We start from the raw sequence: 55,719 nt of genomic DNA, 5'->3' as shown, positions 1-55,719 counted from the left end.
AACTGAAATCAAGATCAACGAACCATTCAAACGCATCCACATGGTTGATGCAATCAAGGAAATCACTGGCGTTGACTTCTGGCAAGACATGACTTTGGACGAAGCCAAAGCTATCGCCGCTGAAAAGAATGTTCCAGTTGAAAAACACTACACTGAAGTTGGTCATATCATCAACGCCTTCTTCGAAGAATTCGTTGAAGAAACCTTAATTCAACCAACATTCGTTTACGGTCACCCAGTTGCTGTGTCTCCATTGGCTAAGAAAAACCCAGAAGACCCACGCTTCACTGACCGTTTCGAGCTCTTCATCATGACAAAAGAGTACGGAAATGCCTTCACCGAATTGAACGACCCAATCGATCAATTGTCACGATTCGAAGCACAAGCTGCTGCTAAAGAACTCGGTGACGACGAAGCAACAGGCATCGACTACGACTACGTTGAAGCCCTCGAATACGGTATGCCACCAACAGGTGGACTCGGAATCGGTATCGACCGTCTCTGCATGCTTCTCACTGACACAACAACCATCCGTGATGTCTTGTTGTTCCCAACGATGAAATAAAAAGTGATATCCCATTAGTCAAATAATGGGATATTTTTATATGAGGTATAAACGTGTTCAAAAAATTACAATCCCTATTTAAGAAAAAATCAAGTGTGGGTGAACAGGCTGATACAAAAATAGAAGAAAGCCAAGTAGACTTTCTCATAGACCGCACAGATTATTTCTTCGATCACGCACTTGTATTTTATTGTGAAGAAAACGATATCCCTTCAGAAAAACTAAGCCAATCAGATATGCAAGAGATTAGTAAAAGAGCTGCTTTTCATCTCAGTATCTTCGTAGCTTGGTTAGCAAAACATGATTTTCTGAATCCCCAAAGCGATGGATTTAACCTTGAGGATGCACAAAAACTCAAGAATGAAACGATTACGGGTACAGACTATCTCTTTAAACATCTTGATGAAAAACTCTATTCATCTGATATTAGTGACACACTCCTCCCCTTCATCTCTGATTTTTATGAAGATTATATGGATTTTTGTTATACAGTCTTGGTTGATGATGTTGCTAGAACTGAATTTGACTGGAAAATCTATCACTTGGTTGAAGATGATATCGACGAGATGTTCAGTCAATATAAGAACATCAAATAATATGAAAAACGCTTCTCTCATCTCGAGAGAAGCATTTTCTTATTTCCAAAATTTTGCTTTTGAAGCTGTGACCCAAGCTGATAGACAAGCTAGGGCTACTACTGCATAGATAGCGTATTGTTTCGCAGGATAAAGCCAGGCTTTGTTTTCTTCATGCCAGCGAGACTTCCAGAGGCCGATGTAATCGCCCGTCATTCCAGGATTTTTAAGGCGCTCCATGTAGTTGGCAGGTAGGTTATCTGGCTGATTCATCTGCACGTTAACGATAAAGATAACCAAAGCAACTGCGATGACAACTAGGAGTGTCAGGGTAATCTTTTTCTTAGCTGTTAGTTGTAATGTTTTCAATTATTTTTCTCCCTCATCTATGAAATCATCTACTCTTATAGTTTAATATAAAAAGTCAATTCTGAAAAGTCGTCTATGACATCAATGTAAGATAGGTCAATACCTTTCAAAACCTTGCACATCATCCTCATAGTGTTATAATAAAATTGTCGGTCTGTCTAGAAATAATGCAACTTTTAGGCAGAATGACTTAGAAAGAGGTGTTTATGACATCTTCAAAAAAGGTTTCCCTTTCTGAGGTAAACCAATCAATAGATACACCAAATAATAATCGTTTTTGGCAAAATCTTAAGGCTTTCTTGGGACCTGGGGCTCTCGTGGCCGTGGGTTACATGGATCCAGGAAACTGGATTACCAGTGTCGTCGGTGGGGCGACCTACAAGTATAGTCTTCTTTTTGTCATCTTAATTTCATCTTTAATCGCTATGCAGTTGCAACAAATGGCTGGAAAGTTAGGGATTGTGACTCAAATGGACCTGGCCCAAGCGACGGCCTACCACTCGCCCAAATGGTTGCGATACACGCTTTGGGTGATTCTGGAGCTTGCCTTAATGGCGACGGACTTAGCCGAGGTGCTTGGTTCTGCCATCGCACTGAACCTGCTCTTTGGTATTCCAATTATGGTTGCCATTCTGGTGACAGTCCTAGATGTTTTCCTACTCCTACTCATCATGAAGCTTGGATTCAAGAAAATCGAGGCTATTGTTTCAACCTTGATTTTGACCATCTTGGTTATCTTTGTCTACCTGGTAGCCTTGTCTGAGCCTAGTATTACGGGAATCCTCGAGGGTTATCTCCCTACGCCAGCGCTCTTTGAGCCACATGCTGCTGGGCACACCAACCAGTTGACTTTGGCACTTGGGATTGTAGGTGCAACCGTTATGCCACATAACCTCTACTTGCACTCATCCTTGTCACAGACTCGTAAGGTTGACTATTCAGATGGTAAAGACGTGACAAAGGCTGTCCGTTTCATGACCTGGGACTCAAACATTCAGTTGACTTTGGCCTTTGTGGTTAACTCCCTCCTCTTGATTTTGGGAGCAGCTCTCTTCTTTGGTCACGCTTCTGATATTTCAGCCTTCTCACAAATGTACAATGCTCTTCAGGACTCTAAGATTGCTGGTGCGGTTGCTAGTTCAACACTCTCAACCCTCTTTGCCTTGGCACTCTTGGCTAGTGGTCAAAACTCTACCATTACTGGTACCCTAACTGGTCAGATTGTCATGGAAGGTTTCCTCCACATGAGGTTACCACAGTGGGTAATTCGTTTGTTCACACGTCTCTTCGCCTTGCTACCTGTTATCATTGTAGCCATTCTCTACGGCGATCAAGAAAAGACACTGGATCAACTCTTGGTTTATTCACAAGTATTCCTTTCAATTGCCTTGCCATTCTCAATTTTCCCTTTGATTTACTATACTTCAAAAAAATCACTCATGGGGAAACACGTCAATGCCAAGTGGAATACCTTCCTTGGTTATGCCATCGCCATTGTCCTAACCATTCTCAATCTCAAACTTATCTTTGATACGTTTTAAACAAAAAAATAAGGCCAGCGCCATGCTGACCTTGTTTTAGTTTTTGAAGGCGTCAACGAGAACTTGGAATTCTTCGTTGCTGAGGGTAATCCCCTTGCCCATCTTGGTATGGTCTGGACTCCATGTACGGATGTCATATTTAGCTGGTGCGCCATTAAAGCTCACACGATTGAGTTCCTTAGTCCAACCCTTGTCATTCTCAGACAAGACCAAAAGTTTTTCTTCAATTTCAAATGAAAATTCTGCCATTTGCTTACCTCCACTAGCTTTATTCGTTTTTTCTATGAAAAATTGTGTGATTTGAAAGAAAGTTATCCACAAAAAATCACCTTTCATGCTATAATTATTTTAACAAGAAACGAGGGAAATGACCATGATAAACTTTTTAGAAGCGGTAAAGCATCAGCTTCATCACTTTGTGGAAACAGGTCACAGCAAACCTGTCCACCTAATGCAAAATCAGCTTATCAATGATATCTATCATGCTATTGATCATAACCAAATGGTCATGCTGACATCCAATCAGAAGACCTATAAGGGCTACATCAACCGTTATGACAGGGAGCGACAAGCCATCTTTATCGAGCAAGATAAAATCATCAGCATGATTGAACTTAAAGAAATCAAACGTCTAAAAATCATATCACAACGAGGTTAAGTTTATCAGTTAACCTCGTTTTATTATTAGGTTGACTATTTCAAAATCACTTGCTATAATAAGTTAACTATTTGTTTAGGAAAGGTTAACTAAAAATGACACAAAATCGTACACTGTCGCTTATTCTTCCAGCTTTTGGTGCTGCCATCATTGCCGCACTGGCTCAAATTGTTATTCCTATCGGTGCAGTTCCTATTACTCTGCAAACTTTTGCTGTCGGACTTGTTGCTGCCATCCTTAAGCCAAGAGAGGCAACTCTTGCCGCTACCCTCTACCTTATCCTAGGTGCCATTGGTCTACCGGTTTTTGCAGGTGGAGGCGGGGGGCTCCAAGCCTTCTTTGGTCCTTCAGCTGGCTATCTGCTTGCCTACCCATTTTTTGCACTTGTCACATCTGCACTGGCTCATGCTAAGACTCCTATTTGGAAGATCTTTTTGGCTTTTGTTTTAGGAGATGCACTTGTCTTTGTCGGTGGTATCCTTAGCCTGCATTTTCTTGGAAAGATGGGATGGTCTGCAGCTGTAGCAGTCGGTTTGACACCCTTTATCATCCCAGACCTTTTAAAAGGTCTGATTGTCGCTTTGGTGACTAAGCCAGTTTTAAAAGCACTAAAAAATCATAGCTACTTTAACTAAAAAAAGATTGAAGACTTTGTTCGTGGGAACAGAATCTTCAATCTTTTTATTTTTCAAAATAAATATCATAGTGCTTTGAACAAGCTGGGTTGAAGGCACTATGACAATTGGGACAGGCTACTGCCTCTTGATATTCCTCAATAGTCATCTCATGCCGACAAACGCCACAAATAAGGACCTTGTCCTGTTTCAACTGACAGGGATAAGCTCGAAAGCTATGTTCCTCCAAGCTATCATGACACTGATAACAGGCATAATACTTCAGACACTCAAAGCATTTTAAGGCAACAATATCTAGTGTGGAATGGTAGTGCTGGCACCTACTCTGGTCATCTACCAGGAGGCCATTGATTTGTCTTGTCATTAGGCACGAACAGTTTTACTTGAACCATCTTTTTGGTAGAGGTTAATCAAACCTTCTTTAGTTGAACGAATCATATCACCAGGTTTAACTTCTTGTGGCACGGTAATTGTAAGAAGTTCCATTGGGTTTGGTGCACGGTCAATTTTGTTACCATTGGCATCGTGAAGGTCTTTGATATCACACTCGAAATGACGGAAGCCTGGTCCGTAGAATTCAACGTGGTCACCTTCGAGGATAACGTTACGTTGACGGATTGTAGCTGTCATAGTTGCCGGGTCAAAGTCTACGACTTCACCAACGAATTTGTATTGTGGAATCTTACGACGGGCACCAAAGAGTTGTTCATTTTCTGTTGGTGTCTTGTAGTAGAAACCTGTTGCCAATTCACGTTGGGCAACTTTCCAGAGTTCGTTAATCAAATCATCTTTGATGGCATAAAAGGCTTCTGCACTTTCCATGTAAGCGTCACAGGCAGCCTTGTAACAGTTGGCAACTGTTGATACGTAGTGGACAGATTTCATACGACCTTCGATTTTAAGGCTGTCAACACCATTATCGATAAGGTCTGGGATATTTTCAATCATACACATGTCAACGGCTGACATTGAGTATTCTTCAGGAACTTCACCGTGGATACTCTTTCGCTCTTGGCCGAATGGCATGTCGTAAAGATCATATTTCCAACGACATGACTGTGAGCAACCACCACGGTTGGCATCACGGTCTGACATGTGGTTAGAAAGGGTACAGCGACCTGAGTATGAGATACACATAGCACCATGGACAAAGGCCTCAATTTCAAGGTCCGTACGTTTACGGATTTCAGCCAATTCCTCCATAGTTACCTCACGTGCCAAAACAACACGGGTCAAGCCATACTGTTTCCAAAAATGGAAGGTTTCAACGTTTGTCGCAGATGCTTGCGTTGACAAGTGGATATTAAGTCCTGGAGCGTAGGTTGAACAGATTTCAATCAAGGCTGGATCTGATACGATAACGGCATCGAGTCCCATATCACGCAATTCACGGAACCACTCACCAGCTCCCTTTTCATTTCCTTCATGGGTAACCATGTTTGAAGCGACGTGCACATCAACACCACGTGCGTGAGCGTATTCGATACCTTCACGAAGCTCATCCATGGTAAAGTTTCCGGCACGGCTACGCAAACCATAGGCTTGTCCACCAACGAAAACAGCATCTGCGCCGTAATTTACAGCGACTTTCAATTTTTCCAAAGTCCCAGCAGGTACCAAAACCTCTGGGCGTTTTTTAGTTGTAGTCATAATTTCTCCAATTTGCAAGATTGTCGATTTTTGTTTTTAGAAGTCTCCTTCGTTCCCTGAAAATGGAAAACTCTCAAACGAAAGAGGAAGGATTATTATTTTACACGGTCAGGTTCATAATCATAGAAACCTGTGTCCAAACCACGGTTGGCTGGGTGTAATTTATGAATAGCCTCATCAAAGAGGAAGGCTTGATCTTGTGAAAATTCGCCAGCCTCGATGAGGTCACGAGCCTTCACAAAATACTCAGTGATTTTTACGAAGTTTTCACCTGGGCAATAAACACCGTCCAACTTCCAGTGGTCAAAACCATGTTCAACGAGCTCTGAAAGTTTAGTCATCATATCCAAGTCATTATTGGCAAAGATATGTGTTCCATGCAAGTCTTCGTAAACTGAGTAGTGAGAATCTGGGTCACCAGGCTCAGAAAGGAAGAGGTCACGTTCTTTGGTAACAGCTTCATCCGTTTTGATAAAGTTGTAGTAGTTTTGAAGAAGCGGACGTTTAGAGTGGTGAATGATACTTGCACCGTAAACCAAAACCTCGGCTGGAATTTGAAGATTTTCAGCCATGATGAAGAGTTCCGCAGACGGAATTTCACGAGCCAAAACAGCTTCAGAAGCTCCAGCTTGTTTGCCCCAGAAATTAATCTGACGGCTAGAGGTTACCATGGTTGAAGCATCATAAATCATTTTGAAGGGACGTTTGTCACGGTTACAGATGTAGAAAACCCCTGCATCACCAACCGTGATGTAATCTGCCTTGATTTCTTCAAGAAAATCAAGGTAGTCTGGAAGAGCATCCATCATACCTTGGTGCATGAGGGCGTTAACGGCAACAGTCAATTCCTTGCCAGACTCATGTACCAGCTCTGCAATCTTTCGCATCTCTGCGAATGAAAATGGCTTAGGCAAACGAAGGCCAAAAGCTTTTTCGCCGATGTAAATACGATCTACGCCAAGTTCTAGGAGCTCACGTGCCTGCTCGTAGCTCTCAGCAGTCGCTGTAATCACTATTTTTTCCATAACTCACATTATAGCACAAATGATTTGATTTTTTTAGAATTTTTAGGTTCAAACACCCGTATCTAAATATTTTAAATTAGTTTTTAAATACTATAATTTTCACAAAAATCAAAAAAAACTTTGCAATATAAAATTTTTATGGTATTATTAATGAGATTCTAAATAGTGAAATACTGGCTAAGTATTTTAACCTACACGAAAAAGTGGTTTAGATATTTTATATAGAAAGGAGGCAGACATGGCTGACAACTTACACCGTCAATTTGATCACATTGAAGATTTCGAGACTGAGCATCCTCAAACGACGAATTATCAAGATTATCAAGGTCTAAATAGTAATAGTATTAAGCTACAAGATATGATTTTCTTTGGACGTGTCTCAAGCTTCTGTGTTTCAACAGTCCTAGTTGCCTTCCTTTTCTTAGTAGCACAGGTGGCTACCTTCTGGGCCTTCTTCTGGGCAATTACCATTAGCGTCATTGGTCAGATAGGCATTTATGTCCTAATCGAATATTATAAAGCACAAAAACGTTGACTGCTGGTCAACGTTTTTTCGTACTAAAAAAAGAAAGCCTCATGTGCTTTCTTTATTATTTTGCTTCTGCTGCTTCTTCAGAGATATCTTTAATATCAATGACGATATCATCAACGATAGCTTTTGTTTCTGCTTCAACATCCGCTTGTTCAGGAGTTACTTGAGCTGTTTTCTCCTTGATAAGTTCAAAGCTTTCTTTTGCAAAGTCAGCAACTTGAGCTGTTTTTTCTTGAACGGTTTTTGTCAAATCATCTGCAGTGATGTCGCCGTTTTCAAATTTTGTTTTGTAGTCTTGGAAAGTATCGACTGCCAAATCTTTGTAGTCGCTAGCTTTTTCCACTACTTGATTTTGATAAGCTTTAGGATCTTCTTTGAATGAAGCGATTTCTTCATCGATACGTGATTTAACAGCTTTACCTTTTTCAGTTGTAAAGAAGTAAGCTGCTGCAGCTCCAGAAGCTGCACCAATGATTAGGGTGTTTAAAAATTTACTCATGAAAAGACCTCCTTATTTTTTCTTGTCTTTTTTACCAAATAGTTTTGAAGCAACTTTACCGATAGCAAAGGCTGAACCCGCCTTACCGACACTTGCTCCTGCTGCACTTGCTTTAGCACCGAGGTAACGAGCTTCAGTATTCAAGTCAGAAACACTCTCTGAAAGCTCAGCTACTGCTACAAAGAGAGGATCGATTGTTTGAACTTTTTCATTAACATCTTCAACCAAGACGTTTGCCTTAGCCAAGATTTCATTTGTTTGATGAAGGGTTACATTAATGTCTGTACGAAGCACAGCAACTGTTTCTTCAACTTCTTTGACCACATGACGTGTACGAAGTAGGGTAGGGATCAATGCAATGAGGAACGCAGCAAGTGCGATTGCGATAATAAGAAATGCAATTTCTGCCATAGTTTAGGACTCCTTTGACCTTTTTAAAAGGTCGCTACAAGAAAACTGAAGTAAAATCTCCAGTTTCCAGTGACCTTTGTTATGATAATTTTCATTATATTATAACAAAGTCTGAGCTATATGACTAGTTTTTCATTTTATAATCTGCCTCTGGACGTTGCTTTCGCAAATATAGTAAGATAGCACCCAAGATGATAATGGCGATGCTGACCCATTGAGAAACACGCAAGCCAGCAAACATGAGGCTATCGGTACGCATGCCTTCAATGACAAAACGTCCAAGACCATACCAGATAAGGTAAAATGAGGTCACATCTCCTTGACGCAGTTTCTTATTAAAGCGTCTTAGTCCTAGGATAATGATAAATCCGACCAAGTTCCAGAGACTTTCGTAAAGAAAGGTCGGTACACGATAACTACCATCAATGTACATCTGCTGGCGAATAAATTCTGGGACATAATTCAGATGACTAACTGCTTTTCCGTAGGCCTCCTGGTTAATAAAGTTTCCCCAGCGACCGATACTCTGAGCAATCATAACGCCCGGTGCTGCGATATCTAGAAAATCCAAGACAGCAATGGCATGACGTTTAGCAAACCAATAGAGGACAGCTGCTCCAGCAATCAAGCCACCATAGATGGCAATCCCACCATTCCAAATCGCAAAAATTTCCGAAGGATTTTGACTGTAGTAAGACCACTGGAAAATCACATAGTAGAGCCTAGCACCTACAATGGCTATAGGAAAAGCAAGAAGAATAAAATCTAGGATGTTTTCAGGGTCGATACCCTTTTCGGGAGCCCACCGCTGAGCCAGATAAACGGCAAGTAATAGACCAGATACGATACAGATGGCATACCAATGAATACTAATGGGACCAAGTCTTAGAGCAATAGGATCAATAGTAGCTAACATTAGTCTTCACCATTCTTACTAATGAGGTTGGTCAAACGTTCCTCAAAGGTTTTGGTTGCATCAAATCCCATTTGCTTAGCACGATAGTTCATGGCTGCAGCTTCGATAACGACTGATACGTTACGGCCTGTCTTAACAGGAATGCGGACACGTGGAATCTTAACGCCTTGCAATTCAATTTCTTCATTCCCATTTCCAAGACGATCAAAGGCCTTACCGTCTTCAAAATTTTCAAGATAGATGGCCAACTGAACTTGAGATGAATTACGGACAGCACTGGCTCCATAAAGACTCATAACGTCAATGATACCAACCCCACGGATTTCAAGAAGATGGCGAAGAATTTCTGCAGGTTCTCCCCAGAGAGTTTCCTCATCCTTAGCATAGACATCCACACGGTCGTCAGCGACAAGGCGGTGACCACGTTTGACTAGCTCGAGCCCTGTTTCACTCTTACCAATACCAGAGTCACCCTGGATGAGAACACCCATGCCGTAGATATCAACCAAAACACCATGAACACTGGTACGTTCTGCCAACTGTGCATTGAGGTACCAAGACATATCACCTGAAAGAGATGATGTGCCGTTACGGCCTTGAAGAACCACAACGCCATTTTCTTTAGCTGCTCGATACAGCTCCTCAGGGATATCAAGCCCACGCGCTACGATAACAGCTGGGGTTTCTTCTTTGAACATGTTTTTGAAAACAGAGTAACGGTTGTGATCAGTCAAGGTTTTAAGGTAGGACCACTCCTTCATCCCAACCAATTGAATACGCTCCGGTGAATAATAGTCAAAATAACCTGTCATTTCTAAACCAGGACGAGAGATATCAGCAGTTGTTATCGGTTTTGCCAAAAGCTCCTTATTCCCATAGACAACCTTGAGTTTAAGCCTGTCAACCAACATTTTAACGGTTACTGTCATGTTATTTCCTCCGATTATTTACTAGTTTCATTGTATCATAAAAAGGTTTTCAATGCGGCTCTCAAAGCAAAAAAGACCTATGACTAGCACTAAGGCCAATCATAGGTTAATGTCTATTAACAATTACTTACCAATTCCACTCATCTTCAACAGGTTCAGCGTTTTTACGTTTGCGTCCATCCTTGAGTTTGATTTCGGGATAAATATCTTCTTTGTAAGGAAGGAGAAAGGCTAAAACCAAGTATAGGAAGATTCCAAACTGCGTCGAAACCATGAGAATAATAGCCAAAATACGAGCTAGAGCTAGGTCCCAGCCAAACTTATCTGCCAAACCTGCAACAACACCGGCGACGAGTCTATTTTTTCGTGTCTTATAAAAACGATTTGACATGGTCTTCCTCTCCCATCATTTCTTTGATTTAATTATATGATTTTTTTAGACTAAAAAAATCAGCCCTAGGACTGATTTAGAAAAATGAGTTTGCCTCGGCACAAACCGCAGCCAAATTTCCGTGTATTGACACGGCGTTTGCGACGGTAGGTATGACCACAAGATTGACACTGATAGAGATAATCATTTTCTTCTTGGCCTTGCATCTTTGGAGCGTATCTAAGGCCGTCAACCTTGGCTAGTAAATCCTTAAAATCTCTATCCGCATGCTTATAGCCCTTCCCTTGAAAATAAAGGTGGTAATGACAGAGTTCGTGGCGGACGATTTTTCGAAAGGTTTCAAGTCCGTGTTCCTCATAGAGTTTTGGATTAAAATCTAAGTGTCCATCCTTGGGAAAGAACCGACCTCCAGTGGTTCGGAGACGCTTCTTCCACAAGGCTTGATGCTTAAATTCCCAGCCAAAATCTTCTATAGAAACAGTCTTAACATAATCAGTTAGATTCACGTGGATTCACCAAGGAGAGGTTGAGTTTTTCATGCTCCAAATCAACTTTTGATACCCACACGGTAACCAAATCCCCAACAGAAACGACCTGACTTGGGTGGTTAACAAAGCTCTTGCTCATCTCAGATATATGGATAAGGCCATCCTCATGGACACCGATATCCACAAAGGCACCAAAGTCCACAACATTTCGGACTGTCCCTTCAAGTTTTTGTCCTACTGACAAGTCTTTGAGTTCAAGAACATCCTGACGAAGCACTGGTGCTTCAAAATCATCACGGAGGTCACGACCTGGTTTCAAAAGGTCAGCAATGATATCTTTAAGGGTTTCCTGTCCAAGCCCTAGCTCTTCTGCTGTTTCTTTAAGATTAAGAGCCTTCAATTTCTTTTTGGCAGAGTCGTCCAAATCTGTGATATCCAACTGCTTGAAGAGGTCTTTTACCGCTGGGTAAGACTCTGGGTGGACCCCTGTATTATCCAAGATATTCTTGGCATTTGGGATACGGAGGAAACCAGCTGCTTGTTCGAAGGCTTTGGCACCGAGACGTGGGACCTTTTTGATTTCAGCACGTGATACAATCTCACCATTTTCCTCACGGTAGGCAACGATATTTTCAGAAATGGTCTTATTGAGTCCTGACACGTGTGACAAGAGGGTACTACTTGCCGTATTGACATTGACACCGACTTGGTTAACCACGGTATCAACAACGAAATCAAGATTTTCAGACAGTTTCTTCTGGCTAACATCGTGCTGGTATTGGCCTACTCCGATTGATTTAGGGTCAATCTTAACCAACTCGGCCAATGGGTCTTGGAGACGACGGGCAATAGAAATGGCAGAGCGTTTTTCGACCGTCAAATCTGGAAACTCATGGCGAGCCAACTCTGATGCAGAGTAGACAGAGGCACCACTTTCATTGACAATGACATAAGAAGTTTCTGGGAAATCCTTGAGGACTTCTGCCACAAAAGCTTCACTTTCACGGCTTGCTGTTCCATTACCGATCGCAATAATCTCAATGGCATACTTTTTGATGAGGTCAGCCAAGTCTTTTTTAGCCTGTGCGATTTTAGCCTGACTTGCTGGAGCTACTGGATAGATAACTTGCGTTGTAATGAGCTTACCAGTTTGGTCAACCACGGCCAACTTAGCCCCTGTACGAAAGGCTGGGTCAAAACCAAGTACCATCTTGCCTTTAAGTGGCGATACTAGAAGGAGGCTTCGAAGATTTTGAGAGAAAAGTTGAATAGCACCATCTTCTGCTGCTTCAGTCAATTCGCTTCGGATACGACGCTCCATAGCTGGAATGATTTTCTTCTTGAGAGATTGATTGATAACTTCCTCGATATAGTCATTTTTTTGTTTGAAACGAGCACTGTAGAAACGGTGCATTTTCTCAAGATTGTGCTTAAAACTTACCTTAATAACGCCTAGTTTCTCACCACGGTTAAGAGCTAACGTACGGTAACCTTGAAGTTTAGACACCTTATCCTCAAAATCATAGTAAATCTTGAAAATTTCTTTTTCATCCAGCGATTGATCCTTGAGGGTTGAAGTGATGTCACTGTTGTTCCAGATTTCGTTGTAGGTCCAAGAGCGCAAGCTATTGTCCTCAGAAAAGGCCTCAACCAAAATATCCACAGCACCCGCAAGAGCCTTATCAGCTGTTGGAAAGGCTTCAGATGTCAGCTTTTCAGCTTCAGACTTGAGGTTGGGACTATTTTGCAAGATAAGACGTGCCAAGGGGAAAAGACCTGCTTCACGGGCAATAGTCGCTTTGGTGCGGCGTTTTTCCTTATAGGGAAGGTAGAGTTCTTCCACGTCTGCCAACTTTTCAGCCGCTTCAATGGCTGCCTTGAGTTGGTCAGTCAATTTACCCTGAGCCTCAATCTTGGCCAGAACTGTTTCCTTACGGTCTTGAAGAGCCGTCAAGGACTTGTCCATATCAATGATGGCCTTGATTTGCGTTTCATCCAGATTGCCTGTTTTTTCCTTACGGTAACGGGCAATGAAAGGAATGGTATTGCCTTCTGCGGTCAATTCCAAAACTGTTTCAACTTGTTGTTTTTTTAGGCCCAATTCCTGAGCCAATGTCTTTAGATTACGATTTTCCATAAGTTCTATTATACCACGATAGGAGATTTGCTTGGGTAGAAAACCTTGTAGCTGAAGCGAGAATTTTTAAGCAAGAGGTAGTATAATAGAAAGGTAAACCTATTGTTAGGGGCTATTTCTTTCGGAAAATAGATGCATCTTCCTAGAAGCAGAGCTTCTTCGGCCGATGCCCTAATTTTCTCTTAGAAATGACGCCCTTAGTATCTTATTTTAACTCGGAGGCTTTTTATGGCGGTTATTCAGAAAAAAACAAATGAACTTGAAAGCATGATGGCATCTTTTGCGGCTATCCCTGATTTTGAGAAGGCGGGAACTGATCCTAAGAAGGACAAACGTCTTCAAGAAGATAAGAAGAAATAATAGTTATGGCTATTTTTCATCAACTACCAGATAGCGTTTTGCAGCTTCTGGCAGTTTTTCTATCTATTATTATCGAAGCCCTGCCCTTTGTTTTGTTGGGAAGTATTCTGTCTGGCTTTATCGAAGTCTTCGTGACTCCTGAAAAGGTCCAAAACTTCCTGCCGAAAAACAAGGTCCTGGCTATTCTCTTTGGAACTCTAATTGGTTTTATTTTCCCTTCTTGTGAGTGTGGGATTGTTCCCATTATCACGCGCTTTTTAGAGAAAAAAGTGCCTAGCTACACGGCTATTCCTTTCATGGCAACTGCTCCTATCATTAATCCAGTCGTTCTCTTTGCGACCTATACGGCCTTTGGGAACTCTTGGTACTACGTGATTTTACGTTTCCTTGGGGCTTTCTTGATTGCCATGATTTTGGGAATCTTGCTTGGCTTTGTGGTGGATGACCAGATTCTTAAGGATAATCGTAAGGTCAGTCATGTGCACGACTATAGTGGTTTGTCAGCTGGTAAGAAAGTTTTTCAAGCCTTGATTCATGCGGTAGATGAATTTTTCGACACTGGGCGTTACCTGATTTTCGGGAGCCTGGTGGCCGCAGGGATGCAGACCTACCTACCTACCCGTATTCTTACGACAATCGGGCACAATTCGGTGACAGCCATCCTCATCATGATGCTTTTAGCCTTTATCCTCTCGCTTTGTTCTGAGGCAGATGCCTTTATCGGAGCTTCGCTACTCTCTAGCTTTGGAGTAGCACCAACAGTGGCCTTTCTTATCATTGGTCCTATGGTTGATATCAAGAACCTAATCATGATGAAACACCAGTTTAAGACACGCTTTGTTGGTCTCTTCGTAGGAACCGCAAGTCTGGTGACAATCATTTACTGTCTGGTATTGGGGGTGATTTAATGTTACGTTTTCTCATCTTATCTGGGTATTTTGAGCTGGTTATGTACTTGCAAGTTTCTGGCAAGCTCAACCAGTACATTAATATCCACTACTCCTACTTGGCCTACATTTCCATGGTGCTTTCCTTTATCCTCGCCGTGGTTCAACTCATTGTTTGGATGAAGCAGATGAAGGTTCACTCGCATTTGTCAGGTCGAGTAGCCAAGGTAGCCAGCATCGTTCTCTTGGCCTTTCCAGTCCTTACGGGGCTCTTGGTGCCAACAGTAACCTTGGATGCCAATACCGTATCAGCAAAGGGGTATCATTTTCCACTGGCGGCAGGGAGTGATCCTAATCAGGCCGACCAAGAGGGAACGACCATCCAGTACTTGAAGCCGGACACTAGCTCCTACTTCACCTCCTCTGCTTATGAGAAGGAGATGACCAAGGAACTAGCCAAGTACAAGGGACGTGAGACCATCCAGATTACCACGGAAAATTACATGGAAGTCATGGAGCTCATCTACCTCTATCCTAACGATTTCGTGGGCAAGAAGGTCACCTATACCGGCTTTGTTTACAATGACCCACAGACCAAGGGTTATCAGTTCATCTTCCGTTTCGGTATTATCCACTGTATCGCCGATTCAGGTGTTTACGGACTGGCGACGAGAGGAAGTGACCAAACCTTCAAGGATAATACCTGGGTAAAAGTCACTGGTACCATCACTGTGGATTATTATCAAAATCTTAAACAGAGCCTCCCTATCCTCAATTTGACTGAGGTTAAAGAGGTCGGTCAGCCTGACAATCCCTATGTTTATCGCGTATTTTAAAAAGCCAAGTTCAGTTGAACTGGCTTTTTCTTCTTGTGCTAAATGAAATTTTCTAGGCTTCTTTTGCCAAGGCTACTGCTTTTTCAAGGGCTTGGTCCGTCGACTCGCAGATATTATCTGGACCGATAGTCTGGATGAAGCCTGATTTTTCGAGAACTCGGTAGGGTTGGGCGTTAACGTGAGAAAGAAGCAAGGTCATGCCACGTTTTTGGCAGATAGCAAGCGTTTCCTCAAGAGCATCCAGACCAGAGATATCCATGGCTGGAACGTTTCGCATGCGTAGGATAAGGACATTCTTACCATCGTCATTGATAACATTCAAGAAATTATTGGCTGCACCAAAGAAGAGGGCACCGAAGATTTCATATACGACTGCATTTTTAGGGACTTGTTTCAAGTCGCTGTCCTCAGACAAAACTGGATCGTCCAGATTTTCCTTGTCTACCCACTGACGAATTTGAGCTACGTCCGACATCCGTTTGAGGAAGAGGAAGGCTGCCAGAACCATACCGAATTCAATGGCAATCACTAAGTCAAAGAAAACGGTTAAGATAAAGGTTACGATAAGGACTGCTAGGTCACTCTTAGGGGCACGTTGGATTATACGAACGACAGTACGCCAACCGCTCATGTTATAACCGACAATCATTAGGATTGAGGCCAAACAGGTCATAGGAATCAATGAGGCATAAGGCATGAGAAAGAGTAAAATTAGAAGCAAGGTAAGGGCATGAACCATCCCCGCTACTGGTGTCCGTCCTCCATTTTTGACATTGGCTGCGGTACGGGCGATGGCACCCGTTGCAGGAATCCCGCCAAAGAGGGCTGACATGATATTCCCAACACCTTGGCCAATCAATTCAGCATTAGAGCGATGATTACCACCAATCATCCCGTCTGAAACAACGCAAGAAAGTAGGGATTCAATGGCTGCTAGTATGGCAATGGTGAAGGCTGGCGACATCATTTGACGAATCAAAGAAAATGATAGGTCAGGAACTGTGAAACTTGGAAGTCCTGCTTTGATGGTGTAAAGATCACCGATGGTTTTGACTGGGAGATGACCAAAAGCTACGATGGCTGTGGTCACAATAATTGCAACCAAAGACCCCGGAATTTTCTGAGAAAGGCGTGGCCAAAAGATTTGAATGACTAGGGCCAAGATACCAATTGCAAGTGTCGGCCAGCTAATACTTGAAAGATGCTTCCCATAAGCTAGAAGTTTTTCTAAGAACTCAGCTGGCACGGACTTCATCTCAAGGCCCAGGAAATCTTTAACCTGTCCAGCCATAATCCCAACAGCTATCCCCAAGGTAAAACCAAGTGTGATGGTTTTGGGAATGAACTTAATCAGGTCTCCAAAACGCAGGAGCCCCATGATAATAAGCATGAGTCCCGCCATGAGCGTGGCAAGGGTCAAACCAGCCATACCATACTGGGCGATGATGCCATAGATGATGACAACGAAGGCTGCGGTAGGTCCACCAATCTGAACCCGACTACCTCCTAAAAAGGAAATAAAAAAGCCTGCAACAACTGCTGTATAAAGACCTTGTTCGGGATTAACACCAGAGGCAATCGCTAGAGCAATCGACAAGGGGAGAGCAATGATAGCCACGATGACTCCTGCGATTAAGTCCTTAAGAAACTGGCCCTTAGAATAATTCCTGATGGTAGTGAAAAATTTGGGTGTGATATATTTTAAAGCGTCCATTTTTTCCTCCTAACTACTGTCCTAAAACTCTTTAACTCAGTGAAATAACTCTTTCTCAATGAGTGTCAGACGCTTATCAATTTTACAATCTTATGATAGCATAGGAAAAGCTCATTTTCTAGGGGATTGAGGGATTTAAAGCTATTATTTCAAGAATTTTTTAACTTTCTTAGTTTAGAAGTGAAGGTATCAAAAAACAAGTCCAGACTATGGACTTGTTTTGAAAGATTCATTATGGACTACCAACTTGTTGGCAAGGAAATCGGAATGTTAAGTTTAACCTTCATCTTGCTATTGGTCACAGAGGCTTGCTCAATTTCATAGCCGATTTCTGGAAGCTTGAGCTGAATTTGGTCGTTAACCATGCGAATACCACTGCTGGACTGGGCAATGCTCTTCTTGAGGTAAGGCAGAACCAGTGATTTTGGAACTGGAAGGCGACCCAGGTGGGCACCTGCCAAGTCTAGTAGGATGACTTCCTTGTTAGTGCTGACCGTAAAATCAAGGCTAAATGTTGATCCGATAGGCCCAAGAGATACGGGAACCTTAGCTGTTAGATAGGAATCATTCAACTCTACGCTACTGTTTTGCAAGGTCTCGTCATTAGAATCAGCCATGCTTGCTTTTAGGATTTGACGAAACTGATTACTGTCAAGATTAATCTCAGTTGAAACCCCGCCTGATGAAAGGGACGCCCCACCAATACCAGCCTGTGCTAAATCAGCAAGGGATGTTTGTGTTGATACATTTTTTAATTGGTCCTGACTGTCGATCTTGTCCGGAATAAGTAGAGCCGCCACTGCAAAAAAGAGCACAATGACGAGGACAATGAGTCGTTTAAACCATTTCCACATAGGGATACCTCATTTCAATTTTTCACTTTTGACGTCTATTGTACTGTAATCAAGGGAAAAAAGCGAGTAAGAACTGGAAATTCTCTCATATTTTCTTAATGCAGGAGATATGGCTCCAGAACTTCAAAGACTTTTAAGTAAGCATTGGCATAAAGGTGGACGCCGTCATAGGTGTGCTCAGCCTTCTGCTCTTTTCTATCATCAACCAAATCAGCATTACAATTAATGAAGTGGCAGCCATAGGTTTTGGCAATTTCCTCAAGAGCCTGGTTACAGCGGTCAAGATTTTCAGGAGTCCGCAGTTTCATCCACTGAATTGAAGCCTTGGTCTGCCAAGGCAGATGAAGATTGGCTGGGTAAAAAGCCATCAGGTAAATCTTGGTATGGGGCAATATAGCTAGTGTTTGCTCCAGAATTTGGCTGATATTTGCCGTCATATGTTGGAACCACTGATCTCCATAAGGCTCCTCGGTCATGTCATTGGTACCGATATTGATGAAAACCTTACTCGGTTGCAGATCCAAAAGTAGAGGATGGATATGCTGGAGAAATTCATCCGTATTCAAACCACTGATGCCCCGATTGTAGATGATATCGTCGATACCTCTACTCCTAGCGATTTCACAAATGGGAAAAAGCTCCATGAGAGAGGAGCCCGTGAAAAGCGTCTCCCCCTTGATAGCGACCTCATTTAGGTACTGATAGTTTTTAAGTTTGATATCTTTTAATTCATCCATGATAACTTTCTTCTATATAATTTTATCTAAATGAGAGAGAAGGCAAAGAGCAACCCTACAACCGTATTGGCCAAGGCGTGGATAAAGACACTAGGAAGAATGGACCCATTTGCTTTCTTCTCATTGATAGTACCCAAAACGTAAGCTATGAGACTGATAAAGACCAAAATGGCAAAAGCCCTAAGGTAACCAGTTAGTTGGATAAACATATACCCATGGATGAGCCCAAATAAGAGAGACTGAACCAGATTTGCTCCTAGAAATCCTAATTTACCTTGCAACCTTTTCAACAGAAAACCTCTAAAGAAGATTTCTTCTGGCAAGGCAGTCCCTAAGATAGCGTATGCCAAGATAGCAGGAAGAGCTCCAATTCCCTTTCCAGAAAAATCTGTTGTGGCCGTTTGGCTAGAGTCAAACCAACTAAAGACCACAATCGAAAAAAGAAGAAAAAGTAGACTAATACCCAAAATGGTCAGTAATAATTGCCTCTTCTTCTGACTCTCAACTTTCTTCAACCCAATCCAGTCAAAGAAACCGACCTTTTTCCTGCTCCAAATTAACCAAGTGATAAAAGGAATGACAGAGACTATGAGCAGTTCCATAATACCGCTCATCAGTTTAGACATAAATAGGGTCATGAGTTTGTCCTCCATTTCTAATCAAAAGACAGCTTCGTTCTTTTGAAAACGATTACCTTTACACCTTGATTATACTACTTTTAGGGGAAGAAAAAGCCCATTTTCACCAGTCTTGCCACGTTTCTTTGGCACGAATCACACGGCCTTGCTTATAGTCAATATGGTAAACACGCCAACCACCAATCCAATCGTCCTTCAGCTTGTACTCAACACTTCCTTGAAGATCACTCCCCTTGCCCAAGAGTTTCTCAACTTCTTTTCTCGTCATGCCCTCAAGCTGATACTGCCGGTGAAAACTCCACATGAGTTTGTGTCGCATAGGAGCTGGTGTTTGAGCCCATTTTTCAGGAGTAAAAATCCGGTCACGAGGGACAATGATTGCAAAATGAACCAGACAAATGATTTCAATAATTAAGCAAAAGCCTTTTAGTCTCTTACGTCTGGTTTCTGGGGTAAGATATGCCATAGGACTACCTTACTTTCTCTTGCTTCCAATGGTCGTCCAAAATCACTGTGTGCTCTTTCGAAAAGCGAATAAGGATGTCTCTGGCAACTTGTTGGGATACACGCGCGACATTGGTCAATTCTAATCCTAGCTCAGGTGTGTCGTGTTCCAAGCGATACTTGTCATCCTCGGATTCAACAAAGATAAAACTCATTGACCCTTTTTCGCTATAAGTGAGATAGAGACTATCGTAGGATACTGGAAGTTGCGCCAAGGCATCCCAGATATCACTGTCACTTGGGTTTGTAATCGTCGCATAGTCTACCTGATCAGCTGTCGAAATACGCATGACAAGGCCTTCTGCTGCTTTCTTTTTAGGTGCAAGCCACTTAAACAAATGCATCGTTTTCCTCCTTTAGATGATGATTCCTTTTTGCTTGAGATTGTCCAGACATTCCTGTAAATAGGCAGTATCATGCTCTGGGTAAATGATGACTGGTAGCTTCTCCACTTCAATCTTATCGTAGGCTGGCATCTGCCTGCCTCGATACTCCTTGTCCAACCACTCTGGGCTGACACGATAGCCACGTTCCGCCATTTCTTGCATAATAAGCTCATGGTATTTAAACAAGCGATACGGTGAATAATCAAAAACATAGTTAACCGTCGCATGTTTGCGTTGCCATCCCTTACCACGAAGGGCGCAACATTCTCGGTGCTGCCCTAATAATTGCTGACGGGGTAGTTTTGCAATCAACTCTTGATGCCACAGTCTCATTTTGAACCCCCATTAATTAAGGTTGACTCCTCCAGATAGCGATTAGGATACTTGCTGAGGAGCTCTTTGACAGATTCCACTAAACCATGCTGAGGAATTTGGCCTGCTGCATAGCTATCTAACTGAGCCATAAACTTTTCCTTCTCACTAGTGGTTGCTTTTTTCTTAAAATACCCCCAGATATGTTGGAAAGCATTGACGACCTGACCAGGATTTTCAGGAAGGTCCAGGGCTTGATCAATGTAGGCCTGAACCTGATCCAAACTAACCTCATCATTCTTGAGATAGTTACGGATTTCTAAGTAAATCTTGTTTGAATGGCTGAGCACCAGGTACTTATTGGCTGCCCAAAGTCGCTCGCACTGGCGACGTGGATTGGTAGTTGTCATTAGGAACCTTCCTTGATTGCTTTTTATCAGTATAGCATAGTTTAAATGGGGATAATAGATTATGCCTTTGAGAATTTGAAGAGTGATTTCCAACTATTTTCAGAAAAGGGCTTTTGCTTGGTTTGCTTGTAAGCGTTTGCTATACTTAAGGTATCAAAGAAAGGAGACAAAGCCTATGACATTGTCCAAAAAACTCACACTTTCTCTTGCCTCTATGGCAGTTCTTGGTCTTTTAGCAGCCTGCTCAAACCAGAAAGCTCAAACACCTGAAAGCTCTGCTAGCACCCAACAAAGTTCAAGTAAGGTTTCATCTTCACAAAGTTCTGAAGTTTCTAAACAGACTGAAGGGCTAGATGGCACCTATAAAGGAACTGATGAAAATAATCGTATTACTCTTACCATCTCTGGAAATACTGGAACTTGGGAAGAGGACGAAGCAGATGGCGAGAAGGAAAGCAAGTCTGTAACAGTTAACCCTGACAATCAAAGTCTAACGATTGGTGATGATACCAAATTCTACAAACTCGACGGTAATCAGCTGACTATTGAAGATGATGACCATGATCCAAATGATACGGTTGTCTTGACGAAATAATATGAAAACCTTAGCCAAACCACTCTCTGGAATTTAGCTAAGGTTTTTTATGTTATACTATAGGCAGAAAGAAAACGAATACAAACAGGAGGTTGACGATGACTCAAAGAAGATTATGGGTGACGCTATTTGTTATATCGATTATTGTAACTCTTATTGGACTGGGATTTTCTGTCTATAACTATTATGTCTTTGATAAACCCTTTATGACCACGACTACAAAAGGTTTACTATCAGCCTTTTTCCTGTGTTCGACAATGGTTGCCATCACCCTATCCAAATCAAGTAAGAAGTAAAGATATGAAAGAGGTATAAGTTTGTAAACTTATACCTCTTTTGATACAACATTACTTAATCTTGTGTTTATTCATTTTTTCTTCAAAGATGCCTGTCATGATTTTACTCAACTCTTGGCATTCTTTTTCAACCTTTTGATGATGAAATGTATCCTTGGCCAAACGAGTCATCTCCTAAAAATGAAACTGTGTCATTATATCAACTGATAGGAATGAAAAGCTTCCACTGAAATTCAGTGGGAGGTTCAACTCTAATTCTATGATTTTCGTACCGCCACCAGCCAAGAGGCTAGTAGGATTTCGCAAATAACCAGAAGGATAATCTGGGTAAGAGAGCTCTGAACCAGCATAAGGACAGCCAGACTATCGATCAGCATATGGGCAAGGATACAAGGAGCAGCTCCTTTCGAATACTCTTTGAGAGCTCCAAATAGAAAAGTATTTCCTAAGATCATCAGGTAAAAAATGAGATAGTTGGAGGAACCTGCTGTAATCCAAGGGAGTTGATAGATAGGGATATGCCAGAGGAACCAGATAATGGAAAGAACCATCATTTTAGTTATAAAGTGCTTGCTAAAGGAAAGATGCTCTTGTAAAAACCAACGCCAACCTACTTCTTCCAGACCTCCATATAAAAAGGTCCAGGGAAAATATAGTAAGAAGGCCAAGAGGGTGTTCCCAGTATAGCTAACATTCCTGAGAAAGAATGAGGTTCCATAGTAGATGACTGGAATGAAGAGAGCTAGAATCCAGGACAGGGGAATTTCTTTTTGAAGAAAGACCTTTTTGAAGAATTCACCCAAGGATTTGACTTCACTCAACACAAGAGAAAAGACAGCCGCCATAATCAGGGGAACACAGTTCATTAGGATAAACAGTATTGAGGCACCCAGACTACGCCTGTCTGGGAAACACCATAGGATAACTTGCCCTACTATATATGTAGCAAAGAGGGCAGACAGTACATACCAGATAGCGACTGATTGTTTTGAAATAATTTTGCTCATTTTTTCTCCGTAACGGGATGGTAAAATTGACAGTATCTCTTTTTTATGGAAGGTTGATTCGTAATTGTAGAAATAAACACATTGTCTTTAAAAATCTTATTTAATCTTGTGTTTATTCATTTTTTCTTCAAAGATGCCTGACATGATTTTACGGAGCTCTTCTCTCTCTTTTTCAGGAAGGTCCCCTTGGCGCTTAGCCGCTGCATAAAGTTCAGGATATTGCTTGGCTACACGCTCGACTGTCTTAGTCGTCGCATGCCCTCTGACAAAGAAAGGAATGCGTTTAATCCATTCTTGTGGTACGAGAGCGAGTAACTTCTTAGCCGCTTCCTTATCAGAAATCTCAGCTGTGCTCAAACCTTTTTCGATTTGCTTTTGTTCTTGTTCTGTAAAATCTTTTAATTCCATAACTTGCTCCTCTTTATCTTTATATAGTAAATTTTACACCCATGCATGAGAATATACAACTGATTGAGATGGGATGTTGCTAGCTGTGAACAATAATAGAATTAGGAAAATCATGATTTCTTTTTTTCTAAAATACCGTACAAAAAGATCTGATGAATTTGCTCAACCTCTGTCTCTAAATTGTCACTATGGGCTAATTGATTTCCCATACCATTAAGAGCATCTATGACATTTAAGATAAGCTCTGTCGATAGGTCTTCAGCAATAAGGCCCTCTGCTTTTCCGAGATGAATATAAGCACGATAGATGTCACGTTTTTTGCAGTGATTGCTTTCGTTAGGAGAGTTGAGAAAACAGAATCTTCCACCATTTTATCTTGAAAATAGTCCGAGATTTGCTGACTCATTTTCTCCTGACATATGGCAAAAGCATGGTCTAATTTTGTTTTAAAATCTAGATTGCTATTTAAAATGTCCTCAGCTTGTTGGGTTATTTCTTCAAACAAGTCATTAACACAGAGAGTTACCAAGTTATCTTTGCTCCCGAAATAATTGTAGATAGAAACAGGAGATACTTCTGCTACCTCTGCAATAGATTTTATACTCGTTTGTTTAAAGCCCTTGTCTTTAAACAAACGCAAAGCTGCTTGAATAATCGCTTGCTTCTTTTTCTCAGTCGTCTTTTGATATTGATTCATGTGAATACCTCTGTTATTACCAATTGTAGCATAAGTTTGAAATATATGAGTATATATTTCATTTTTCCTTGCTATTCTTACTAGCTTTCTCTATAATAAAGTTTGAATTTAAACCATCTATATTTCAAACTTTATTTTCAAAAATGGGAGGGAACATGCTCATTCAATATCTTATAAAGCAATCTAGAAATCCGAGTGGTCTTGTTGGCCGAGTGATTACCAACATCTGGTCGTCCTATTTTAAGGAACTCAGCCTTTGGGCAATAAAACAAACCACTATCCCTAACAATAGTCGTATTTTAGAAGTCGGTTATGGCGGTGGTAGCACTATCAAAAACCTACTTGCTTTAGATAAAAATCTTGACATTCATGGCATTGATATTTCCAAGGAGTCTTATCAAACTGCTAAACGGATGCTTTTAAAGTCAATAGAAAATGATAGTGTCCAGCTGATGGTTGGCAATGTCGAAAACCTCCCCTACCAAAATCATTATTTTGATCTTGTCTTTGCCATTCAGACTCATATTTTCTGGAAAGATTTAAAACAAAGCTTTCAGGAAATCTATCGAGTCATGTCCAATCATTCTACTCTGATTATTGCTTCCGAAAAAGAAAAAATTAAGTATCATATGACAGATTATGGAACAAGTTCTGAATTGAGTCAGTTATTAACAAGTATTAGCTTTTCAAAGATTGAAGAAAGGCAAAATCACAAATGGGTTTTGTATATTGTTATTAAAAGACATTAGGAAATTGATAGACAAATTCCCACTTGACTTAAGAAAGGCTCTCCCCTTAGCAACACGAAAAGAGAAGACTAAGTTAGTCTTCTCTTTGTGTAAGCTTTACGCTAGCTATTGAGCTAGGCAAGGTTAGCAAAAAACTTTATATTTTAACTTATAATATGTCTATTAGTTGATAATCTTAACCTTGCAAAATTTAAATCCACTAGAAGATAAGGAGATAAGGATCTTCAAGATAAGATATAACTTGTGCTAAAAATTCAGCTGCTGGAAGGCCATCGATGACTTGATGGTCGAAGCTCAGACTCAATGGAAGATAGTCTTTTTGAACAACCTCTCCCTCCTCATTAAATGCCAAAGCTTGTTGAGTTGCTCCTACTCCAAGAATTGCCACCTCTGGGGAGTTAAGGATTGGTGTGAAGTATTCTACACCTGGCCCCCCTAGGTTCGTAATTGAGAAAGTAGAACCACTATATAGGTCAGATGGAAGTGTACCTTTTCGAGCTTGATTAGCCAGAGTCTTAATGCTTTGACCAAGATCTGCTAAAGTCATACGGTCTGCGTCTCGAATCACAGGGACAACCAAACCATCATCCAAAGCTGTTGCCATACCAATATGAATGCTTTCTTGAATCTGATGAATTCCGCCGCCATACCAAGCATTCAAAGCTGGAAAATCTCTCAAAGCTTTGGTTACTGCTTTAGTTAATAGAGTTGTGATACCTAGTTCACCATTTTCAAGTGGAGTATGGACCTTGGCCTTAAGTTCTTTACGGAATTTCAAAAGCTCAGTTAAATCAGCCTTACGATGAAGTGTCACTTGAGCAGAAGAATGAAGACTGTTCATCATACGTTCGGCAATAATCTTACGCATGCCTTGGAGTCCCTCACCATATTGACCTGAGGTCATATCTTGTGGTAGAGGTTCAACGACCTTATCAACAACAAGACTTGGTTGGTAAGCTTCTACATCACGTCTTGTAATACGACCATTTCCACCTGTCCCTTTAATAAGTGAGATATCATAGCCTTTCTCAGCAGCCATCTTACGAGCCACCGGTGTAATGAAAATTCGTTCCCCACCAGTACGAGCTATAAGTGCTGTAGTAGATTTAGGACTAGACGGTGTTGAATCTTTAGCGACTTCAGTTGGAGTTTCCTCTTGTGCAGTATCCTCTTGGGTTCCTACATCCTCTCCTTCCTGACCAACCCATCCAACGACTTCCTTACATTTAACTGTAACACCTTCACCATGCACAATGTCTAGAACAACCCCAGAAGCAGGGGATTCGACTTCACTAGTCAATTTTTCAGAACTAATTTCCAATAAAGGCTGACCACTTGTTACTGTATCACCAACTTGGACCAACCACTTTTGAATGAGTCCTTCAGTCATGGTTAGGCCGAGCTTGGGCATTAAAATTTCTGTTGCCATAAGCGCCCTCCTATCCTTTCAAGTCCTGAATCAATTCATCAGCTACTTTCAAAACCTTATCCGCATCAGGGATATAGGCTTGTTCTAAGTTTGTCGCAAATGGAACAGGAGTATTTGGAGCACAAACACATTTCACTGGTCCATCAAGATAATCAAAAGCTTTATCTGAAACTACAGATGCAATGTCAGTTGCAGTATTGTTATGTGGATTGGCCTCATCCACAATAATTAAACGACCAGTTTTCTTCACGGAATTTAACACTGTTTCTTCATCCCATGGAGCAACTGTACGAAGATCAATCACTTCTACAGAAATGTTGTCTTTTACCAAGCGGTCTGCGACCTCATAAGCTACATACAACATCTTACCAATTGTCACAATTGTTAAATCCTTACCTTCTCTACGAACGGCAGCCTTACCAATTGGTACAGTATAGTATTCTTCTGGCACTTCCCCTTTTAATCCATATAAAGTCTTGTCTTCAGAAAAGATAACTACATTATCATCCTCTATTGATGCTAGGAGTAATCCTTTGGCATCATAAGGGGTAGCAGGAACGACCACCTTAATACCAGGAATCGATCCAAATAAACCGTAATAGGATCCAGAGTGTTGCGCAGCAGCTGAAGCACCTGCCCCGTGCATAGTACGAACAACCATCGGAACTTTAGCTTTACCGCCAAACATGTAACGCATCTTAGAAGCCTGTCCTAATAGGGCATCAAAACAGAATCCAATAAAATCATTAAACATCAACTCTGGTACAGGTCTTAGTCCCGTAAGCGCCATCCCCACCGAAGCTGATAAATAGCCGTGCTCAGAAATCGGAGTATCAATAACACGTTCCCTGCCATATTTCGGCATCAATCCTCGTGTGATACCCATGACACCGCCCCAGGCATCCTCGTTATTATTTTCTAAGTGTTCAACATTAACACCACCTGAGATATCCTCTCCTAGGAGAACAACTCGCTCGTCTCTTTCCATGGCTTGATCGAGCCCTTCATTGATGGCTTTCATAAATAATGTTTCTCTAGTCATTATGAATCCTCCTCAATCAGTCTGCAAATACGTCTTCGTAGAGAGCTTCTTCTTTTGGAATTGGGCTCTCTTGAGCAAAGTGGATTGCATCTTCAACATCTTTTTGTGATTGGGCAACAATCTCATCCAATTCATCTTGGCTAAGGATACCCTTTTCAGTTACCAGGTCACGAAATACTTCCAAGGCATCCACATCTGCCCATTCTTTTTCGATTCCATCTGGTGCTTTGTATTTTTGCTCATCTCCTTCGAAATGGCCATGGTTACGATAAGTAATAGCTTCAATTAACGTTGGACCATCTCCACGACGTGCACGTTCAATGGCCTCTTTAGCCACTTGATAAACAGCAAATAAGTCCTTACCATTAACGCGAACTCCAGGCATATTGTAAGCTTGTGCACGTTCAGCAATTGTTGGAGAACCTGATGAATACCATTGTGGTGTTGATTCTGCAAAAAGGTTGTTTTCATTTACAAATACCACAGGTAGATTCCAAATAGAGGCCATGTTTAAGCACTCATGAAAATTACCTTCATTGGCAGCACCATCACCAAAGAAACATACAGCAACATCATCAGTCTTTAGATATTTGTTGCGCATAGCAGCCCCTGTCGCAAGACCAAAGCCTCCGCCTACCATACCATTAGCACCAAGGATTCCTTTATCCAAGTCAGCGATATGCATAGAGCCACCCTTACCTTTACCAAGCCCAGTAGACTTACCAAAGATTTCAGCCATCATTTTTTTAAGGTCTCCACCTTTAGCCACACAGTGTCCATGTCCTCGATGTGTGCTAGTAATGTAGTCTTTATCAGTCAGGTTAGCACATACCCCAGTCGCAATAGCTTCCTCACCTGAGTAAAGGTGAACAAATCCTGGAATTTGACCGATTGAAAAGAAATGTCGTGCATTTTCTTCAAAATTTCGAATATCCCACATAGTCTTATACATGGATTTAGCCTCTTCTTTTGAAACATTTTCCACACCAAGATCATGGGCAGTTTGAACCTTAACTTCTTCCTTGGTTAAGGTTTGTCCCTGATGTTTTTCTTTCATTAGGGCTTGTGGCAATTCTTGATAATGTGTCATATTGTTTCCTCCTTCTATAGAGAGCTTTATAAAAAACAAATATTATTGACAGATATATAGATTTGAAAAATGAGAATGGCTGTGCTAAACCTATCCATCGACCTTAGGACCTTAAAATCAGTCTTGCAACTTCCTGAACCAACTCAGAAATTGTTGGATGTGCAAAAATTGTCTTATCAAGCTGATCAAGTGTTCCTTCAGCATCTTTCAAGACAATCAAGGATTGTAGAATATCAGTTGCATGTGGACCAACGATAACGGCACCTAATAGTAGGTGATAGCGTTTTTCGGAGACAATTTTAACAAAACCTTTTGCTGAATTAGACGCAATGGCTCGACCATTATAAACATAAGGAAGTTGACCAACTGATATATCATATCCTTGTTGTACCGCCTCCTCTTCTGACAAGCCAAAGGAAGCAATCTCCGGCGTTGTAAAGAGCGACCGTGGAACACTTGAATTATCAACCGGTTCCTCAGCCTGACGACAAATGGCTCGAACAGCTTTGATTCCCTCGCTACTAGCAACATGAGCTAACATATATCCAGGAATCAAATCCCCAATCGCATAAACACCTGATTGAGATGACTCGTAATAACTATCTACCTTAATAAAGCCTTTTTCGGTCAGCTCCAAACCCATCATTTGGGCTAACTCAATATTTGGCTTACGCCCAGTTGCTACAAGTAAGTTATCATAAGAGTAGGACTTGCCATCTGCTAAAATTACAGCATTTTCTTTAACCCTATCTATGCTAACTCCCTCCAGAATGGTAATTCCAAGTTGTTCCATCTTTTCTCTAATAATGGAACGTGCTTCATCATCTTCAGTTGCTAAAATTGTTGGTGCAACCTCTATCACTGTCACATCCACACCAAGTGGAGCCATGGCAAAAGCTAACTCAACGGAAATAATACCTCCACCAATGATAATCAAACGTTGAGGAAGTTCCTTTAAGTTGAAAAAGTTATCTGTTGTCAAGTAGTCAACATCGTTAATACCAGGAATAGGAGGAATAAATGGATGACTCCCCGTCGCCAAAATAACAGACTTACCTGAGACTCTTTCACCATTAACTTGGAAGGTTTTATCAGAAATATAAGCTGCCTCACCTTCAATATAGGTGATCCCTAATTGTTTAAAACTTGATTGAATACCAGACTGTAGTGTTGCTACGACTTGATCTTTGCGAGCAACAAGTTTTTGAAAATCAAGATTATCATTTAAAACTGTTACTCCATACTGAGAGGCTTCTTTAGCAGCTAAAAACCAATGAGCATGTTCAAGATAGGCTTTGGATGGGATACAGCCAACGTTCAAACAGGTGCCACCTATGGAGTTTTTCTCAATGACAGTTACCTTTTTACCTAAACGGGCAGCTTCTTCAGCAGCAACATAACCACCAGGACCTGCCCCTATAATGAGAATATCACATTGACTCAAAACAATACTCCTTTCTAGAATGGAAGTCGGCTGTTAGCCGAACCACTTCAAGTAGGACAAAAACTCGGAGATGTTTTTGAAAGCGTTTTCTATACTTTGATTATAAAACTAATACTTATGAAAATCAAGTAATTCACTGAAAATGTGATGTTTTGGTGGTGAAAACATTCACAAGTAATGCAAACGTTTGCCATTCTCTAATCGGGATGATGTTAGCACTTATATTTTGCTGATTTGTATAAAAACTAGAAAAATATAAATCTCCCCCAATCATTAAATAATTCTTCAAAATGTTATAAAAAACACTCTAACGTCTATAGCTTGGATAAAACTATAGAAATTAGAGTGCTTTTACTATTAGAAAGAATATGTGGATTTAAAAAGGAATTTAAATTAATCTAAAGAAAGTTGATTTTTCAACTGAATAATATTATAAGAATATCGATTTGTAGTTATTTTGAAAGTAATCTTATAAGTGAGTAATTAGGAGTAGAATATGACAACTCTATTTTTTTGTAGAGTAGCTTTTGTAGCTTTTATGTGAAAAATCAATTGACTATTTAATTATTTATCGTCCTTTTTAATCATATTTTTCACACCTTCGATAGCTCCTTCAACAGCATCTTTGGCATCTTCGGCAACTTCTTTCACTTTTGAGACTGCTTTTTCAGCAGCACCCTCTTTTTCTGTTTTTTTATCACCAGTTAATTTTCCGACACCTTCTTTAAATGCGCCTTTAGCTTGGTTGAGTTTTTCTTCTACTGACATAATATTATCCTCCTTTGGACATAAAGATTTTTAAATATGAACGCTCTTAAACAATACATTCAAATTTTTGAGTATAAAAAGATAAGTTAAATTATAGCTTTTGTGTTGAAGTCGAGTCATAAACAGCTTGAACACCCTCACTAACGTTATCTTTATTTGCTGATAAACCATTAGCTAGTCCATGTTTACCACTTTTTTAATTTATCGGCACTAAGTTTGCTAGTTGATTGGAGTCTTCCTGTCGAAATATTGAAAATTATTCTTTTTTCCCTAAGAAAAATGATACTACTGCAACAACAATAACTGCCCCTAAAATTGATGGAACTAAGGCCATTCCAGCTAGTCTAGGTCCCCAAGAACCGAAGAGTGACTGTCCAACAGATGAACCAATTAAACCTGCAAAGATATTGGCAATTATTCCCATGGAACCTCCCTTTTTAGTGATTCCACCAGCAATAAAACCTATAAAGCCTCCGACAATAATAGCCCAAAGCATAATGTCTCCCCCTTTCTAAATAGAGGAAAGTTAGATTGTTTGGAAAATCAAACCATCTAAAGAGTTACATTTTAGCTAAAACATTTTTTATATTAATCTTAACAATCATAAGATTAATGTTAGTATATACCTGTTAATAACAGTATAAGTTAATCAAATTGATAAGTCAATGAAAATGTTTGCGCTTACACAAAAATAGACATAAAAACCATCATTGGCTTTTGCAATCGCTTGCATAGTTTTACAATTTCGCTTATCTCATTTTTTTGTTAAAAATCTACACATACTTCTCCTATTATTAGGGCTTCCTCTAAATGGATTGATTTATGAATAAAAAGTTTGATTAAACTGCTACATTCATATGATTGATTAGCATTTTAGCCACAAAAGAAAATAGCCCTAAGATGTTCGAGTGACGAAAGTAAAAATAAAATGTATAATTGAGACATGTAAACCCTTACACATTTTTCTTTAAATAGTAAGTATCTAACAAAATAGTATAAATAATACACCAAACACTACATCACTTTCAGTAGGAGTTTAAAATTAATATGGAGTAGTGAATTGATTACAAATTGAAAGTAGAATATAAAACACACCCAGGTAAAGAAGTTACAATAATAATGGCCAATGATTTAGATACGTCGTCAAAGAGTGAGCTTAAAAAGTTGTTCCCTCAAGATATTCCTTCCTTTCAGAAGAGGTCAAACAGTATTGAGTAACTTCTTAAAAAGTGACTATACTAACAAAGAGGGAGTACTGTAATGGAAAAAATTTTGAAGGATGGTAAACTTTATTCTCTAATAGAATTTAGGGACAAAATCTATGAGGATTTAGATTTATCAAAAAGTGACTTAACCACTTTATTGTGTGCGATATTGATTGCATCTATTGGTTTGAATATGAATTCTATTCCAACAATCATAGGGGCAATGTTGATTTCTCCATTGATGACACCTATCCTTGGAGTAGGTTTTGCGTTAGCAATATTAGATACAAAACTTCTCAAAAAATCGTTTAAAGTTCTTTTTATTCAAGTTGCAGTAAGCCTTTTAGCCTCTACACTTTATTTTTTACTTTCGCCCATTTCTTACGCAAGTACGGAAATTATTGCTAGAACTTCGCCCACAATTTGGGACGTTGTAATAGCATTCGTCGGTGGATTAGCCGGCATTATTGGAGCACGAAAGAAAGAAGCTAATAACATTGTTCCTGGTGTCGCCATTGCAACTGCTCTTATGCCACCCGTTTGTACCGTTGGGTATTCTATTGCCACAGGAAATCTTGAGTATATGATAGGGGCGTCATATTTGTTCTCCATTAACTGCAGTTTTATTATGATTGCTACATATATTGGCACTAATGTGATGATGGTTAATAATCCTTATGTTAAACATAATCGTAAAGCCTCTAAAATGCGAAAAATATTAATTCTAGTCTCGCTTGTTCTTATTATTCCAAGTTTAGCTTCTGCAACTACCTTAGTTAGAGATACGCTAATCAATGAGTCTATCAATAATTATCTATCTGATCAATTTGAAAACCATACTATTTTGAAAAAGAAATATAGTAAAGAAAACAATACACTAAAGCTAACCATTTCAGGTAAATATCTTTCAGAAGCTGAGTTACAAGGTATCATTAACAAACAAAGTGAATATGGTTTGAAAAATATCTCGATTCAGGTTTCACAATTAACAAATGATAGATTAACTGAAAAAGAATTAGTCGACTACATCATTCAATATAAAAACGATGATGATCTTCAACAAATAGAAAAGGATAAGTAAAAAGAATCCCCAAATAACAACAAGTAATGTGAGATATTAATTTGATAAGCATAAGAAACCGTTGAAAAGTATTGTCACTAGTAGTCCATAGGAGAAAATATCAATGAAAAAAGTAATGATAATTATTAATCCAACTTCTGGAGGAGAAACAGCATTAGATTATAAAGAGAGCTTGGAGAATAAGGCTAAAAAGTATTTTGATTATGTTGAAACTAAGATTACGCAAAAAGCCAAAGATGCAACTCAATTTGCTGAAAAAGCCTCTAAAGAAAAATATGATGCAGTAATTGTTTTTGGTGGAGACGGTACTGTAAATGAGGTTATTTCAGGGATTGCTGAAAAAAATCACATCCCAAAACTTGGGATTATTCCTGGTGGAACTGGTAATTTAATCACTAAGCTATTAGAAATCAACCAAAATATTGATCAAGCGATTGAAGAACTTGATTTCAATTTTACTAAAACCATTGATGTTGGAAAAGCTAATCAAAATTATTTTGGCTATATTTTTAGTGTTGGATCTATACCAGAAGCTATTCATAACGTTGATATTGAAGATAAAACAAAGTACGGTATCTTTGCATATGCAATCAATACGATGAAGTCTGTTGTGGAAGACGATGTATTTAATGTTCGTATTGAAAGCGAAAATGGCAATTATGAAGGTGAAGCTAGTCAGGTCTTAGTTCTTCTATCTAATTACTATGCAGACAAAAAACTATTTGATGAAAATACAGATGGATATGGAAATATCTTGATTTTAAAAGATGCATCCATCATTTCTAAATTATCGACTATCCCAGATTTGTTAAAAGGGGATCTAGTAGGTAACGATAATATCGAATATATCAAAGCGCGTAATATTAGGATTACTTCAGAGGTTGAGTTAGAGTCAGATGTTGATGGAGACAAATCGGATAATCTTCCAGTAGATATAAAAATACTCGGGAACCATATCGAAGTGTTCTCAGGCACCAAAATATAGTATTTTCCCTTCTACTTCTCCAACAAAAAAGTTTTTAATTATATAAGTTACTGCATCAGCAACAATAATAGTCTTGTCCTTTTTGAAGTTAGGATATAAGTCAAAAGTAAGTAAATTACTTTTAATATACGGAGTTAAGGCGTTTTTTGATTCATGTCTAAAAACTTTTCGGAAGCATCAACTGTGATGGTAGTTTTCGAGCATAACAAAAAGTAGTGAAGAGATTCCATCGTCGGAATCTTCTTCACTACTTTTCTTCTCTCTTTCCTACTCAATCACCAATAGCAGCATTTCAGAGTTTCCACTCTTCAATCAACCAGTCCGAAAAACCATCATATCTTTCTTGGAGATTATCATGATGACCGTAGGGGTCAAATGCTGAATAAGTGGACAAGCACTGTTTTTTGATGCGTTCATGTACTTCTTTGGCAAAGCTAGGAGCCTTGGCCAGTCTATTCTTATGATTAGCCCCTTCGGTCAAACCGTTACATAAATAGACCGAGCAAGACTTATTAAGAAGCTGATGGGATTGGCAGTAATCTACAAAATCTGGATACCAAAAGGATCCACAAATGGAAAAGATAAAAGGCATCTTATCACTGCTATAAAGACTGGAAATAGCAGCCAAACCACCTAGTGAGTAGCCTCCGTAAGCCATGCGACTGTCATCCAATCGAAACTCCTCTTGGATGCTATTTAAAATATGGCCAAATAGTTGGTCATGATAGCTGGCTAGCTTGCCACCAAAATCAGGACTTCCAGGTCTCAAAGCCTGAGCATACCAAGGTGTAAAATCATCCAAGCGATTCTTGGGCTCAAGGCCTACCAGGATAACGGAATCCGCTAGTTTTCCCATATAATCCAGTTGTCCATCGTTCAGAAAAACAGCTGGATAAGTCTTAGTAGCATCATAAGACTCAGGAAGGGCAATCGTCACTCGAATGCCATGGCAGACAAAGTCTTTATTTATTAACAAAGTCATTAACCTTCTCAAGAGAATCAATCACAGATGGACCGTAATCCATAAGCTCATCATAAGAAATAGTCATGATTTTCTTGTTTTTAACGGCTGGTACATTTTCAAGAACAGCGTTCTTTTCCATCTTGTCTGTAGCATCCTTGTCCATGGCCTTATTACGGTCACTAGTTACATAGATAATCAATTCTGGTTCCATAGACACGAGATTTTCCAGAGTCAAATCTGATGTTCCTGTCGCAACATTGGTATAGCCAAGCTGATTAAGCATACTTTCTTGAAGGGCAGATTTGTAAGTTCCAAAGGTCTCATCATTGTAGGCACACATGATCAGAGCCTTCTTCAAGTCTTTGTCAGAAGACTTGTTTTTCTTTTTAACGGCGTCGATACGCTTTTGGAGTTGTTCTGCATACTTGTCTGCCTTGTCTTGAACGTTGAAAATGTCACCAATATTTTTAACATCTTCGATGATATTATTCAAATCTTGTTTGGTTGTTGAAACAGAAGCTTTTTGCGTATAGACGGGAATGTCGTTGCTGTTCCACGTGCTGATGGTTCCCATTGATTTGTCTGAGAACATCATGTTACGACCAATAAGGGCATCAGGTCCGTAAGCCAAGATGGCTTCTTGAGAGATTGTCTTCTTATCACCGATATGTGGGATTGAGGCAATGTCTTCCTTATATTTATCGGTTACTTCATTGTCAGGGTTAAGCATACCGACAATCTTGTCTTTTAAACCAAGCTCAATTAAAATTTCCGTTGATGAAAGGTTGTTTGTGATAACCTTTTCTGGTGCCTTTTTGAAGACTTGATCTAGCTCAGTTCCTTGATTGTCATAAGTTTTGACGGTCAAAGGATACTGGGTTTCTGAGTTAGTCTTTTTCACCGTTTCTTTTGCTGCTGATGACGATGATGTGCTGTTTTTATATGTAGAACTGCATGCTGTCAATGTGAGGACTGCTGCAGCGATTAATGCGATACCAAAAGTTTTCTTGTTCATAAAGCCTTCCTTTCCTAGGCTTATAAATACTGAATCATTGCCTGCTGGTCATCCGTCCAGGTAATACGACTCTGAACATCATAAACTGCCTGCAAGGATTGTGGGGTTACGGCATCCCTTGGGACACCTTGGGCAACAATCTCACCCCCTTTCATTAAGTAAATATAATCTGAAAAACGACAGGCCAATTGAATATCGTGGAGAACTGCGAGAACATTAATGCCGAGTTCCTTGACCAAGGCCAACATCTCCAACTGATACTTAATATCCAAATGGTTGGTAGGCTCATCTAATAAAAGGAGTTTGGGTTCCTGAGCCAAAGCACGCGCTAGGATAACTCTTTGTTTTTCGCCACCTGATAAGGACGAATAATAGCGTGTCTTCTTTTCAGACATACCAACCTTGTCTAGGGCATCCTGGACGAGCAAGTGGTCCCGCTCCGATTCTTTTTGTAGAAAGGAAAGGTGGGGCGTTCGGCCAAGCATGACAATTTCTTCCACCGTGCAATCAAATTGAAGGGTGTTAAACTGTGTCACAACAGCCATTTCTTTTGCAGTTTCCTTTAGGCTTACCTGATCTAGGCTTTTACCATCAAGTAAAATCTGACCGCTATCTGGTTTCAACTGGCGATAAATGGTTTTTAGCAAGGTTGATTTCCCACTCCCATTTGGTCCTAGTATGGTCTGGAATTGCCCACCTTCAACCTCTAGAGAGACACCGTTTAGGATTTTTTTCTCTCCAATCGAATAATGAATATCCTTACACTTTACATCCATAAGTCTAAACCACCTTCCTACGATTTTTAGTCACAATATAAATAAAGAAAGGTGCGCCAACCAAGGCTGTAAAGATACCGATAGGTAACTCCGCATTTTTAACGAGGATTCTAGCCAAGACATCTGCCCAAACCACAAACAAGGAACCTAGGAGAGTTGCTACTGGAAAAAGCTTACGATAATTAGTCCCGACTAAACTTCTAGCAATATGGGGGGTAATCAAGCCCACAAAGCCAATAATACCACAACTAGAAACCAAGACTGCCGTTATGATCGCAACGATGGCGATATAAAGATACCAATAGAGTTTAAGTGGGATCCCTAAAGTCAAAGCTGCTTCATCGCCCATCATCATGGCATTGAAGACACGATACTGAGTTGAGAAAAAGAGAAAGGCCAAACCAACCACTACTGCTGGAAGCATCAAATCTGACCAAGATGTTCCTGTCAATGAACCCATGGTCCAAAACTTAATGGTCATGACACTATCTGCTGTCGCTCCAATAGAGATTATAAAATTGGCAAAGGCAATAAAGAGGGCATTAACAACCGTTCCAGATAAAATCAAGCCAGATGTGGTCACTCTCCCCTGCATAGAGGCAATAATTAGTACAAGAACCGTCGCTAAGATAGCACCCACAAAGGCACCCAAGCCTACTACAGTTTTAAGGCCTAAAATGATGGCAAAGGTTGCTCCAAAAGTTGCACCCGCCGAGATTCCTAATATATAGGGCTCAGCAATAGGATTATTGACGGTTGACTGCATGACACTCCCAGACATGGAAAGGCCTGCACCAACTATTAACCCCAGGATAACCCTAGGAACTCGCATATTCCAGATAATAGCTTCAAGTGGTTTGGCTATGTTTTGACTGGCAATCGGAAGCCCCAATTTACTGAAGATGACACCATAGGTATCACCTATATCTATAGTGACCGCTCCTAAGGACACTGCAACAAAAACTGATGCTACTACTAAAAATAGAAGCAAACAGAGCAGGCTTAGGTAGCGGGAAAAAACAAGGTGTTTTGTTTTTTTAAAAGGCATTAGCACCTCCTTTCCACCTGTAATGTCAGAAAATTTCGACAATACCTTTCTAGTATAACATGCCTCAAAAAGAAGGGCAAGGTCATTTGAGACTTACAAAGAAAAAAGAGCAGTCTTGAACTACTCTTAAGATTTATAAATAGTTGAAGCAAAGTGAGAAAAAAGTCGATTTATCATTTAATTTTCTCCACACTGCTACTAGCAATTCTCATGGCAAGAAGGATTATCAGCACCTTAATCACCAGGGATAACCAAATGTTCTCAACTGATGACAGTTGCGATAAAGCATTGATCAACGCATGTGTCATCACACAAAGCCAAAGGCTTCTGGTCTTTGTATAAATAGCGGATAAGATGAAACAATTGCTTAATAAGCCTAGCAAAAATGGTAGCAAATGAACCGTGGCCATAGACCCATCAATGTAAAAATAGAGTAAATGCCATAGTGACCAGGCTACAAAGGTACACAGCGTAGACACTAGAAAGGTCAACTTTTCTTGCAAAGTAGGCTGGAAAAAATAGCGCCAACCGATTTCTTCGATACCACCAAAGACGAGGGCTTTTACAAATAAAATTATGGGGAGATACCAAGTTGAACTAATCATTTCCCCACTAAAGACCTGTGGTAAAAAATCCAAACCTATAAAAATGAGGACTAAGAGATAGTTAAGAGGAGCTTGTTTGACTTGGAAAAAATCTCTGAGAAGCTGTTTAAAACTGGAGTGATGATAGCGGATACTAACATAGCCTCCCCAAATGGCTGATGACAAGCCACCTAACATAAGGGTAAAGAGGCCAATTGGAGTCCCATAATCAACCCTAACTCCTCCTGCTCTTAAAATCAAGACAATGAGACTAACTAATAAAATTTGTCCAAGGGTGCCCGCCAGATAAAGCAACAAGGCTTGTTTTCTTTTCATATATTGGTTCCTTTTTCTCCCCTATTCAAACTTTCGTCTCACGATAACCTAGTCCATATCCACCCATTTGCCATTGTCCATGATAAAGGGTTTGGCTAGACCTGGTCCGGTATAGTCCTTGTACTTGGTTGTGAGATACTTGTAACAGTCTTTCTTGCTAGCAAATTTTATGGCTTGATAGGGCTCTTCAAAGGTCAACTTTTCAACAAATAAGTAGCCATCCGTCGTAGGCACCAAGACTCCGACGTGACCAACAAAAAGGGAATCACCATCCAAATTATCGTGGACAACAACCGACAGCATGCGTGCCTTGTCATCAAAGGTGAACTGTTTGTAGTAATCCTCCATATGCTTGGCGTGAACCTTGACATCTTGGGTAGCTTCAGTCTTGACCCTTGAAAAAAGAATGTCAAAGTTTGCCTGGTCCTTGGCATTAAAGAGCTTGCCCTTGTCAATGGCGTCCTTGTCTTGGAAAAGGAGCTCACTATCACTTTTGACTTGAGGAATCTTGATTTTGCCTTTCAGTAGCGTGTAGGTGTTGATACGGCAGTTGGTACCGATAAAGTCACCATGCTTGGCTGTCCACAGGCTACTGATTTTTTCCACATCATAGTCCGTTTTGGTAAATGGCGCAAAATCCCCAGAAAGTCCAACAGAACCCACGGTGTTATTGTAATCATTGACCAGATTGATAAAGTTATCCACACTCTCCTCGTTCAAATGTTTCGAGAGTAGGGCTCGCACCTCACTAATACTAGCCTTACTATTAAGGTTGGAGTAATTTGCTTGCTCCTCTTTTTTGTGGAGATGTGCAAAAACTGCTAAACCGACGAGTAGCAGGCTAGAGATAGATAAAAGAATTAGCGTCTGTTTTTTCAAAGTTATCATAGGCGCCTCCTTGGCTTTATTATACCAGATTTTGACAGCTACTTATTCTCAGGATACATTTCCACAAGAAAAAGCCTTGTTGCCAAGGCTTTAGATTGAAGATATTGGCTTTTACTAGTCTCCAAAACCATCACTTGTCATTCACAATATTGGCAAAGGCTTCTTGGATGTCCTTATTATTGGTAGGGTACATATAATACATGTTTTCAGGATTCCCCTGATTTTGCATGGAAACTAGGACCACTGGTTGACCTTTATGGATGGTGAAATGGTAGAGAATCATGGCAGAACCTGAATACCCGTAGCTGTCTACAATGATATAGTCGGCTGTACCTGTACCATCGTCAGAAAAGGCAACGTCTACCTTTTGTTGGTTGGTCATTGGGGCATTTTGTTCTGTCTTTTCACCTACAATAATGCGGTTATTTTTAGCAAAAGACATGGCACCAAAGAAATCGTCACTTCCGTTAGGTGTTAGCCTTCTATAACTTTCTTGATTCATCTTGTGCCCAAACTCCACCATGTAACTTGCGAGCTTGGCAGCCTTGTCACTATTCCAAAGGGCTGTCGTATTGGTTGGGCTAGTCTGGTTGGACTGGTTCTTGCTTTTCACTCTGTAATAAGACGTGTAAACCACCCCTGGCCCAGCAGACTCTGGAATTTGAACCAAACGATCTGTGTCTTTGACAGAATTGTCCGGAGACGGTGCTGCTTGATTGGCTGGCACAGGTACAAAAGGATTGACCCCATGCCCTGGACCATTGTCCGCAAAATAAAACATAGGCTGACCGTTGAAATCTTTAACGACAGTCTTGCCATCAGTACTTCCTGTCTCTTCAGACTTTGTGAGCCCTGACTTGGTAATGGTCACAACATGACCACCGTCAGAAACCCAGTCACCTTCGATGCTTGAAAAATCACCCTTTCGAATGGCTTCCACATCCATGGCAGGCGTTTTGGCTTCTGATGAGGCACTCTGACTTTGAGAACTAGAGCTTGAAGACGAGTCAGAAGTTTTGGAACTCGATTGCTTAGATTTGTCTGAGGAATATGTCTGACCAGTCTGACTGCTTGACGAAGAAACCGCAAGGGATGACGTTTGTTGAGCTTGTGAATGAAGGGAATGCCAAGCAAAAATGGCACCACCACCAAGAAGCGTCATACAAGAAACTGCAAGAACTGACGCTGCGACCTTATGAGTCACAACATACTGACTTAAGGTTTGCCAAAAGCTCTTCTTAGATGCTAACAATAAGCTCTCTACTTCTGCTCGATTGGCCAAGAGACTACCATTTTGTATCGCCTCGTCGACCTCTGTCATCTTTGGGCGACGTCCATAAATCTTTATAAAATAGGTTAACCATTCTTCTGCTTTCATCTCATCTCCTTTTTGAAGCGTAATAATTCCATTTTAGCATAAATTAGGGATTCTAGTTGACTTGTAGAAAAGAAAAAACTGCAAGCAAGTAGCCGCAGTTAGTGTATAAACTTGGTTCTTATTTCTGAGTATTGCCAAGTTTTTTAAGATAAGTATAGCCCAGATAGAAAAAGAAAAGCGCTAAAAGAATAAAGAACCCCATGACGAGTTTGGTCCCACCTAATTGATAGGCAATGTAAACAAAAGTATTAACCTTGATCTGACCACCCGTTTTTTCCAATAGCGAAAGGCTCTGTGAGTAATAGTGACCAAGCCAAATAGCTCCTAGCCCTAATAACGGATAAATAATGACACCCAAGATAGGGTTCTTTTTTAACAAATTATCTAACATACATCCCCCAATTTTTTTAATGCTATAGTAATAGCTTACCAAAGAATGACTAGAAAAGCAAAGTGCCTCCCATTGCACAAAAATCAAAAGGAACCGAGCCAAGAAGCTGGTTCCATTGTAAATCTAAAAGACGACACGTGTTCCATGAACTTGCTCAAGACCAGGTATGGCAAGAAATTGGTCACGATTAGCCACGGAGATACCACCTCCTGCTAAAATATCCAACTGACAATCTGCTAGCTGAACCAATTCTGCATAACGTTTCAAGCGTAAGTCTAGAGCAGTCCCAGGAGTTCCAGCACGGGTAAGAAGACGCGTCACACCATGGTCCTTAAGCCACTGAATAACACTAGTCTGAGCTGCTTTAGGGATTTGGTCAAAGGCCATATGCATGGTGACCTCTAAGCCTCGACTAGCATCTAGCAAGGTCTTTAGAGCTTCTGTATAGAGTTGGTTTTCTGAAGTTAAAGCACCTAGTGCAAAGCCGTCAACACCCAATTCACGCGCACACTTGATATCTTCTAGCATGATAGCTAATTCCTGCTGGCTATAGACAAAGTCGCCCCCTCGTGGACGAATCATCACAATCACCTTAGCCTGATAATCCTTGGCCAACCCAACAGCCGCCTTTATGACACCATAAGAAGGTGTCGTGCCTCCAACAGCCAGATTATCACACAACTCCACGCGTTGAGCACCGGCTTGAAAAGCTTTTTCTAAGTAAGTCACATTCTCTGCACAAAATTCATATATTGGCATACTGAACCTCCAATTAGTTGTAATAGCAAGGGGATTGACTTTCAGTTTCTCTTTTGATAACCCCATAACACTATAGCAAATGATAGCAATTGCCATAGAAGGATTCTCACAATCTGCAAACTATCTGCTTCAGAATTTGAAACCACATGAACTAGATTCGAAGCAAGATTGTTGAAAAAATGATCTCCTAACCCAAACCATAAGGAACCTGTCATTTTGTAGAGTAAGGACCATTTGATACTCATCATTCCCGCTAAGATAACATAGCCAATGCCCATGACGATGAGATTTACGAGTGACGATTCTCCTTGAAGATAATCTCTTAAGGGCATTACCAAGTGCCATATTCCAAGTAGGAAGGCTATAAATAATATACTCTTGCGGTAAGAAAGCCCTTCAAGAATTTTTGTGAAAATGCCACGAAAAACTCCTTCTTCCATCCATACGTTTATCAGGTTAAACAACACACTTGAGAGAATAAGTAAGATTCCTGCTTGAGATACTTTTTCGTTTGTTAAGGAAAAACCACTGGCGTAAAACGATAAGTGAACATTGCCATGAAGCAACAAGAGAACAATGCACTCAACTGTATATGCAAAGACGGAACACACTAAACCAAAGAGTAGCCCCTTCCCTATAGCACTCACTATTCCGTCAGGACTGAAACCAATATCTTTCCATCTTAATTTACAAATTGAAAGGACTCCCCACAGTAGAAGAATTCCAAAAAGCTTATGTAAAAAAATCTCAGATAAGAAGGTTTCATCCGTCCTAATATAGAAGTATTCAATTAGCCTTGCTACTGAGCAGATAACAAATATAATTGAACAACTTAAAATAGGTATCTTTATTAGTTGATTTAGCATATCTTTCTTTCAAATAAGTCTTTTACCAAAGTTAATTTCAATATTTCACTCAGTCCAATTCCTTCTCTAGTTCTTTTAGAAAGGTGATTAAAAATTGATGGCGACTTTCTGCCATTTGTTTGGCAGTCTCCGTGTTCATTTCATCTTTTAAGAGGAGCAACTTGTCGTGGAAATGTTGGACGGTATCAGTAAGGGGTCTCCCTTTGTGGCCACCATAGGAAAAAGTTCGCGCAATTCCTATAGCTCCTATCGCATCCAGGCGGTCTGCATCCTGGACAATCTTGCCTTCTAACGATTCTGGATGTTTACCGCGATTTTTGCTGAAAGAAACAGCATTGATAACCCGACAAATCTGGTCGATTTGCTTTTTAGGAGCACCAATCTCTTCTAGAAACATGCGAGCATTCGCATTATTCTCTGTTTGAAACAATTTATAATCATCAGCATCGTGAAGAAGAGCTGACAAGCCCACTATCTCCAGATCACATAGACCTTCTGCTTGTGCGATTTTCATAGCATTGGTATAGACGCGAAGGGTATGCGCCACATCATGGCCATCCGCTCGATCAGCAAATAAGGTTTTAACATACTGCTTAGCAGCAAGAATTCGTTCTTCAATCATCGTTCTTGTCCTTTGTATAATCTGTGCACAGTTCTATCTATTCATTTGAACTAGTAATGGAGAGGTGCAGTTTACTTAAAAACCGCCTCTCAGCGATTACTACTTCCTCTTTTGTGGAAAAAGCGGGAGACCAAGTTTGGCAATCTTTTCCGCTGGGGTCTTCATGCCATCCTTGACCCATTTGGAAATCACTGAGACAATAGCTGAGCTCCAAAAGGAATTGAGGTAACTACCGGCACCATTTGATGAGCTACCATTTCGTTTTTCCAAAAAATCATAAACTGCCTTGATCAATACCTGCTCAAAATTATAATCAATGGCAAGACTGATGATTTTGGCTTCTTTTTTGACTTCCTTAAGGAGATAAACCCAGACTTGGTAAAGATCCGTCTTGAGATTATAGCCGTCCAAGGACTTAGTAATCTTTGCAATGCTAGACTCAAAAATAGATTTCAAAATTTCTTCCTTAGAACCATAATTGCGATAAAAGGCAGCACGAGATACACCCGCACGTTCAACAAGTTCCGATATGGTAATCTTTTTAAAGTCTTTTTTCTCCAACAATTGCAGGAGAGAAATTTCAATGGATTCTCGTGTAATTGCTTTATTTTCTTGGTTAAATCGTTTGAGATTTTCCAAGGATTTCTCTGAGATTTTTCTTTCTGCCATAACATTCACTTTCTATCTGTCACACCTGATGAGATCTGCTTTGATAGCAATGCACTTCATGATAAAATTGTAAAAGAAGACAAATAACTTGTCAATGTACATTATACAGATATGAGGTGTAACCTATGAAATGGAAAATTATTGCGGATTCAGGCTGTGACTACCGTTCTTTGGACAATCTGGCACCAGATACGGAGTTTGTCAGTGTTCCTTTGACTATCCAAGTGGGCGAAACCATTTACAGGGATGATGCCCAACTCAGTATTGATCAAATGATGGAGGAAATGTATGCGACTATGACTGCTTCTAAGTCTGCCTGTCCGAGTCCTGATGATTATATGAAATCCTTTGAAGGAGCGAACAATATCGTCGTCGTGACGATTACTGGAACCCTTTCTGGTAGCTACAATAGTGCTGAAATCGCTAAGAAAATTTATCTGGAAGAGCATCCTGATACTAAGATTCACGTGATTGATAGCCTGTCAGCTGGTGGCGAGGTCGACCTTATCGTTCGTAAACTCAATCACTTAGTCGCTGAAGGCCTTGATTTTGACCAAGTCGTTGATGGCATCACAGCTTATCAAGCCAAGACTAAGTTGCTCTTTGTTTTAGCCAAAGTTGATAATTTGGTGAAGAATGGTCGTCTAAGTAAACTGGTTGGCACCGTTGTTGGACTCCTCAATATCCGTATGGTCGGTGAAGCTAGTAAGACAGGTACTCTTGAATTGCTTCAAAAAGCCAGAGGTCAAAAGAAAGCCATCAAAGCTGCCTTTGATGAACTCCTCAAGGCTGGTTATGCTGGAGGCCACATTACGATTGCCCACCGCAACAATGAAAAATTTATCGAGCAATTCTCTGAATTGGTTCGTGAAAAATTTGCCCAAGCAAGCATCGAAGTCCTTCCTACTTCTGGACTCTGTAGTTTTTATGCTGAAGAAGGCGGACTCCTTATGGGGTATGAAATTTAAGAAGACATTGAAAAGAGACTGGACTACATGTTCGGTCTTTTAAAAATCAGATTATGCTATTTGATAATCAGCAGAATAGGATTTTAAAACTAAAAATTCTTTCCTGACAATCCAACGTAACCGCTTTCATTATCCCCATCATTTATGGTAAGATGGAAGTGATGCATTAGTGTCATATGCCTATAAATTTAAATACCCTTATTAAACATGGAGATAGTTTATGAAACAGAAACATTCACATTTTCTAATCCCTGGAATCCTTCTTCTAGGGATCGTTTTGCGGGCCCCGTTCACAACCTTGTCTACGGTCTTATCAGACATTGCTTCTGGTCTAGGTGTTGAGGTCAGTTCTCTCGGTCTCTTGACAAGTCTCCCTCTCTTGACCTTTGCGATATTCTCACCTTTTGCGGCTAGCTGGGCCAAACGCTTTGGTATTGAAAGACTCTTCCTCGGTGTTTTAATTGTGATGACACTTGGTTCTGCTTTACGTACTGTCAATCTCCCTCTTCTTTATGTGGGAACGCTTTTAGTCGGAGCTGGAATTGCCTTTATCAACGTCCTTCTCCCAAGCCTAATTCAGGCTAATGAGCCAAATCAGTTAGGATTCTTAACCACACTCTATATTACAGCCATGGGCTTGTCCACAGCTGTGGCTTCATCGGTAGCCGTTCCAATCACTAAGGCAACCTCATGGCAAGGCTTAGTCTGGGTATTGACAGCAGTCTGTGCCCTGGCTCTTGTAGTTTGGCTTCCTAATGTCCATCACAATCATTACTTAGAACAAGAAACTTCTACCAGCGAAAATTCAGGCAGTTGGTATAAGAGTGGCAAGGTCTGGGCTATCATGATTTTCGGTGGATTACAATCACTCTTCTTCTATACCACTATCACTTGGCTTCCAACCATGGCCACTCAAGCCGGTGTCGGCGAGGCTAATGCCGGAATTCTAGCTTCCGTTTTCACACTGACGAGTATTCCATTCTCTATGATTGTTCCTAGCCTAATCACTAAACTTTCTGATCGTAACCGCCATTTGATGCTAGTGGCTACCGTCCTAGTAGGACTCATCGGAGTTGCCATGCTTCTAGTCAATACAGACAGCTTTGTGTATTGGTTAGTCCTTAACCTCTTAACCGGAAGTTCTGCTAGTGTCCTATTCCCTTACATGATGGTTTCCTTTTCAATGAAGGCTAGCACGCCTGAAAAAACAGCCCAACTATCAGGTTTAGCCCAAACCGGAGGCTATATCTTTGCAGCCCTTGGTCCAGTCTTGTTCGGTTCAAGCCAACAACTCTTTAACTCTTGGACCCCTGCTGTTTTAATTCTTCTTGTCTTGACCATAATCATGGGAATAGCCCTTTACAAAGTTGAAAAAACAGACGTAATTTTGTAAGAGAAAAACTAATCATAACCACCCGTCTAACGGGTGGTTTGACCAAGGGCTTTAAGCCCATAATACCAGCCAGCGCCTAAAGACGCTGGCTTTCACTTTGTTCAAGCCTTATTGCTTTTGACTCGTCACAAGCCTCTCAAAGAGGCATTCGCATTACTTACCATTATCCCTAAAGGGATTTTCATATTCTTTAACGCTTAATTTGTCCAAAGCGATATCATGCTTCTCTTGTTCCTGGATATATTTCTTAATTGTGGCTTCATTAAGTCCTACCGTACTTACATAATATCCTTCTGCCCAAAAATGTCTGTTCCCGAATTTATATTTTAAATTGGCGTGTTTATCAAACATCATTAAGGCACTCTTACCTTTTAAATATCCCATAAAACTAGCTACACTCATTCGTGGTGGAATACTTACTAACATATGGACATGATCTGGCATTAAGTGGCCTTCTATTATTTCAACGCCTTTATATTGGCATAGTCTATGAAAAATCTCTCCCAGACTACTCCTATATTGATTATAGATTATTTTTCGTCTATACTTAGGTGTAAATACAATGTGGTACTTACACATCCATTTTGTATGTGATAAACTGTGAGCTTTTTGCGCCATAGTCTTAACTCCTTTCGTTTTACAATTGGCTTGAACACCTATATTGTAACTCGTTTGGAGTGTTTTTGTTATGACGGTATAACCTTCGATGCGCACCCGCATAGCGGGTGGTTTATTTGTTTCGCACCTTCGGAGCGAAACGGACTTAAAGTCACATAATAAAAGAAAATGCCCCACAAGTTGTAACTTGTGGGGTGTTATTTTGCGTGCGGCGAATGAATAAAACTTTTAAATAGAGAGGTCGAAGTATTCGTATTTGTCTTTCGAGAAGTTTTCTTAACCACATAACCCTATTTTTCTAGCCAGAAGAACGCTTGCTTTAACATCTCTTTTGCTTGACCAATAACACACGGTCCATGAGAAATAATAATATTCTTAGGTTCCCATTTCTTTATTTTGTGATAACTCCTCAAAGCTTGTTTTTTACCAAATAAGAAACTCATTCTTAAATCTCTTGGTGTCTTACCATTTGGATGGTGGTTATCACCTATTTTAAAAAGTAGCTTTTCAAAAAGCGATAATTTCTCAGTTTCAATATTTTCAATAAGATCCGTTAAAATCAAAGTTGAACTTTCAGTATGGAAAAAAACAACCTCTTTCACGTAAAAACTTCCCTCAAATGTTGTAAAACAAATTTCTTCGTTCCAATTGGCCTTGCTTAATTCCTGACCATAATCCAAACTCATTCCCGATTTTCTGGCACGCTTTTGAACACCACTAGCTAGCCAAACTTTTGCTTCCGGAAATAGTTGATGCCATTCATCTATATAACTATAATGTAAGACATTGGGTGCAATAAGGTGTTTTACCTCACCCAATTGCTTGATTTCAAAAAGTAAATTGTCATTAGGCTTAGTCGGTGAATGCACCCAAAGACCACCATTCTGTAGACGGATAACTGTCATTCTAGTTGAAAAAGGCACTTTGAAGAATTTGAAATCCATCAGTACTTCTTCTCCATCCACAATCCATAGGTTATCTGCTATCTTTTTTAAGGAATTGAGGGGATTATATTTTTTGACTTCCATGAAACTCTGCTTTCTAAATTAATAAAGTATAATCAATCGTTATTCTCCAAAAATGGAACAACTAATTTAATCCACTCTTGAGGTAGGTAGGCTGATAAATAGCCGTGGTTATAGCCCTTTGCTTCATACAAGATAGTGTCGGGGTGCATCTGCTGAAATAATCTAGCTGATTCTTTAACACCGTTCAATTCTTTTTCGCCATAAATATAGAGAGCCTGTGCTTTACTTTTTGAAATCCTACTCTTCAACTTATAATGCCCCATATAAGTCTTATAGATAGTCACTAATGTTTTGTTAGGTGTCCTTGGCATATCCTCCATATAATAATCTTTTATCTCGTCTGGGTAAGCTAATTGGGGATAGAATTTATTCATTAAGCTTAACTGAAGTTTACAAGAGGATTTACTAATCATCAGTTTACCAAATAAAGATACCAACAAGATGCTAAATCTCGCCAACCTTGGTTGAGGAATACAGATACTTCCGTCTATGATGGCTTTCTCAGCTATATCGCTGTCTAAGGACAAAAGTTCCATAGCAATTTGACCTCCAAGTGAAACTCCACCTAAAGCAAACAGTTTTCCATCACAGTTTTGTCGAACATAATCTAGAATTTCCTGTGCCGAATCTTCCGTTGATATATAATCCTCTTGATACTCTTCTCCGTGTCCATTAAGTGTAGGTAAAATGACATGGTAATTATGAGACAGGAGACGAGCTTGTCTAAGATAATTCCACCAAGAGCTACCCCCACCATGTATCAATAAAATGGTAGGCAAATTTTTATCACCAAACTCATGAAATTTCATATTTGATACCCTCCAAAATGTCTCATATAGACAGTACTATATTTACTTGAAAGTCTATGTTCACCTTTATTATTCTACTATTTACTCTGCTTAGCTCTGTTACAAGTAAGAGAGACAATATCGCAACCTACCTAGTCAAGGCCAAATTCCTTTCTCGCATCAGCTAGAGAAGAGACTTTACCTTGAATAATTTCCTGATGCCCGACTAAAATTTTCTTTTTCAAATCCTCAAAAGCCACTTGATACGTTGCCTCTGGAAAATCACTAGACACATATTTGCTTTGGTTAACCATTATATTTTCCATTTTTCTAAGCGTTCTATTTTGTATATATTTATTGTAACATGAAGAAGAAATATGATTCAGATAAAAATATCAAATGACTTACCATAAAAAGCCCTGTCACCAAGGCTTTTCATTCTACACATTTTCTAGGCCTCACAAGCAGTGATACCGCTTCAACATGTCGTGCTAGTATACTCCTATATTATAGAACGAAAGAGAATTACACACTCAACTCAAACAACTTATAAAACTCACCTCTCCTATCCATCAAGTCACCAAAAGAACCATCTTCAACAATGACGCCACCTTTCATAAAGAGAATTCTATCGTATTTTTTCAAAATGTTCTCATTCAACTTGTGGGTTACTACAAGTGCCGTCAAATCTTGAATATCCAGGATTGAATTTTCAATTTCAGTAGTTACTTGATTATCCAAAGATGAGGTAGCCTCATCCAATAATAAGATTGGTGTTTTTCGAATTAAGGCACGCGCAATACTAAGTCTTTGTTTTTGTCCGCCAGATAGATTTGAGCCATTCTCTCCACATAAAGCTTGTAGACCAGATTCATTTTCTAAAACATAACTTTCTAAACCTGACTGCTGTACCGCTTGCTTTATTTCCTCATCAGTGAAGAATTGATTAAGAGTAATATTTGATCTTAAAGTATCATCAAAGATATAAATGTCTTGTTGAACAATAGTCATTAAGTTATAAAGGCTCCCTGCTGAAATAGCTTGCAAATCTATATTATCAATGGAGATGTGCCCACTTGTTACATCGTAAAAACGCAGTAATAGATTGAGCAAAGTTGATTTTCCACTCCCTGACATTCCTACAATTGCAATTTTTTCCCCTTTTTGAATCTTCAAAGATAAATGATTAAAAATTTTTTCTTCAGTATTAGGGTAAGAAAAGTCTATATTTGAAAAAGAAATAACATCATCGAAATATTCTTTTGTTTCACCAGTCTGAAGCTCAGTTACATCTTTTACCTCAAATGCATCTAGTGTTGCCTGACCTTCACGAAATTTACTTATTCCCATTCCAACTTCATTCAGTGGCATTACTACAAAATTGACCAGTTGAACAATAGCTGTTACACTCCCAATTGTGGTAGAGCTATTAAATACGAGATACATCCCTCCACCAAAGGCTACCAAAAAAACAATCATCCCTGAAAGCTGTGAAATAACATTAGCTAAAACGTCAAATTTCCCTTTTATAAAATTTATTTCATCAAATTTTTCACTTTCATGACTATAATCCTCACAGATAGCATCTTTCACATTAAAACTTTTAATAACAAGAAATCCTGCTAAAATATCTTTAACCTTAGCTAAATACTTCTGATCGGCAACCATAGCTCTATTTTGTAAAGAGGCTGATTTTTGTCCAATAAATCCTGAAATCATCATTGGAATAATGCTAGCAATGATAACTAATAAGGTCAAAAACCAATTACCTATAAACATAGCTAGAAGTGAAAAAATCATTAAGGAAAGGTTTTTTGAAATATTAAAATACTGGTATAGATAATCTTGCTCAATTTTCTTCATATTTTCGGTTAATACGGAAATAAATTTCCCTGATTTTTCTTTAGAAAAGTCTCTATAATCCCTATCTAAAATAGATTGGAACACCTTGTTTTTGTATCTTGACATGATTTGCCTAACAAGTTTATTTCTCAATCGAAGAGATATAAAGTTGAGTGCTGCATAGATGAAAATAACAGTAGCTCCTACTAGTACCGCTTGAGTTAAGGCTTCTTTATTTTGGGACATGCCACTATCAATAATACCTTTAATAGAATAAGCAAAAGCAACGTTAGTTAAAGGGACCAGTATATTAAATATCATGAAAGCATAAAAAGCCTTCTGATGGTTCTTTATCAATTGTTTCATCCTTAATCTACCTCATAATTCTTAATTTCATTTAGAAAATGTGACATAAAATATTCTTCTAAGTCAATATTCTCTCTCCTAATCTCTTTCATAGAAACCTGTTCTACAATTTCTCCATTTTTGATAAAGCCAATTTTATCTGCTATCTGTGAAATTTCCGATAATATATGACTCGATATTAGAATAGTAATTCCATGCTCCTTAGAAAGCGACAACAAAAGATTTCGAATTTCTTGAATCCCTATTGGATCTAAACCATTGATTGGCTCATCTAAAATTAACAATTTAGGTTTTGTTAGAAAGGCACGAGCTAAACCAAGCCTTTGCCTCATTCCTAACGAAAACTCTTTTACTTTTTTAGTCGTATTTTTTAATCCGACCATACTTAAGGCTCTTATTATATCTGATTCAATAATATTTTTTCCCATATACTGAGCGTGAATTTCCAAGATTTCTTTTGCAGTGCAATTATCATAAAAAATTGGTGATTCAATAATACTTCCAATCTGACTTAGGATTTCTTCTCTGTGTTCTTGTAGATTTTTCCCAAAAATTTCAATACTACCTGATGTAATTGTTGATAGGGATAACATACATTTCATTAACGTTGTTTTTCCAGCACCATTCGGTCCTAAAAAACCATAGATTTCTCCTTCAGCAATTTGAAGGTTGATACCACTTAAAATTTCTTCTTTATCAATTGTTTTAAAAACTTCTTTTATTTCAACGATATTTCTCATTTCTATCTCTCTTTCTATATCTAGCTTTAAATGCTAGAATTTTTCTTCCGGTGCATAACTACCAACTTATACAGTCTCTTTTTTATAGAAATCATCAAGGAATTATCACTTTCCTTCAATTAAACTCAGGTATGCTACTTGATACTAATATCTTGTCTTGAAATACTAGAGATTGAAAAAGAAGTAATCATTAAACTTATGAAACATGCAAATATCAAAAAGAATAGGTTATCAGCAATATTATTAGATAAACTTCCTGGACTGGCATTCGAAAGTAATGCTGCTAAACCAAGTCCAGTAAGCATTGTTATAGCTGTCGAATGCTTAATCATACCTAAAACAAATGGTAGTAAGCCTATTAGTACTGTTCCAAACGTTATTCCAGCTAAGTTAATTAATTGACTAGCTAGAGGGATATAACTAGATTCAGTTACAACAGCCAGGAATCTAATGAATAATTGAATCACTAAATGTGCAGAAAAATGGGCAATAAATGCTATTAGAATGACTGAAAGAATTTTTCCCCAAAGTAACTTTATTTTAGAAATAGGGTAAGAAAACAACTGAAAAATTGTTCTTCGTTTAAATTCATCAATAATAATCGTAGATAATAAATAAGATTCGAAAATCAAAAATGCTGCTTTTGTAAATAAAGATGAAAATAATGAAGCTACAATTGCCCAACCTTCCCATTTACCAGTAACTCTAATAACATTAGAATCCTGTCCAGTGAATTCTCCTAGTTTATTGTCAGTACCTAAACCCATAATAATGATTGCTGTAATACCTAACACTATAAATATAGTACACAACCAAGCTAAAAATAATTTAGATTTAGAAACTTTATTTAATTCAATTTTAATAAGCGACAACATAGATTATTTCCTCCAAAGCGTAAATAAAGAATAAACTATTCAGACTAATCTCGACAAATATTTAAAAATAAGTTTATTCTTCAGAAAATGTCACTATACATACTATCGGTATGTCTATACTAAAAACAAACATACCTACGGTATGTATAATAGATTTTTAATAACACACTTAAAGTATGTTATTTTTTAATTATAAATTATGTAAGATAATTTATTCAATTGATAATACATAAATAGAAATGAGTATTAACAAGAATGTCATGCGACGACTTATTTACTATTTTTTTAAGTGATCGAATAAGTTGAAAATCACCTCCATCATTTCATCAGAAATTAACTGTACCCCTAGACCTTCAAAAGTAAGTTTAATGAAATTCATTTTGCGCTTTAATTCTACTAATGAAAAAACGGAAATTTGAAAACCAATCCAAATATTTAGTGTTAAAACAATTAAATCTGCTAGCTCTTCTGGATATTCTGTTTTAATAGACCCATCTTCAACTCCTTCGTAAACTTTTTCTCTAATTTCGGGTAAAAAATCAGAAAATAGACCTAGATACTGCTCTCCTAACAAACGTGGACTTCTTAGCATGATTGAGGCAGAGTAAACGAGCCTTTGGTGTTCAAAATTAGAGAAAGAGTCCATCAAAGAATTTTGTATCTTTTCTAATCCAGTATTTCCTCTCCAATTATAATTTAAAATTTCTTGATTATTTTCGCTAATGATCGTTTGCAGTATATCATATTTGGACTCAAAATGATGATAGATAACACCTTTTGTTAATCCACCTAAGCCATCTATGATATCTTGTATTGAAGTATTATCAAATCCTTTTTCTAAAAATAGATTTTTAGAGACCTCTAGTATTTTTTTTCTAGTTTCATGTGAGTTTCTATTCCTTGCCATTATAGTCCCTTTCTATCATACCATCGGTATGTAACTTCTATTGTAGTGCACGAAACTAATAATGTCAAATATCTTATCGGAAGCTGTTTTATTAATCATTTCATTTTCAAATGCAAATATTATTTAAATTCTCCAAATCTTAATTTAAAGATTTTAAAATGATTAAAGAAGTAATGAAATAATCCACATAACTATTTCAATAAGTTCTATTTTACCTAAACTGAAAATTCAGCTACTAAAGACTAGTTCACACTATGATACTTCCCCACTATATGACAAAAAGCCCTGTCACCAAGGCTTTTCCTTCTACATATTTTCTAGGCTCGTACAAGCAGTGAGACTGCCTCCACATGCGATACTAGAAAATATCTATATTATAGACCAAAACTTTTGTTCTTTTCTCAATTAGATAATATTTTTAGTTCAGTACAATTTTGGTAAGGTACGTTTTATTAATTTATCGGACGAATCGATACATCTCCAAGTCCAAAAGAGAAATTGTCAAAGATATCCTGATAGTCGAATGGAATTAGTTGCCCTGTCTGGCTCATAAGAGCAAAGTCAACGCCTAATTCACGAATGAGATAGGGACACAGTGTAAATCCATTTTTCTCAATGATAAGAGCCAAGTCCAAAGAAGGGAATTCGCTCCTCCTTTGGGAAGGACTGCTTATACAAGTCGCTGATGATTCCCCAGTGTTTAAAAGGATTAAATTTAATTTGTTTTAAGGTCAAAAATTTCTCCTTAATTCCACCATCTAGCAAAATAGAAGTCTTTTTAAATATAACTCACGTCACGCCTTCGCAACGTTCTTTAGTTTAACGATTGAATCTCTTCTTTGACATATCCTTCTACATCTTCAATCTCTACAAACAGCGGGTCTAAGTGACACAAGAAGTGCCAATCTTCAGCGCCACGTTTTCTGTAGAGAATCGCTTCGCCGTCTTCGCTTCCGAAAAAGCTTCTGTCGGTTTCATATCCACAGCGTTCTAAGAAGTCTTTTGCCTTGCGATAGTTCGCTTCTCTTGCTTCGACATAGGCTTTCACTTCATCGTTGTTAACGACATATGCGTCGATTTTTGAATATCCTTCGATCACTTTATCGTTTTTAACGGATAGATTCGAAATTTCTTTCCAAATAATGTCCACATTTTCTTCATAATTAAACGAAAATCTAGATAAAGGGACAATATTTCCATTGAAAACAATTTCCATATAATCCGGCAAGTATTTTGGGTTCACATACTCCACTTCAAACCCATCTTCTGTTTCTAAAGTATACCCAGGGAGTTGAGCTACAAAGACTCTTCCCTCTTCTAAAGAGTCAAACGTGACTAAATCCTTTTGATAATCACCTTGATACAATTCCAAGATAACCATCGATAACCCTCCATTTTAACTTTGCAACGCTACGCAAATTTATTTTTCAGATCTTACAAGCAGTGATACTGCCTCGACATGAAACGACTGATCGCTGAGTCTATCAAGTGAAGCTGTCTGTATGTGGAAACATGTCTATAAAGCTTTTAACAATATCATAAGGTAATCGTTAAAAGGTATTACCTCGCACAAACAGTGATTTACTTAAACGAAATCCACTCTTCCTTTGAGAGACAGGTTATATGTTCTGTACGAAGAACACCTTCCAATGCACACGGAACGTTCTCTTTTGTATGATGATAACGGAACCCACATTTTTCCTGAACCCTCCGTGACTTTGTATTGCCGTCAAAATAACCGCACCACAATTTCTCCAGACTCAAGTCATCAAATCCATGTCTCATTATCTCACGAACTGCTTCTGGTATAAGCCCCTGACCCCAATAGGGAACTCCAATCCAGTAGCCAATCTCCGCCTCAGTATCCGGAATCCCTTTATCACTTGCAGAGCCAATCATCAATCCTATGCTACCCACTGGCTGCATCGTTTCTTTTAAAACAATGGCATATATCTCAGGTGCTGAAAAATAATTTTTTATAATCTCCCTACTGTTTTCAACACTGGTATGTACTGGCCAACCTGCAATCGGACCAACTTCTGGATTACTGGCATATTGAAATAAATCATGGGCGTCTCTTTCCTCCCATGGGCGAAGAATCAATCTTTCCGTTTCTAAAATCATTTTGTTCTCCTTAAATTCC

67 protein-coding genes and 1 pseudogene (1 of these 68 running past the window's edge) are annotated in these 55,719 nt (G+C 39.4%); 16 read left to right on the top strand and 52 right to left on the bottom strand.

Annotated elements, in window-relative coordinates:
• Both lysS and BSR19_RS03945 read left to right on the top strand, forming a co-directional pair.
• A protein-coding gene (gene lysS, locus BSR19_RS03950; protein ID WP_021147031.1) for a lysine--tRNA ligase crosses the window boundary here: on the top strand, positions 1-565 show its 3' end. The gene continues 926 nt to the left of window position 1, outside the view; the window shows 565 of its 1,491 coding nt (coding positions 927-1,491); its start codon lies off the left edge, out of view; it ends in the stop codon at positions 563-565.
• Positions 566-618: 53 nt separating this feature from the next.
• Complete coding sequence (locus BSR19_RS03945) at positions 619-1,161, top strand: DUF7832 domain-containing protein (protein ID WP_156246609.1); 543 nt, start codon at positions 619-621, stop codon at positions 1,159-1,161.
• A gap of 39 nt (positions 1,162-1,200) precedes the next feature.
• Here BSR19_RS03945 and BSR19_RS03940 read toward each other — a convergent pair whose 3' ends face one another.
• On the bottom strand, positions 1,201-1,509 hold the full coding sequence (locus tag BSR19_RS03940) for a hypothetical protein (protein ID WP_156246608.1): 309 nt from the start codon (positions 1,507-1,509) through the stop codon (positions 1,201-1,203).
• A gap of 206 nt (positions 1,510-1,715) precedes the next feature.
• On the opposite strand from BSR19_RS03940, the gene BSR19_RS03935 reads away from it, so the two are divergent.
• Positions 1,716-3,050, top strand: a complete 1,335-nt coding sequence (locus tag BSR19_RS03935) for an Nramp family divalent metal transporter (RefSeq protein WP_060972771.1) — start codon at positions 1,716-1,718, stop codon at positions 3,048-3,050.
• A gap of 36 nt (positions 3,051-3,086) precedes the next feature.
• Here BSR19_RS03935 and BSR19_RS03930 read toward each other — a convergent pair whose 3' ends face one another.
• Positions 3,087-3,299 carry a YdbC family protein gene (locus tag BSR19_RS03930; RefSeq protein WP_002886106.1) on the bottom strand — a complete coding sequence of 71 codons (213 nt, stop codon included), beginning with the start codon at positions 3,297-3,299 and terminating at the stop codon, positions 3,087-3,089.
• A 124-nt stretch (positions 3,300-3,423) separates the two neighbouring features.
• Between BSR19_RS03930 and BSR19_RS03925 the strand changes: the two genes are divergently transcribed.
• Together BSR19_RS03925 and BSR19_RS03920 are read left to right on the top strand one after the other, a co-directional pair.
• On the top strand, positions 3,424-3,708 hold the full coding sequence (locus tag BSR19_RS03925; protein WP_156246607.1) for a hypothetical protein: 285 nt from the start codon (positions 3,424-3,426) through the stop codon (positions 3,706-3,708).
• Positions 3,709-3,803: 95 nt separating this feature from the next.
• Positions 3,804-4,343, top strand: a complete 540-nt coding sequence (locus tag BSR19_RS03920) for a biotin transporter BioY (RefSeq protein ID WP_037600379.1) — start codon at positions 3,804-3,806, stop codon at positions 4,341-4,343.
• 46 nt (positions 4,344-4,389) lie between these two features.
• On the opposite strand, the gene BSR19_RS03915 is transcribed toward BSR19_RS03920, so the two are convergent.
• From BSR19_RS03915 to BSR19_RS03905, 3 genes are all read right to left on the bottom strand, one after another.
• Positions 4,390-4,707, bottom strand: a complete 318-nt coding sequence (locus BSR19_RS03915) for a CHY zinc finger protein (protein ID WP_118171917.1) — start codon at positions 4,705-4,707, stop codon at positions 4,390-4,392.
• Positions 4,707-5,993, bottom strand: a complete 1,287-nt coding sequence (locus BSR19_RS03910) for a peptidase U32 family protein (protein WP_004182776.1) — start codon at positions 5,991-5,993, stop codon at positions 4,707-4,709. Before BSR19_RS03910 ends, BSR19_RS03915 begins: the two co-directional genes overlap by 1 nt.
• A gap of 95 nt (positions 5,994-6,088) precedes the next feature.
• Positions 6,089-7,018, bottom strand: a complete 930-nt coding sequence (locus tag BSR19_RS03905) for a peptidase U32 family protein (RefSeq protein ID WP_041826657.1) — start codon at positions 7,016-7,018, stop codon at positions 6,089-6,091.
• Between the two features lie 238 nt (positions 7,019-7,256).
• Between BSR19_RS03905 and BSR19_RS03900 the strand changes: the two genes are divergently transcribed.
• A complete protein-coding gene (locus tag BSR19_RS03900; RefSeq protein ID WP_073686240.1) occupies positions 7,257-7,553 on the top strand; it encodes a DUF3270 domain-containing protein in 297 nt (98 codons plus the stop codon).
• Between the two features lie 55 nt (positions 7,554-7,608).
• Here BSR19_RS03900 and BSR19_RS03895 read toward each other — a convergent pair whose 3' ends face one another.
• The 7 genes from BSR19_RS03895 to BSR19_RS03865 form a co-directional block, all read right to left on the bottom strand.
• Positions 7,609-8,049, bottom strand: a complete 441-nt coding sequence (locus BSR19_RS03895) for a YtxH domain-containing protein (protein WP_156246606.1) — start codon at positions 8,047-8,049, stop codon at positions 7,609-7,611.
• A gap of 12 nt (positions 8,050-8,061) precedes the next feature.
• Positions 8,062-8,460 (bottom strand): DUF948 domain-containing protein, encoded by a 399-nt coding sequence (locus BSR19_RS03890; protein WP_002885965.1) that lies wholly within the window; start codon positions 8,458-8,460, stop codon positions 8,062-8,064.
• Between the two features lie 124 nt (positions 8,461-8,584).
• Positions 8,585-9,376 carry a prolipoprotein diacylglyceryl transferase gene (lgt, locus tag BSR19_RS03885; RefSeq protein ID WP_156246605.1) on the bottom strand — a complete coding sequence of 264 codons (792 nt, stop codon included), beginning with the start codon at positions 9,374-9,376 and terminating at the stop codon, positions 8,585-8,587.
• Positions 9,376-10,305 (bottom strand): HPr(Ser) kinase/phosphatase, encoded by a 930-nt coding sequence (hprK, locus tag BSR19_RS03880; RefSeq protein ID WP_156246604.1) that lies wholly within the window; start codon positions 10,303-10,305, stop codon positions 9,376-9,378. Before hprK ends, lgt begins: the two co-directional genes overlap by 1 nt.
• 127 nt (positions 10,306-10,432) lie before the next feature.
• Positions 10,433-10,696 (bottom strand): PspC domain-containing protein, encoded by a 264-nt coding sequence (locus tag BSR19_RS03875; protein ID WP_002885986.1) that lies wholly within the window; start codon positions 10,694-10,696, stop codon positions 10,433-10,435.
• 65 nt (positions 10,697-10,761) lie between these two features.
• Positions 10,762-11,202 (bottom strand): SprT family protein, encoded by a 441-nt coding sequence (locus BSR19_RS03870; protein WP_084869092.1) that lies wholly within the window; start codon positions 11,200-11,202, stop codon positions 10,762-10,764.
• Positions 11,189-13,321 carry a Tex family protein gene (locus BSR19_RS03865; RefSeq protein WP_084869091.1) on the bottom strand — a complete coding sequence of 711 codons (2,133 nt, stop codon included), beginning with the start codon at positions 13,319-13,321 and terminating at the stop codon, positions 11,189-11,191. Before BSR19_RS03865 ends, BSR19_RS03870 begins: the two co-directional genes overlap by 14 nt.
• A gap of 228 nt (positions 13,322-13,549) precedes the next feature.
• Here BSR19_RS03865 and BSR19_RS11800 point away from each other — a divergent pair, with 228 nt between their 5' ends.
• From BSR19_RS11800 to BSR19_RS03855, 3 genes are read left to right on the top strand one after another with little or no spacing between them, the layout of a single operon-like run.
• Positions 13,550-13,681 carry an SPJ_0845 family protein gene (locus BSR19_RS11800; protein WP_002885949.1) on the top strand — a complete coding sequence of 44 codons (132 nt, stop codon included), beginning with the start codon at positions 13,550-13,552 and terminating at the stop codon, positions 13,679-13,681.
• Between the two features lie 5 nt (positions 13,682-13,686).
• Positions 13,687-14,589 (top strand): permease, encoded by a 903-nt coding sequence (locus tag BSR19_RS03860; RefSeq protein WP_038675700.1) that lies wholly within the window; start codon positions 13,687-13,689, stop codon positions 14,587-14,589.
• A complete protein-coding gene (locus tag BSR19_RS03855) occupies positions 14,589-15,404 on the top strand; it encodes a TIGR03943 family putative permease subunit (protein ID WP_014634199.1) in 816 nt (271 codons plus the stop codon). Before BSR19_RS03860 ends, BSR19_RS03855 begins: the two co-directional genes overlap by 1 nt.
• A 52-nt stretch (positions 15,405-15,456) precedes the next feature.
• Here the strand turns inward: BSR19_RS03855 and BSR19_RS03850 are convergent, their stop codons facing one another.
• The 8 genes from BSR19_RS03850 to BSR19_RS03815 form a co-directional block, all read right to left on the bottom strand.
• Complete coding sequence (locus BSR19_RS03850; protein ID WP_156246603.1) at positions 15,457-17,118, bottom strand: SulP family inorganic anion transporter; 1,662 nt, start codon at positions 17,116-17,118, stop codon at positions 15,457-15,459.
• Positions 17,119-17,357: 239 nt separating this feature from the next.
• Positions 17,358-17,972 carry a hypothetical protein gene (locus BSR19_RS03845; RefSeq protein WP_014634193.1) on the bottom strand — a complete coding sequence of 205 codons (615 nt, stop codon included), beginning with the start codon at positions 17,970-17,972 and terminating at the stop codon, positions 17,358-17,360.
• Positions 17,973-18,067: 95 nt separating this feature from the next.
• Positions 18,068-18,709 carry a GDSL-type esterase/lipase family protein gene (locus BSR19_RS03840; protein WP_038675697.1) on the bottom strand — a complete coding sequence of 214 codons (642 nt, stop codon included), beginning with the start codon at positions 18,707-18,709 and terminating at the stop codon, positions 18,068-18,070.
• Positions 18,710-18,735: 26 nt separating this feature from the next.
• A complete protein-coding gene (locus BSR19_RS03835) occupies positions 18,736-19,347 on the bottom strand; it encodes a CPBP family intramembrane glutamic endopeptidase (RefSeq protein ID WP_156246602.1) in 612 nt (203 codons plus the stop codon).
• A gap of 103 nt (positions 19,348-19,450) precedes the next feature.
• A complete protein-coding gene (locus BSR19_RS03830) occupies positions 19,451-19,813 on the bottom strand; it encodes a hypothetical protein (RefSeq protein WP_156246601.1) in 363 nt (120 codons plus the stop codon).
• Between the two features lie 4 nt (positions 19,814-19,817).
• Entirely contained in the window at positions 19,818-20,195 is a 378-nt protein-coding gene (locus BSR19_RS03825) for a hypothetical protein (protein WP_060972784.1), read from the bottom strand.
• A 12-nt stretch (positions 20,196-20,207) separates the two neighbouring features.
• Entirely contained in the window at positions 20,208-20,570 is a 363-nt protein-coding gene (locus BSR19_RS03820; protein WP_070476439.1) for a TIGR02328 family protein, read from the bottom strand.
• A complete protein-coding gene (locus BSR19_RS03815; protein ID WP_060972385.1) occupies positions 20,567-20,959 on the bottom strand; it encodes a YbgA family protein in 393 nt (130 codons plus the stop codon). The genes BSR19_RS03820 and BSR19_RS03815 overlap by 4 nt, the downstream gene beginning before the upstream one ends.
• A gap of 175 nt (positions 20,960-21,134) precedes the next feature.
• On the opposite strand from BSR19_RS03815, the gene BSR19_RS03810 reads away from it, so the two are divergent.
• Complete coding sequence (locus tag BSR19_RS03810) at positions 21,135-21,554, top strand: SP_0198 family lipoprotein (RefSeq protein ID WP_156246600.1); 420 nt, start codon at positions 21,135-21,137, stop codon at positions 21,552-21,554.
• Between the two features lie 98 nt (positions 21,555-21,652).
• Entirely contained in the window at positions 21,653-21,850 is a 198-nt protein-coding gene (locus BSR19_RS03805) for a bacteriocin immunity protein (protein ID WP_110980840.1), read from the top strand.
• A gap of 257 nt (positions 21,851-22,107) precedes the next feature.
• On the opposite strand, the gene BSR19_RS03800 is transcribed toward BSR19_RS03805, so the two are convergent.
• The 3 genes and pseudogenes from BSR19_RS03800 to BSR19_RS03790 form a co-directional block, all read right to left on the bottom strand.
• Positions 22,108-22,857, bottom strand: coding sequence for a CPBP family intramembrane glutamic endopeptidase (locus BSR19_RS03800; protein WP_156246599.1), 750 nt, complete (start codon positions 22,855-22,857; stop codon positions 22,108-22,110).
• A gap of 96 nt (positions 22,858-22,953) precedes the next feature.
• Entirely contained in the window at positions 22,954-23,265 is a 312-nt protein-coding gene (locus BSR19_RS03795) for a hypothetical protein (protein WP_064523345.1), read from the bottom strand.
• A gap of 110 nt (positions 23,266-23,375) precedes the next feature.
• Positions 23,376-23,962: pseudogene (locus BSR19_RS03790) on the bottom strand (TetR/AcrR family transcriptional regulator).
• Between the two features lie 155 nt (positions 23,963-24,117).
• Here BSR19_RS03790 and BSR19_RS03785 point away from each other — a divergent pair.
• Positions 24,118-24,711, top strand: coding sequence for a class I SAM-dependent methyltransferase (locus BSR19_RS03785; protein ID WP_156246598.1), 594 nt, complete (start codon positions 24,118-24,120; stop codon positions 24,709-24,711).
• Between the two features lie 199 nt (positions 24,712-24,910).
• Here BSR19_RS03785 and BSR19_RS03780 read toward each other — a convergent pair whose 3' ends face one another.
• The 6 genes from BSR19_RS03780 to BSR19_RS03755 all read right to left on the bottom strand — a co-directional run bounded on the left by BSR19_RS03780 (position 24,911) and on the right by BSR19_RS03755 (position 30,980).
• Positions 24,911-26,140 carry a dihydrolipoamide acetyltransferase family protein gene (locus tag BSR19_RS03780; protein WP_156246597.1) on the bottom strand — a complete coding sequence of 410 codons (1,230 nt, stop codon included), beginning with the start codon at positions 26,138-26,140 and terminating at the stop codon, positions 24,911-24,913.
• Between the two features lie 10 nt (positions 26,141-26,150).
• Positions 26,151-27,182, bottom strand: coding sequence for an alpha-ketoacid dehydrogenase subunit beta (locus BSR19_RS03775; protein WP_156246596.1), 1,032 nt, complete (start codon positions 27,180-27,182; stop codon positions 26,151-26,153).
• A 16-nt stretch (positions 27,183-27,198) separates the two neighbouring features.
• A complete protein-coding gene (locus tag BSR19_RS03770) occupies positions 27,199-28,272 on the bottom strand; it encodes a thiamine pyrophosphate-dependent dehydrogenase E1 component subunit alpha (RefSeq protein ID WP_014634179.1) in 1,074 nt (357 codons plus the stop codon).
• Positions 28,273-28,375: 103 nt separating this feature from the next.
• A complete protein-coding gene (gene lpdA / locus BSR19_RS03765) occupies positions 28,376-29,716 on the bottom strand; it encodes a dihydrolipoyl dehydrogenase (RefSeq protein WP_156246595.1) in 1,341 nt (446 codons plus the stop codon).
• A gap of 564 nt (positions 29,717-30,280) precedes the next feature.
• Positions 30,281-30,484 carry a CsbD family protein gene (locus tag BSR19_RS03760; protein ID WP_002886207.1) on the bottom strand — a complete coding sequence of 68 codons (204 nt, stop codon included), beginning with the start codon at positions 30,482-30,484 and terminating at the stop codon, positions 30,281-30,283.
• A 256-nt stretch (positions 30,485-30,740) separates the two neighbouring features.
• Positions 30,741-30,980, bottom strand: a complete 240-nt coding sequence (locus BSR19_RS03755; RefSeq protein ID WP_002890536.1) for a GlsB/YeaQ/YmgE family stress response membrane protein — start codon at positions 30,978-30,980, stop codon at positions 30,741-30,743.
• A gap of 764 nt (positions 30,981-31,744) precedes the next feature.
• Between BSR19_RS03755 and BSR19_RS03750 the strand changes: the two genes are divergently transcribed.
• Positions 31,745-32,770 carry a DUF389 domain-containing protein gene (locus BSR19_RS03750; protein WP_156246594.1) on the top strand — a complete coding sequence of 342 codons (1,026 nt, stop codon included), beginning with the start codon at positions 31,745-31,747 and terminating at the stop codon, positions 32,768-32,770.
• A 103-nt stretch (positions 32,771-32,873) separates the two neighbouring features.
• Positions 32,874-33,755, top strand: a complete 882-nt coding sequence (locus tag BSR19_RS03745) for a diacylglycerol/lipid kinase family protein (RefSeq protein WP_156246593.1) — start codon at positions 32,874-32,876, stop codon at positions 33,753-33,755.
• Positions 33,756-34,047: 292 nt separating this feature from the next.
• On the opposite strand, the gene BSR19_RS03740 is transcribed toward BSR19_RS03745, so the two are convergent.
• The 12 genes from BSR19_RS03740 to BSR19_RS03685 form a co-directional block, all read right to left on the bottom strand.
• The gene (locus BSR19_RS03740) at positions 34,048-34,737 is read right to left on the bottom strand and encodes an alpha/beta hydrolase-fold protein (protein WP_197092254.1); all 690 of its coding nucleotides are present in this window, start codon (positions 34,735-34,737) and stop codon (positions 34,048-34,050) included.
• On the bottom strand, positions 34,718-35,734 hold the full coding sequence (locus BSR19_RS03735) for an ABC transporter substrate-binding protein (RefSeq protein WP_156246592.1): 1,017 nt from the start codon (positions 35,732-35,734) through the stop codon (positions 34,718-34,720). Before BSR19_RS03735 ends, BSR19_RS03740 begins: the two co-directional genes overlap by 20 nt.
• Positions 35,735-35,754: 20 nt before the next feature.
• Positions 35,755-36,510 (bottom strand): ABC transporter ATP-binding protein, encoded by a 756-nt coding sequence (locus tag BSR19_RS03730; protein WP_064523342.1) that lies wholly within the window; start codon positions 36,508-36,510, stop codon positions 35,755-35,757.
• A gap of 4 nt (positions 36,511-36,514) precedes the next feature.
• On the bottom strand, positions 36,515-37,558 hold the full coding sequence (locus BSR19_RS03725) for a FecCD family ABC transporter permease (protein WP_156246591.1): 1,044 nt from the start codon (positions 37,556-37,558) through the stop codon (positions 36,515-36,517).
• Positions 37,559-37,731: 173 nt separating this feature from the next.
• Complete coding sequence (locus BSR19_RS03720) at positions 37,732-38,478, bottom strand: CPBP family intramembrane glutamic endopeptidase (RefSeq protein WP_156246590.1); 747 nt, start codon at positions 38,476-38,478, stop codon at positions 37,732-37,734.
• 48 nt (positions 38,479-38,526) lie between these two features.
• Positions 38,527-39,366 carry a DUF4300 family protein gene (locus BSR19_RS03715; RefSeq protein ID WP_156246589.1) on the bottom strand — a complete coding sequence of 280 codons (840 nt, stop codon included), beginning with the start codon at positions 39,364-39,366 and terminating at the stop codon, positions 38,527-38,529.
• 130 nt (positions 39,367-39,496) lie between these two features.
• Positions 39,497-40,744 carry a DUF4767 domain-containing protein gene (locus BSR19_RS03710; protein ID WP_156246588.1) on the bottom strand — a complete coding sequence of 416 codons (1,248 nt, stop codon included), beginning with the start codon at positions 40,742-40,744 and terminating at the stop codon, positions 39,497-39,499.
• Positions 40,745-40,862: 118 nt separating this feature from the next.
• Positions 40,863-41,135: a hypothetical protein gene (locus tag BSR19_RS03705; RefSeq protein ID WP_003094891.1), complete on the bottom strand. Its 273-nt coding sequence runs from the start codon at positions 41,133-41,135 to the stop codon at positions 40,863-40,865.
• Between the two features lie 123 nt (positions 41,136-41,258).
• Entirely contained in the window at positions 41,259-41,894 is a 636-nt protein-coding gene (locus BSR19_RS03700) for a copper homeostasis protein CutC (protein WP_156246587.1), read from the bottom strand.
• A 41-nt stretch (positions 41,895-41,935) separates the two neighbouring features.
• Positions 41,936-42,760 carry a CPBP family intramembrane glutamic endopeptidase gene (locus BSR19_RS03695; RefSeq protein ID WP_156246586.1) on the bottom strand — a complete coding sequence of 275 codons (825 nt, stop codon included), beginning with the start codon at positions 42,758-42,760 and terminating at the stop codon, positions 41,936-41,938.
• A gap of 49 nt (positions 42,761-42,809) precedes the next feature.
• Positions 42,810-43,382: an HD domain-containing protein gene (locus tag BSR19_RS03690; RefSeq protein WP_156246585.1), complete on the bottom strand. Its 573-nt coding sequence runs from the start codon at positions 43,380-43,382 to the stop codon at positions 42,810-42,812.
• 99 nt (positions 43,383-43,481) lie between these two features.
• Positions 43,482-44,051: a TetR/AcrR family transcriptional regulator gene (locus BSR19_RS03685; RefSeq protein WP_156246584.1), complete on the bottom strand. Its 570-nt coding sequence runs from the start codon at positions 44,049-44,051 to the stop codon at positions 43,482-43,484.
• A 125-nt stretch (positions 44,052-44,176) separates the two neighbouring features.
• Here BSR19_RS03685 and BSR19_RS03680 point away from each other — a divergent pair, with 125 nt between their 5' ends.
• Positions 44,177-45,019 carry a DegV family protein gene (locus BSR19_RS03680; protein ID WP_155198122.1) on the top strand — a complete coding sequence of 281 codons (843 nt, stop codon included), beginning with the start codon at positions 44,177-44,179 and terminating at the stop codon, positions 45,017-45,019.
• Between the two features lie 220 nt (positions 45,020-45,239).
• Complete coding sequence (locus BSR19_RS03675) at positions 45,240-46,412, top strand: CynX/NimT family MFS transporter (protein ID WP_061652239.1); 1,173 nt, start codon at positions 45,240-45,242, stop codon at positions 46,410-46,412.
• 153 nt (positions 46,413-46,565) lie between these two features.
• Here the strand turns inward: BSR19_RS03675 and tnpA are convergent, their stop codons facing one another.
• From tnpA to BSR19_RS03620, 11 genes are all read right to left on the bottom strand, one after another.
• Complete coding sequence (tnpA, locus tag BSR19_RS03670) at positions 46,566-47,030, bottom strand: IS200/IS605 family transposase (RefSeq protein ID WP_002883780.1); 465 nt, start codon at positions 47,028-47,030, stop codon at positions 46,566-46,568.
• A 290-nt stretch (positions 47,031-47,320) separates the two neighbouring features.
• Complete coding sequence (locus tag BSR19_RS03665; protein ID WP_156246583.1) at positions 47,321-48,058, bottom strand: DUF4336 domain-containing protein; 738 nt, start codon at positions 48,056-48,058, stop codon at positions 47,321-47,323.
• Positions 48,059-48,090: 32 nt separating this feature from the next.
• A complete protein-coding gene (locus BSR19_RS03660) occupies positions 48,091-48,867 on the bottom strand; it encodes an alpha/beta hydrolase (protein ID WP_037600270.1) in 777 nt (258 codons plus the stop codon).
• A 131-nt stretch (positions 48,868-48,998) separates the two neighbouring features.
• Positions 48,999-49,172, bottom strand: coding sequence for a hypothetical protein (locus tag BSR19_RS11855; RefSeq protein WP_002890505.1), 174 nt, complete (start codon positions 49,170-49,172; stop codon positions 48,999-49,001).
• Between the two features lie 199 nt (positions 49,173-49,371).
• Positions 49,372-51,054, bottom strand: a complete 1,683-nt coding sequence (locus BSR19_RS03650) for an ABC transporter ATP-binding protein (RefSeq protein WP_002890503.1) — start codon at positions 51,052-51,054, stop codon at positions 49,372-49,374.
• A gap of 2 nt (positions 51,055-51,056) precedes the next feature.
• Complete coding sequence (locus BSR19_RS03645) at positions 51,057-51,794, bottom strand: ABC transporter ATP-binding protein (protein ID WP_002890501.1); 738 nt, start codon at positions 51,792-51,794, stop codon at positions 51,057-51,059.
• Between the two features lie 134 nt (positions 51,795-51,928).
• Positions 51,929-52,669: an ABC transporter permease gene (locus BSR19_RS03640; protein WP_002890499.1), complete on the bottom strand. Its 741-nt coding sequence runs from the start codon at positions 52,667-52,669 to the stop codon at positions 51,929-51,931.
• Positions 52,670-52,946: 277 nt separating this feature from the next.
• Positions 52,947-53,576: a TetR/AcrR family transcriptional regulator gene (locus tag BSR19_RS03635; RefSeq protein ID WP_002890498.1), complete on the bottom strand. Its 630-nt coding sequence runs from the start codon at positions 53,574-53,576 to the stop codon at positions 52,947-52,949.
• 452 nt (positions 53,577-54,028) lie between these two features.
• Complete coding sequence (locus tag BSR19_RS03630; RefSeq protein WP_002890497.1) at positions 54,029-54,211, bottom strand: hypothetical protein; 183 nt, start codon at positions 54,209-54,211, stop codon at positions 54,029-54,031.
• Between the two features lie 179 nt (positions 54,212-54,390).
• Complete coding sequence (locus tag BSR19_RS03625; RefSeq protein ID WP_002890492.1) at positions 54,391-54,957, bottom strand: hypothetical protein; 567 nt, start codon at positions 54,955-54,957, stop codon at positions 54,391-54,393.
• 200 nt (positions 54,958-55,157) lie between these two features.
• Positions 55,158-55,700 carry a GNAT family N-acetyltransferase gene (locus BSR19_RS03620; protein WP_004182884.1) on the bottom strand — a complete coding sequence of 181 codons (543 nt, stop codon included), beginning with the start codon at positions 55,698-55,700 and terminating at the stop codon, positions 55,158-55,160.
• Positions 55,701-55,719 lie beyond the last annotated feature (19 nt).

The organism is Streptococcus salivarius, from assembly GCF_009738225.1.
GTDB lineage: Bacteria > Bacillota > Bacilli > Lactobacillales > Streptococcaceae > Streptococcus.
The sequence above is the reverse complement of the archived record's forward strand: the minus strand, read 5'-3'. Positions and strand labels throughout refer to the sequence as shown.

Coding starts and splice junctions, on each gene's coding strand:
- BSR19_RS03830 (WP_156246601.1), bottom strand. CDS start 19,813: ATGGCATATCTTACCCCAGAAACCAGACGTAAGAGACTAAAAGGCTTT.
- BSR19_RS03650 (WP_002890503.1), bottom strand. CDS start 51,054: ATGAAACAATTGATAAAGAACCATCAGAAGGCTTTTTATGCTTTCATG.
- BSR19_RS03855 (WP_014634199.1), top strand. CDS start 14,589: ATGTTACGTTTTCTCATCTTATCTGGGTATTTTGAGCTGGTTATGTAC.
- BSR19_RS03620 (WP_004182884.1), bottom strand. CDS start 55,700: ATGATTTTAGAAACGGAAAGATTGATTCTTCGCCCATGGGAGGAAAGA.
- BSR19_RS03685 (WP_156246584.1), bottom strand. CDS start 44,051: ATGGCAGAAAGAAAAATCTCAGAGAAATCCTTGGAAAATCTCAAACGA.
- BSR19_RS03925 (WP_156246607.1), top strand. CDS start 3,424: ATGATAAACTTTTTAGAAGCGGTAAAGCATCAGCTTCATCACTTTGTG.
- BSR19_RS03720 (WP_156246590.1), bottom strand. CDS start 38,478: ATGAAAAGAAAACAAGCCTTGTTGCTTTATCTGGCGGGCACCCTTGGA.
- BSR19_RS03750 (WP_156246594.1), top strand. CDS start 31,745: ATGGAAAAAATTTTGAAGGATGGTAAACTTTATTCTCTAATAGAATTT.
- hprK (WP_156246604.1), bottom strand. CDS start 10,305: ATGACAGTAACCGTTAAAATGTTGGTTGACAGGCTTAAACTCAAGGTT.
- BSR19_RS03775 (WP_156246596.1), bottom strand. CDS start 27,182: ATGACTAGAGAAACATTATTTATGAAAGCCATCAATGAAGGGCTCGAT.
- BSR19_RS03660 (WP_037600270.1), bottom strand. CDS start 48,867: ATGAAATTTCATGAGTTTGGTGATAAAAATTTGCCTACCATTTTATTG.
- BSR19_RS03735 (WP_156246592.1), bottom strand. CDS start 35,734: ATGAACAAGAAAACTTTTGGTATCGCATTAATCGCTGCAGCAGTCCTC.
- BSR19_RS03695 (WP_156246586.1), bottom strand. CDS start 42,760: ATGCTAAATCAACTAATAAAGATACCTATTTTAAGTTGTTCAATTATA.
- BSR19_RS03700 (WP_156246587.1), bottom strand. CDS start 41,894: ATGCCAATATATGAATTTTGTGCAGAGAATGTGACTTACTTAGAAAAA.
- BSR19_RS03625 (WP_002890492.1), bottom strand. CDS start 54,957: ATGGTTATCTTGGAATTGTATCAAGGTGATTATCAAAAGGATTTAGTC.
- BSR19_RS03800 (WP_156246599.1), bottom strand. CDS start 22,857: ATGAGCAAAATTATTTCAAAACAATCAGTCGCTATCTGGTATGTACTG.
- BSR19_RS03755 (WP_002890536.1), bottom strand. CDS start 30,980: ATGCTTTGGGCTATTATTGTCGGAGGCTTTATAGGTTTTATTGCTGGT.
- BSR19_RS03785 (WP_156246598.1), top strand. CDS start 24,118: ATGCTCATTCAATATCTTATAAAGCAATCTAGAAATCCGAGTGGTCTT.
- BSR19_RS03725 (WP_156246591.1), bottom strand. CDS start 37,558: ATGCCTTTTAAAAAAACAAAACACCTTGTTTTTTCCCGCTACCTAAGC.
- BSR19_RS03675 (WP_061652239.1), top strand. CDS start 45,240: ATGAAACAGAAACATTCACATTTTCTAATCCCTGGAATCCTTCTTCTA.
- BSR19_RS03900 (WP_073686240.1), top strand. CDS start 7,257: ATGGCTGACAACTTACACCGTCAATTTGATCACATTGAAGATTTCGAG.
- BSR19_RS03740 (WP_197092254.1), bottom strand. CDS start 34,737: ATGACTTTGTTAATAAATAAAGACTTTGTCTGCCATGGCATTCGAGTG.
- BSR19_RS03915 (WP_118171917.1), bottom strand. CDS start 4,707: ATGACAAGACAAATCAATGGCCTCCTGGTAGATGACCAGAGTAGGTGC.
- BSR19_RS03805 (WP_110980840.1), top strand. CDS start 21,653: ATGACTCAAAGAAGATTATGGGTGACGCTATTTGTTATATCGATTATT.
- BSR19_RS03680 (WP_155198122.1), top strand. CDS start 44,177: ATGAAATGGAAAATTATTGCGGATTCAGGCTGTGACTACCGTTCTTTG.
- BSR19_RS03875 (WP_002885986.1), bottom strand. CDS start 10,696: ATGTCAAATCGTTTTTATAAGACACGAAAAAATAGACTCGTCGCCGGT.
- BSR19_RS03860 (WP_038675700.1), top strand. CDS start 13,687: ATGGCTATTTTTCATCAACTACCAGATAGCGTTTTGCAGCTTCTGGCA.
- BSR19_RS03770 (WP_014634179.1), bottom strand. CDS start 28,272: ATGACACATTATCAAGAATTGCCACAAGCCCTAATGAAAGAAAAACAT.
- BSR19_RS03795 (WP_064523345.1), bottom strand. CDS start 23,265: ATGGAATTAAAAGATTTTACAGAACAAGAACAAAAGCAAATCGAAAAA.
- BSR19_RS03780 (WP_156246597.1), bottom strand. CDS start 26,140: ATGGCAACAGAAATTTTAATGCCCAAGCTCGGCCTAACCATGACTGAA.
- BSR19_RS03745 (WP_156246593.1), top strand. CDS start 32,874: ATGAAAAAAGTAATGATAATTATTAATCCAACTTCTGGAGGAGAAACA.
- BSR19_RS03815 (WP_060972385.1), bottom strand. CDS start 20,959: ATGACAACTACCAATCCACGTCGCCAGTGCGAGCGACTTTGGGCAGCC.
- BSR19_RS03930 (WP_002886106.1), bottom strand. CDS start 3,299: ATGGCAGAATTTTCATTTGAAATTGAAGAAAAACTTTTGGTCTTGTCT.
- BSR19_RS03905 (WP_041826657.1), bottom strand. CDS start 7,018: ATGGAAAAAATAGTGATTACAGCGACTGCTGAGAGCTACGAGCAGGCA.
- BSR19_RS03935 (WP_060972771.1), top strand. CDS start 1,716: ATGACATCTTCAAAAAAGGTTTCCCTTTCTGAGGTAAACCAATCAATA.
- BSR19_RS03640 (WP_002890499.1), bottom strand. CDS start 52,669: ATGTTGTCGCTTATTAAAATTGAATTAAATAAAGTTTCTAAATCTAAA.
- tnpA (WP_002883780.1), bottom strand. CDS start 47,030: ATGGCGCAAAAAGCTCACAGTTTATCACATACAAAATGGATGTGTAAG.
- BSR19_RS03710 (WP_156246588.1), bottom strand. CDS start 40,744: ATGAAAGCAGAAGAATGGTTAACCTATTTTATAAAGATTTATGGACGT.
- BSR19_RS11855 (WP_002890505.1), bottom strand. CDS start 49,172: ATGGAAAATATAATGGTTAACCAAAGCAAATATGTGTCTAGTGATTTT.
- BSR19_RS03895 (WP_156246606.1), bottom strand. CDS start 8,049: ATGAGTAAATTTTTAAACACCCTAATCATTGGTGCAGCTTCTGGAGCT.
- BSR19_RS03845 (WP_014634193.1), bottom strand. CDS start 17,972: ATGTGGAAATGGTTTAAACGACTCATTGTCCTCGTCATTGTGCTCTTT.
- BSR19_RS03825 (WP_060972784.1), bottom strand. CDS start 20,195: ATGCATTTGTTTAAGTGGCTTGCACCTAAAAAGAAAGCAGCAGAAGGC.
- BSR19_RS03840 (WP_038675697.1), bottom strand. CDS start 18,709: ATGGATGAATTAAAAGATATCAAACTTAAAAACTATCAGTACCTAAAT.
- BSR19_RS03730 (WP_064523342.1), bottom strand. CDS start 36,510: ATGGATGTAAAGTGTAAGGATATTCATTATTCGATTGGAGAGAAAAAA.
- BSR19_RS03890 (WP_002885965.1), bottom strand. CDS start 8,460: ATGGCAGAAATTGCATTTCTTATTATCGCAATCGCACTTGCTGCGTTC.
- BSR19_RS03760 (WP_002886207.1), bottom strand. CDS start 30,484: ATGTCAGTAGAAGAAAAACTCAACCAAGCTAAAGGCGCATTTAAAGAA.
- BSR19_RS03705 (WP_003094891.1), bottom strand. CDS start 41,135: ATGTTAGATAATTTGTTAAAAAAGAACCCTATCTTGGGTGTCATTATT.
- BSR19_RS03810 (WP_156246600.1), top strand. CDS start 21,135: ATGACATTGTCCAAAAAACTCACACTTTCTCTTGCCTCTATGGCAGTT.
- BSR19_RS03820 (WP_070476439.1), bottom strand. CDS start 20,570: ATGAGACTGTGGCATCAAGAGTTGATTGCAAAACTACCCCGTCAGCAA.
- BSR19_RS11800 (WP_002885949.1), top strand. CDS start 13,550: ATGGCGGTTATTCAGAAAAAAACAAATGAACTTGAAAGCATGATGGCA.
- BSR19_RS03850 (WP_156246603.1), bottom strand. CDS start 17,118: ATGGACGCTTTAAAATATATCACACCCAAATTTTTCACTACCATCAGG.
- BSR19_RS03835 (WP_156246602.1), bottom strand. CDS start 19,347: ATGACCCTATTTATGTCTAAACTGATGAGCGGTATTATGGAACTGCTC.
- BSR19_RS03690 (WP_156246585.1), bottom strand. CDS start 43,382: ATGATTGAAGAACGAATTCTTGCTGCTAAGCAGTATGTTAAAACCTTA.
- BSR19_RS03910 (WP_004182776.1), bottom strand. CDS start 5,993: ATGACTACAACTAAAAAACGCCCAGAGGTTTTGGTACCTGCTGGGACT.
- BSR19_RS03635 (WP_002890498.1), bottom strand. CDS start 53,576: ATGGCAAGGAATAGAAACTCACATGAAACTAGAAAAAAAATACTAGAG.
- BSR19_RS03645 (WP_002890501.1), bottom strand. CDS start 51,794: ATGAGAAATATCGTTGAAATAAAAGAAGTTTTTAAAACAATTGATAAA.
- lgt (WP_156246605.1), bottom strand. CDS start 9,376: ATGTTAGCTACTATTGATCCTATTGCTCTAAGACTTGGTCCCATTAGT.
- BSR19_RS03715 (WP_156246589.1), bottom strand. CDS start 39,366: ATGATAACTTTGAAAAAACAGACGCTAATTCTTTTATCTATCTCTAGC.
- BSR19_RS03865 (WP_084869091.1), bottom strand. CDS start 13,321: ATGGAAAATCGTAATCTAAAGACATTGGCTCAGGAATTGGGCCTAAAA.
- BSR19_RS03920 (WP_037600379.1), top strand. CDS start 3,804: ATGACACAAAATCGTACACTGTCGCTTATTCTTCCAGCTTTTGGTGCT.
- BSR19_RS03665 (WP_156246583.1), bottom strand. CDS start 48,058: ATGGAAGTCAAAAAATATAATCCCCTCAATTCCTTAAAAAAGATAGCA.